The organism is Lacinutrix sp. MEBiC02595 (assembly GCF_053601555.1).
The window spans coordinates 1-57,671 of the sequence record NZ_JBSHNU010000158.1 but is presented as its reverse complement, the minus strand read 5'-3'; the positions used below and the strand labels follow the sequence as shown (position 1 = coordinate 57,671).

Below are 57,671 nucleotides of genomic sequence, written 5' to 3'. Positions count from 1 at the left end.
ATCCTTTATATTACTCTTTATATTTTTAATCAGAAGCGATCCTGCTTCCGTTTGAAGAACTCTTAATATCAACTCTCTTAATATTGCATTATTGACATGCGTGTCTAATCCTGAATTTCCAGCTTTTAAATATTTGTAAAAACGTTCAAAGCTTTCAATGGTATTTGTATCGTTAGAAATAAAATGAGAATGTTCTTCGCTTAATAAATATTCAAAATTAGCACTCCAATCTTTGTCTTCCATTAATTCTAAGACAAGCTTTTCAATAAATTCAGGAGAAATATCTAGTACTAAACATTTTGTTGGGTTTGTAAAACTCGCATTACTAATTTCTACTTTTTGAACTACATCTTTCTCTGGAATAAAAACCATTCCAGGAAAGAATTCCACTTTAGCATTTTTAGAAACCACCGTTTTATGGCCAGATAACATGATGGTAATCATGTGTTTGTCAAAAGTAAAAGAGATGTCTTTACAAGGAGAGTTTGTTTCATATATGGTTAAAAGACCATCATCAAACTTATATTCCGTGCTTTTTTCAATAAATGTCTTTCTTTCGGGTTTCATATTGTGAATTATAGTTAATAAAATCGGTTAATAATTCAAATATATTGAAAATAATTCACAAATTCTTAATAATCGTGTTATAGTTTATCTATTGTGTATGATAATTCAATTATTATAGGGCTAACCATAGTAATTTGGTTGATAATTCATAGGAACTCATTTAGCAATCATTAAAACGAATATTAATTTATAAACAAAAACAATGAAAACGTATCATACTATAATTGGAGGAAAACAAATTATTTCAGAAAACACATTCGAAGTTAAAAATCCAGCAACAGAGGAGCTTATAGGTTATGCTCCAATTTCTACAAAAGCGGAAGTTGCGGAAGCGGTAGCCGCTGCGAAAAAAGCACAACCAGCTTGGGCTGCTCTAGACGATGATAAAAGAAAAGAGTACATCATGAAAATTGCAGAAGTGCTTACGGATAATACCGAGGAATTGGCAACATGGATTACAAAAGAACAAGGAAAGCCTCTTGGTGGGCCGGGTTCTATGTTTGAGATGCAAGCTTGTGTAGGTTGGACTCAGGTTCCAGCGTCTTTAGATTTACCTGTAGAAGTTGTTTTTGAGGATGAAACGAGACGCGATGAATTACATAGAAAAGCTATCGGTGTTGTTGGAGCAATTGCGCCATGGAATTGGCCTTTAATGATTGCTATTTGGCAAATAATTCCTGCGCTTAGAGTTGGAAATACAGTGGTTCTAAAGCCATCGGAATACACAACAATAGGAACTTTAGAAATGGTAAGAATGATTAATGAAGTTTTGCCAGCTGGTGTTTTAAACACCATTAGTGGACCGGGAGAAATTGGAGCAGAATTGGTAGGTAATAAAGATATCAATAAAATAATGTTCACGGGTTCTAATAGTACAGGACAAAAAATTATTGAAGCTTCTGCTGGTAATATGACGCGTTTAACATTAGAGTTAGGTGGTAATGATGCGGCTATTGTTATGGAGGATGTAGACCCGAATGCGATTGCGGAAGGTTTGTTTTGGGGAGCATTTTTAAATATGGGACAAACCTGTGCTTGTGCAAAACGCTTATATGTACACGAAAGTAAATATGAAGGTGTAATAAGTGCGCTTAGTGATTTGGCAGAAAAAATGCCAATGGGAAATGGTTTAGAAGAAGGAATTGTTTTAGGGCCAATTCAAAATAAAATGCAATATGATAAAGTAGTAGACTTAATTGAAGATGCTAAGGCGAATAATGCAAGAATAGTTTGCGGGGGAGCTCCTAAAGAAGGAAAAGGTTTTTTCTACCCAATTACTATCGTTGCAGATGTAGAAGACGGATTAAGATTAGTAGATGAAGAGCAGTTTGGTCCAGTTTTGCCAATTATAAAATATTCTAATATCGAGGATGCTATAAAAAGCGCGAATAGATTAGAAGCGGGTTTAGGAGCTTCGGTTTGGTCTTCTAATTTGGAAGAAGCGAAGAAAGTAGCAGCAAGAGTAGAAGCTGGTACAGTTTGGATTAATCAGCATGGTGCAATCCATCCTATGGTGCCGTTTGGAGGTATTAAGGGTTCTGGTTATGGTGTGGAATTTGGTTTAGATGGTCTGAAATCAGTAACACAACCTCAGGTGATTAGTATTAATAAAGCTTAATTTTTTGATATGATTTATAATAAGGCTATAGAAACATTACCTATAAAGGAACTTCGAAAGTTACAAAATGAACGTTTAGAAACCATGCTAAACCGAATTTATACGAAGGTGCCTTTCTATAAAAATAAACTCGATGCGCTTGGTCTGAAACCCGGAGATATAAAAGGTGTTCAAGATTTGCATCGGTTACCATTTACAAAGAAAACGGATTTAAGGGATAATTACCCATTCGGACTTTTTACTTGCGATGTGAGCGAATTAAATCGAATTCACTGTTCTAGCGGTTCTACAGGAAAGCCAACAGTAGTTGGTTATACTAAAAATGATTTAGATGTTTTTGATGAAGTAGTAGCGAGATCACTTGCATGCGCAGGAGCAAAACCAGGAATGCGTTTACATAATGCATATGGTTATGGTCTGTTTACTGGAGGTTTAGGGATACACGGCGGAGCAACAAAATTAGGTATGGCTGTAATACCTATATCTGGAGGAATGACAGATAGACAACTGCAGCTTTTAGAAGATTTTCAATCGGAAGTACTTTGTTGTACACCTTCTTATGCGCAAACCCTCGCAAATGAATGTGAAAAAAGAGGTATTGATCCTTCTAGATTCAATTTAAAATATGCAATTCTAGGAGCAGAACCTTGGACAGACGGAATTCGAAATGAAATAGAACAAAAACTAAATCTTAAAGCTACAAATATTTATGGCTTAAGCGAGATTATTGGCCCTGGTGTTTCGCAAGAAGATTATGAAGAACAAGGCACGGGAAGTTATATCTGGGAAGATCATTTTTATCCAGAAATTGTAGATAAAGATACCGGTGAACCATTGCCATATGGAGAAGAAGGCGTTTTAGTAATAACCACATTGACTAAAGAGGCGTTTCCTGTTTTAAGATATTGGACAAATGATATTTGTAGTTTATCCTACGATCATAGTATAAAACGTACACATATAAAAATGAGTGCCATAAAAGGACGATCAGATGATATGCTAATTATAAGAGGTGTTAATCTTTTTCATACACAAGTGGAAGATGTTATCTCTAATATAGAAGAGCTCTCTGTAAATTATCAGCTTATTGTAACCAAACAAAATGCGATGGATACCGTAGAAGTGAAAGTAGAAGTGGTAAATAATGAACTGCTAGACAATGAGCAGCTGATTAAAAAATTCTCTAAAAAAATAAAAGATAATATTGGATTGTCTATGAAAATCACCCTTCACCCCGTTGGAGAAATACCTAGAAGTGAAGGTGGTAAATTAAGTAGAATTATGGATAAAAGATAAAACTAACTAACTAACTAACTAACTAACCGAATTAATCATGAAAAAAATTAAAATAATTTTAGTTCTATTGCTGCTAATTAATTTTGCGGGTTATGCGCAAAAACAAGTTGGTGGTAAGGTTACAGACCAAGAAACTAGCCAGCCTTTATTAGGTGTTAATGTTATAGTAAAAGGAACGTCAAAAGGAGTAGCCACCGATTTTGACGGGAATTATAGTCTAGAAGTAAATACTAATGATGTGTTAGAATTTATATACCTAGGTTATACAACAAGTACGCTTATTGTTTCAGATGCTGCAGACTATAATGTTAAAATGGAAGAATCTGCACAATCCTTAGGAGAAGTATTATTAACCTCTCGTAAAAAAGCAGAATATGCCAAAGATATTCCTATTAGTATTACCGCTATCGGAGCGAAAGAATTGAAAAAAAGTGGTTCTTTTGAGTTTAGTGATTATGCTTCAAAAGTGCCAAACTTATCTTTCGGTAAGCAAGGTGGTGGTGGTGATCTTGCAGATGGTAGAACTTCTAATTCTATATCGATTAGAGGTATTACAGGTAATGCAACTACCGCTTTTTATTTAGATGAAGTGCCGTTGCCAGAAACAGTAGATCCTAAATTGGTAGATGTAAAACAAATAGAGGTTTTAAGAGGTCCACAAGGAACTTTATACGGTTCTAGTGCTATGGGAGGTGCGTTAAAAGTAATTACAAATGAACCTACAACTTATGCCTTTTCTGGTAATGCTGGTATGGAAGTGAGTTCTGTAGATGAAGGTGGTGTTAATTACTCCGGAGATCTTACCCTTAATATTCCTGTTGTTAAAGATAAATTGGCAGTGCGTACGGTAGCGTTTTATAATTTTAAAAGCGGAATTTTTGATAAGGTGCCTTTAACTTCCCAAGATACTCCAATTACCTTACTTAACGATAATCATTCCTTATTAACCAAAACAAAGGAAGATGTGGATGATGAAACTACTTTCGGATTTCATCTAGGAGCAAAATGGACACCAACAGAAAGATTAACCATACTTCCTAAATTTATTTATCAAAGTACAGAAGCAGATGGTTATAATTTAGCCGATACAAAACCAGGTAACTTTGATCAGGTGCGATTTGCAGATATAGACGAAAATTTTGAGGATAGATTTAGTAACCTAAGTTTAACCACAAAATATAAATTAGATAAGGGAGAATTTGTGTTAGCAATGTCTTCATTTGATCGATATTATTATGAAAAAGAAGATTTTTCAGAATGGTTAACCTATACGGCTTTCGAGATTCCACAATCCGATGAGGTAGGTTATCCAGTAGAGATATGGAGAGAAGCAGATTTTGAAAAGTTTGTTACAGAGTTTCGTTATGTATCTGATTTAGATGGTAAATTTAATTTTTCATCTGGTATCTTTTATGCAAAAGAAAAGAGTAATGAAAGAGGGGAAAGCTATTCTTCAGGTTTAGGAGAGTTTATAGGAGAAACCAGTCCTGAATTTGACTACGTTTATGAATTTGTAAATGGTGTAGAAATAAAAGAAATTTCTTTATTTACAGAGATGTATTATGAAATATCCGATAAGTTAAAAGCAACATTCGGACTGCGTTGGTTTGATGCGGAAAGTTCAAGATCTAGAACGGTATTCTCTTCTCTTGTTTCGGGATATGAAGATATCACCGGTGATTTGCCAGCAAATAAAGCGAGTGGTTTTAATCCGAAATTTGGTTTAAAATATAAGTTCAACGATAATAATATGATGTATGTTAGTGCGTCAAAAGGATATCGTTTAGGTGGTGTTAACGGAGTTTTGCCAGCGTATAGCGAATCAGAAGCTGTAGACCTTTTAGGTACAATAAATGTTCCGGCAACGTATAAAGATGATTATTTATGGAGTTATGAGCTTGGAGCAAAAGCAGGGCTTACCAATAAAAAGTTGCTAGTAAATGCAGCTCTTTTTTATAACGATTGGCATAATATTCAACAAAGAACCAATTTGCCAGTATCTGGGTATAATTTTATCATGAATATTGATAAAGCATATAGTTATGGTTTAGAAATGGATGTGCATGCATACCCAACCAGTCAGTTAACGTTATCTGGAAGTATTGGTTTAATAAAATCTGAAATTACTGAGGTAGGTGAAGATGCGCATTTAACCGAAGCAGAAAAGGGAGATGAAATATTGCTTATTCCAGATATTACGGCTTCTGCAACTGCAGAATATAGGTTTAAAGCGTTTAACAAAAAAGATATGTTTGTAAGAGCAGATCTTCAGCATTCTGGAACGAGATATAGTAATTATGATAGATCTCCAGCGCGTACTTTAGATGCATATACCTTAGTTAATGCAAGAATAGGTATTAGCTTAAATAAGTTTGATGTTTCTTTATTTGCCAATAATTTAACCAATGAAAATGCAAATTTTGGGGATATTATCTCTCTTGCGGCAGAGTTAGAGGGTAGAACAAGATATGCAACAAGTAGACCTTTTACAGCCGGAGTTTCTTTAAGAGCAAAATTTTAAGTGTTGTTATAATTAAAGTTGCTAATTTGCTTGAAGTATAATTTGGCAACTTTAATTTTTTTTAAAAGATTTTAATATAGAGTAAAAGAATATGAAAAAAATAAGAATAGTAATGCGTGTCGAAAAAATGTCTTTTGTGCTTTTAGTTATTTTGTTAAGCTTTAGTTCTTGTAATAAAACGGAGCAAGAAACAAATACAGAAAAAGTGGAAGTGGTTGTTTCTAATGAAATTGTACATCCTATGGATGCTTTAAGTCAGTTAGAATTAACAGATGTGAAATCAATTCTTTTAGAGGCTAAAAAAGTTACAGAAGCCTCGCGTTTCCCGGAAATCACTTTAAAGGAACCGCAAAAAGAAGCGATGTATGCTTGGGAAGTAGGGAATGTTATCGAGAGACAAGCTAATATTGTAATTAGACAAAATAAAAAGACCTACGAAGCAGTTGTAGATATCACCAATAAAAAGCTGTTAGATTGGAAAGAAATAAATAATGTGCAACCTGCATTACTTATGGAAGAATGGATGCAAGCTGGTGCGTTATGGAAAAAAGATAAACGTGTTATTGAAGCGTTAAGAAAACGTGGCTATACTAATTTAGATGAAGTTGCAGGTGCGCCATTAACAACAGGTTATTTTGGAACAGAAAGTACAGATCAAAGACTTTTAAAAGTTTGGCTATTGGATATAAAAGGTGTGAAAACTAATCTTTTTGCAAAGCCAATTAATGGAATTACTCCAGTTGTAGACGTAAATAAAGGAGAAGTTGTAGATGTTTTAATTGAAGAAACCATCGCGAGAAATGATAAGGTTTATGATTATGATGAAGCGTCTGTTGGTGCATACAAATTAAAACCAGTAATAATAACGTCGCCAGAAGGAGATAATTTTTCATTTAAGGATGGGAAAATAGAATGGGATAGATGGAAGTTTCATTTTAGAATGGATAAGCGCTTCGGAGCAATCATTTCTTTAGCAGAATTTGACGGACAATCCGTAGCGTATCAATTATCTGCAAATGAAATGTTTGTGCCTTATATGGATTCTGCCGAAGATTGGAAATATCGTTCGTACATGGATATTGGAGAATATGGTTTTGGCTTATTATCCTCACCAATAGAATTAGGAACCGATGTTCCTGGAAATGCAACCTTATTAAATGCCGTGATTCCTATGGATGATGGTACGCCATTATTACAAGAAAATGTAATAGGTGTTTTTGAGCGTAATACAGGAAGACCACTTTGGAGGCATTCTGAGTTTTTAAACGGAACACATGAGAGTAGAGCCGAAGTGGAGTTGGTAGTGAGAACCATTCCGGTAGTAGGAAACTATGATTATGTAATTGATTATGTTTTTAGTACTAAAGGTTTATTGAAAATAGAAGTGGGAGCAACGGGAATGGACGCAGCAAAAGCTGTGGAGTCTAAAACAATGGACGATCCTAAAGCAATGCACGAAACTAAAGTTGGGAATTTAATAGCGCCAAATTTAATCGGTGTTTTTCATGATCATTTTTTATCGTTTAGATTAGATTTAGATGTGGATGGTATTAATAATTCATTTGCAACAGATGAGGTTGTACCTGTGAAATATCCAAATAATTCAAGAAAAAGTGGTTGGGAAGTTGTAGAACATCCAGAATTAAAAGAAGGACCAATTGTAGAAAGTAGCGAGGGGCATGACGGCTACTGGAAAGTGGTTAATAAAAATTCTAAAAATAGTTTAGGGCAGTACAAGAGCTACCAAATATTAGGGCATTCTTATCTATCTGTTTTAGATGATGAAGATTTTCCTCAAAAAAGAGCAGCTTGGTCTAAAGAACAACTTTGGGTAACTCCTTATGATAGATCCGAAATGTATCCTTCCGGGAAATACCCAAATCAAAGCCAAGGAAATGATGGTATCTTAAAATGGGTGGCGCAAGATAGAAATATCAATAATCAAGACATTGTATGTTGGTATACCATGGGTTTTCATCATATGACATTGCCAGAAGATTGGCCAGTTTTACCAACGGTTTGGCATGCTATGACCTTAAGACCTGCTAAGAGTTTTGATCGTAATCCAGCAATAGTTATCGGGAAATAAAATGAGTAATAAAACAATACTATTAGCAATTAGCTTTTTGTTGTGTTTGGTGAGTTGTAAGGATACAGCTCACCAAAAACAGCAAGATGTAAGCAATCCGGAACTACCAATTTTATCACCAAAAAAAGATGGTGAATATCAGGTAATAGCAGATTTTGAATTTAAAAATCAGTACAATCAGACCATTACTCAAAATGCAGTAAAAGGAAAAATCTATATAGCAGAATTCTTTTTTACTAGCTGTCCGTCTATTTGTCCTATCGTTTCAGTACAGTTAAAAGAAGTGTATCATACTTTTAAAGACGAAGAGAACTTTATGATTTTATCGCATTCTATTGATCCGGAAAACGATACGGTAAACGTTTTACAAGATTACTATACAAATACATTAGAAATAGATAAACCTTCCAATTGGCAACTGCTAACCGGAAAAAAAGAAAAGGTGCACGATTTAGCTAACTTTAGTTATGGAACGGTTGTATATGAAGATTTAGATCGATTAAAAGATAATATTATGCATAGTGGCGCATTATTGTTGGTAGATGAAAATGGATTAATTCGTGGGATGTATGACGGTAAAGATAGTACACATACCAAGCGGTTAATTAAAGATGTAAAACAGTTGTTATCGGATTTGAATTAAATTATTTAAAGTCCTAAATTGATCACATTGGTCTCTTTTCCTGTAGAAAGTGTAATTAAACTTTGCACATTTCCTAGGTACGGAAGCAATGTGAGTTTCGATATAATAAAGGTTTCATAAGCCTCAATATCTTCTACCACTAATTTTAGTAAATAATCAAAGTTTCCACTTATTCGATGGCACTCTACTACCTCGGGGAAATTATTTATTTCTTTTACAAATTTCTCTAGGTAACTTCTGGTGTGGCCTTGTAGGGTGATACCTATGAAAACGGTAAGCTTTAGTCCTATTTTCTTATTGTCTAAAACAGCAACGTATTTTTTAATATATCCTTCTTTTTCCAATTTTTTAATCCGCTCAAAAATAGGCGAAGTGGTCATGCCTAGTTCTTTAGCAATGCTTTTGGTGGTTCGGTTGCTATCTGTTTGAAGAATATTTAGGATTTGCGTGTCAATTTTATCTAGTGTTGGAGGCATAAGGAAATAGTGTTTTTAAGAGCTTCAAATGTAACTATAAAAGTAAAATAAACTTTATTTATATGTAATAAAAGAATTAAATTCTTTTCAGAATTAATTTTCAAGTTTTTAACAATCGAAAATCTTATTATAGCTTATCTTTAATTCTTGAAATAAAAATAAATTTAGCTTGAAGAATTACGAATTAAAAATGCCTAAAATGGGCGAGAGTATTAGCGAGGGAACCAACTTCCTGCGTATGCAGGAATCTCATAATAAAAAGTAATGAAATCTTGGTTTGTATACATCATGACTAATAAAGCGAATGGAACAATTTATATTGGCGTTACTGATGAAATACAAGAAAGAGTAAAGGAACATAAGTTAAAATATAGACCTAATTCATTTACTGCCAAGTATAATTGTGATAAACTAGTTTATTTTGAAGAGTATATTGCTGATGCTCCTGCATTAATTAGGGAACGGCAAATGAAGAAGTGGAAAAGAGAGTGGAAAGTAAAATTAATAGAAGAAATGAATCCAGGTTGGATGGATATTTCAATAAATTGGAACTTAAACTATAATAAGTTTAGAAATGAAAGATAAACAGATTCCTGCCTTCGCAGGAAGTTACGAATTAAAAATGCCTAAAATGGGCGAGAGTATTAGCGAGGGAACCATAATCAATTGGTTAATCGCAGAAGGAGACTCTTTTGAAGAAGGAGATATCATTCTAGAAGTTGCAACAGATAAAGTGGATAACGAAGTTCCGGCACCAGCTTCTGGGACATTAGTAAAAATACTGTTTCAAGCTAAAGATATTGTTCCTGTTGGAGAAATAATGGCTATTCTTGAAGTTTCAGAAGAAGTAAAGTCTTCAAAGAAAACTATTGTCACGTCGAGCACTTCGTCTAGGCTCAGCACAGGCTCCATCGAGACGTCTCAAAAGAAGGAAAAAACACCAAAAAAACTAAATCCAATTCAGCAAGATTTTACTTCAAATTCATTTTCAGTAAATAATACAAACACCTTCTTTTCGCCATTAGTAATCAAAATAGCGAAAGAACATCACATAAGTTTTGAAGAATTAGCGCGAATTCCTGCAACAGGACATGAAGGTCGTTTACGCAAAAGTGATGTGTTTCAATATATAGAAGAAGGGAGACCTTTTAAATTTGCACAAGCCGTAGCTGAAAAAGATCCAACCGCATATAGAATTCCGCAATTAAATTTCGATAAAGGCAAGGGGAAAGTCATTGAAATGGACAGAATGCGCCAAATGATTGCAGATCACATGGTGTATTCTAAACATACTTCGCCACACGTTACTGCTTATGTAGAAGCAGATATGACAAATATGGTCAATTGGAGAAATGCAAATAAAGTCGCTTTTCAAGAAAAACATGGAGAACGTTTAACCTTCACACCATTATTTGTGGAAGCTGTAGCAAAAGCTGTGAAAGACTTTCCGAATATTAATGCATCTGTCGATGGCAATAATATCATTGTAAAAGAAGATATAAATATTGGTATGGCAACGGCATTACCAAGTGGAAACTTAATCGTTCCTGTGGTGAAAAATGCGGATACTAAAGATTTAAAAACTATAGCAGCTAACGTAAATGAATTAGCCGGAAAAGCTAGAGAAAATAAACTTGGTGGTGATGATATTAAGGGAAGCACATTTACTATTTCAAATGTAGGAACCTTTGGAAGCGTGATGGGAACACCAATTATCAATCAGCCAGAAGTTGCTATTTTAGCTTTAGGGATTATTAAAAAAAGACCAGAAGTTATCACTACAGAAAAAGGAGATGAAATCGCTATTCGTAGTATGATGTACTTATCCCTTTCTTTTGATCATCGTGTTGTCGATGGCTTTTTAGGAGGAAGTTTTGTAAGACGAGTAGCCAATTATTTTGAACAATTTGATGTAGATAGAAAGATATAATTAATGATTTGTCATCCCAAACTTGATTTGGGGCCCACTTTTAAATAAAATTATAATAGATTCCGCATCGCAGTGCGGAATGACAAAAAAAGATACCTGCTTTCGCAGGCATTTGATATGAATAAAGACATACTAAAAAAAGGATTTTCAAAATTATGTACAGCCAAAGCAATGGCAGAATTGTACGAAGCTAATTTTAAGCAAGTATCCAAATATGTACATGCGACATCTAGAGGTCATGAAGCGATTCAGATTGCTTTAGGAATGCAGTTGTTACCGCAAGATTATGCATTTCCGTATTATAGAGATGATGCTATGTTATTATCGTTCGGCTTAGAGCCTTATGATTTAATGTTGCAATTATTAGCTAAAAAAGACGATCCGTTTTCTGGAGGGAGAACTTATTATTCCCATCCAAGTTTAAAGGATGATGATAAGCCTAAAATCCCACATCAATCCTCGGCAACAGGAATGCAAACTATTCCAGCCACAGGAGTTGCTATGGGAATGCAATACAAAGAATTACAAGGTTTAGATGATAAAACGCTTAAAGATTTACCGTTTGTGGTTTGTTCTTTAGGAGATGCTTCCGTAACCGAAGGAGAAATTGCAGAAGCTTTCCAGATGGCAGCTTTAAAACAAATGCCAATTTTATATTTAGTACAAGATAATGGTTGGGATATTTCTGCAAATGCAGCAGAAACAAGAGCGCAAAATGCTTTTGAATATGCTAAAGGATTCCATGGGCTAGAAGCTATTTCTATTGACGGCGCAAACTTTATAGAAAGTTATGAAGCCGTAGAAAAAGTGATAAAAACAATTCGTGAAGAACGAAGACCGTTTTTAATTCATGCAAAAGTACCGTTATTAAATCATCATACTTCTGGTGTTAGAATGGAATGGTATCGTGATGATTTAGAGGAAGCGCGTTCTCGTGATCCGTATCCAGTGATAAAACAACAATTAGTAGATAATGGGTTTACGGAGGCTGAATTGGAAGCGATAGAAAATTCCGCGAAAGCGAAAGTACAAGCAGACTTCGAAAAAGCATTATTAGCGGAAGATCCAAAACCGGAAGATTTATTTACAAACGATTTTGTGCCAACACCAATTACCGAAGAAAAAGGTATACGTGCACCAGAAGGAGCAGAAAAGGTAGTCATGGTAGATTGCGCATTATTTGCTGTGGAAGAACTGATGCGAAAGCATAAAGAATGTTTGCTTTACGGACAAGATGTTGGTGGGCGACTTGGTGGTGTTTTTAGAGAAGCAGCAACTTTAGCGCAGAAATTTGGTGACGATCGCGTTTTTAATACGCCAATTCAAGAAGCCTTTATTGTAGGTTCTACCGTTGGTATGAGTGCGGTTGGATTGAAGCCAATTGTGGAGGTGCAGTTTGCCGATTATATTTGGCCTGGATTAAATCAGTTATTTACAGAAGTAAGTAGAAGTTGCTATTTAAGTAATGGAAAATGGCCAGTAAGTATGATTCTTCGTGTGCCAATTGGTGCTTATGGAAGTGGAGGGCCTTATCATTCGTCTTCTGTAGAAAGTGTACTTACGAACATTCGTGGTGTAAAAATCGCATATCCTAGCAATGGAGCCGATTTAAAAGGTTTGATGAAAGCGGCGTATTACGATCCAAATCCTGTGGTGATTTTAGAACATAAAGGTTTGTATTGGTCTAAAGTAGCAGGAACCCAAGGAGCAACATCGGTAGAACCAAGTGAAGATTATGTATTGCCTTTTGGGAAAGCATGGGTTTTACAAGAAATTTGGAAACAAGAAAATGTAGAAACATTAACTATTGTTACTTATGGAATGGGAGTGCATTGGGCAATGAATGCATCCGAAGAATTAGGAATGCAAGACCAAATTGAAATTATCGATTTAAGAACGTTATTTCCTTTAGACGAAGAAACTATTATGAAATCGGTAAAGAAAACCGGAAAGTGTTTAGTGGTGACAGAAGAGCCTTCTAATAATAGTTTTGCTAGAGCATTGTCTGGAAAGATTCAAGAAGAGTGTTTCAAATTTTTAGATGCACCAGTAATGACTATTGGTAGTGAGAATATGCCAGCAATTCCATTGAATTCTATTTTAGAGGAAACCATGATTCCATCGACAGAAAAGGTGAAGGCTAAAATGAAGGAACTTTTAAGCTATTAGATAATTCTATTATAGGTTTCAATTTATTTTGTATATTGAACTCTTAAAATTATAACTATAATATTTGAAATAATTATGAAAAAGTATATTACACTTTTAAGCTTTATTGCTGTATTTTTTATTGGGATGCAAGGATCTCAAGCTCAGGAAACTTTAGTAGCGGAAACAGATAGACCTGAAGCTGTTGCCAAAGTACAAACATATAACTTACATCAATTAGTAGAGTTAGATGGAAATCAGCAAGCTGCAGTTTATAATGTATTTGTGGATTTAAACCAAAACTTAAAAGGTTTGGAAGGAAATAAAGACATCGCTAAAGTACAAGGAGCAAAAGCTTCTTTATTGGAAACTGTAAAAGCTAAATTAAAAAGCATTTTAACGAATGAGCAATATCAAGGGTATTTGAAAACATTAGAAACACCTAAGAAATAATTCGTTATTCATATAAAAATAAAAAACCACTCTAATTTAGAGTGGTTTTTTTATTCCTATTATTGTTGTTGTAAACCTGGAGGATATTTCTCCATGATCTTAGTAACAAAATCTTGTATTCGTTCTTCCTTTTTGTTTTGAGATAGATAGCCAGTACCTTGTCCTTGCCATACTAACTCTTTTTTGCTAGCATCAATTAAATCGATGTAAAGAATACCTTCCGTAGATTTAGATACTGTATTGTAGTTGTTCCAATAATAAGGACTCCATCCCCAACCATATCCATAAGGACTAAAGTTGTTGCTGTATACATTTATTTTTTCTCTAGATTTTGTAAAAATACTAACTAGTAAATCTGGGTTTTCAGATTTTGTAAAACCTTTTGCAAGTAATTCTGCTTCAATAGCACGAAGAATTCTACGTTTGTCTAGATCATTAATTTCTGCTTTGTCAATTCCTGTTTTGTAGAAAGCAAAGGTTTTAAAATCGTTAAAGTTTGCTTGCTTGTCATAATCTGACGCGACTCTTACCGAGCTACAAGACGTTGTTACTACTAATAAAAGAAGTAGCGATGTAATGGTGAATAGATTTTTCATAGTTGCAATTTTTTAAATTTTTTCTAATTCAATAAAGCATCATCTACGTGATTTGGAAGTGTTACTTTTAGATTTGGTTCTACTTCCATTGCTCGTTTAATAGCAAACTCAGCTCCTGAATTTCGTGCCCAACTTCGTCTTGAAATCCCGTTGTTTACGTCCCAGAATAGCATGGATTTTAAACGTTTAGATGCTTCTATACTACCATCAAGAACCATACCAAATCCGCCATTTATAACTTCTCCCCAACCTACACCACCACCATTGTGAATGCTTACCCAAGTTGCTCCTCTAAAGCTGTCTCCAATTACATTTTGTATTGCCATATCTGCTGTAAATCGAGAGCCATCGTATATGTTACTTGTCTCTCTATATGGGGAGTCTGTCCCGGAAACATCATGATGATCACGACCTAGAACTACATATCCTAATTCTTGTTTTGCAATGGCATCATTAAATGCTTGCGCAATTTTCATGCGCCCTTCTGCATCTGCATAAAGTATTCTGGCTTGTGAGCCTACCACTAATTTGTTTTCTTGTGCGCCTTTTATCCATTGGATATTATCCGCCATTTGTTGCTGAATCTCTTCTGGCGAATTCTTTTTTATTTCTTCTAAAACAGTACATGCAATAGCGTCTGTTTTTGCTAAATCTTCTGGTTTTCCAGAAGCACAAACCCAACGAAATGGTCCAAAACCATAATCGAAACACATAGGTCCCATAATGTCTTGTACGTAACTTGGGTATCTAAAGTCGATACCATTTTTTGCCATAATATCTGCTCCAGCACGGGATGCTTCTAAAAGGAAAGCATTACCATAATCGAAAAAATAAGTTCCTTTTGCGGTGTGTTTATTTATAGCTTCGGTATGACGACGAAGTGTTTTTTGGACTTCTATTTTAAACTGCTCCGGATTATTTGCCATCATTTCATTAGCGTCTTCAAAAGAAATACCTATAGGATAGTAACCTCCAGCCCAAGGATTATGCAATGAAGTTTGATCGCTTCCTAAGTCGATATGAATGTTTGCTTCATCGAATTTTTCCCAGACGTCCACGATGTTTCCTAAATATGCTATGGAAATGGTTTCTTTTTCGGCTTTCGCTTTGGTAACACGAGTTACTAAAGCATCTAGATTCGAAATTTTTTCATCTATCCAACCTTGATCTAATCGTACTTGTGTGATCTTCGGGTTTACTTCTGCACACACGGTAATACAACCCGCAATATTTCCGGCTTTTGGTTGTGCGCCAGACATACCTCCTAAACCTGAGGTTACAAAAAGATTTCCTTGTGGTTCTTTTTTTATTTTTCTGAAGGCATTTAATACGGTAATTGTTGTTCCATGCACAATTCCTTGTGGTCCAATGTACATGAAACTTCCAGCAGTCATTTGTCCGTATTGTGTAACACCAAGGGCATTGAATTTTTCCCAATCATCTGGTTTGGAGTAATTGGGAATCATCATTCCGTTGGTGACCACAACGCGAGGTGCATTTTTGTGACTAGGAAATAATCCCATAGGATGGCCAGAGTACATAGCGAGTGTTTGCTCGTCATTCATTTCTGCCAAATATTTCATGGTTAATCGGTATTGTGCCCAATTGGAAAACACAGCGCCATTACCTCCATAAGTTATTAATTCGTGAGGATGTTGGGCTACCGCATAATCTAAATTATTCTGAATCATTAACATAATAGCAGCAGCCTGTTTTGTCTTTGCAGGATATTCATCTATTGGTCTTGCATACATTTTGTAATCCGGACGTAGACGATACATATAAATTCTTCCGTAGGTTTCTAATTCGTTTTTAAATTCGGGAAGTAATTCTGCATGATGCTTTTTATTAAAATAACGTAGTGCATTGCGAAGTGCTAGTTTTTTTTCTTCCGCAGATAAAATCGTTTTACGCTTTGGTGCGTGATTTATTTCTGTTTCGTATGCTTTTGGCTGTGGTAATATTTCTGGAATGCCTTCTAATATTTGATTTTTGAATGTCATATTGGTAACCGACTTTACTTTTTATTTATTGTTTTACTGGAAGTGGACGTGTTAAAACCGTAAGGACAATGTCTGCAGCCACTTTCGCAACAGTATCCCCGTTTTAAATGGTATTGCGCTGTAAAACATTTGTAGCCTTCGGGTGTTAGGTAGTAATCGCCTTCTTCAAGAGGTATAAATTTCTTCATATCACAAATATAATGTAATTTGGATTGATTTTTGAACGGTATAAAATATGATTTTTATTTCAAAATATATGGTACCCAAAGGATATACGGGAATAGCTATTTTTCCTTTTATATTTTTAAAATATAGCAGTTTAAAGGAGGATGTTGTTTTATTAAATCACGAGAAAATTCATTTGAGACAACAGCTAGAATTGTTGATTATTCCTTTTTATATCTTGTATTTTTTGGAGTTTATTGTTCGGTTTATTCGATGGCGAAATTGGCAGCAGGCCTATAGAAATATTTCCTTTGAAAGAGAAGCGTATGTAAATGAAAAAGACCTCCATTATTTGAAATCAAGGTCTTTTTGGAATTTTATAAAATATTATTAATGTTTTAAAACTACTTTCTGAATTTTCTGTTTTCCGTTAGAAAGTACTGCTTTTACCATATAAGTTCCTTCCGAGTATGTAAAGTTATTAAAGCTAATTTCTGAAGCATTAATTTCTGTTTTGTTAATTAGAACTCTTCCTAAAAGATCATAAACAATTACAGTGCTTATAGAACTGTTTCCTGATTTTACTTTTATAAAGGAATTATTAGGGGCTAGTATTTCTAATCCAGATAATTCATAATCCTCGATACTTAAAGCGTAATCTGTATATCTTAATATGAATCTATCATTATAGATGCCTGCATCTATATTAAAACTGTATGGATTAACACGTAAATTATGTATGGTATTGGTATAGGTATCTTCTATGTAAATTGCCTGATTGTTATCTGTAAATAAACCATCTAAGGCATTTAATGCAATCGAATAGTTCCCGTTTTCATTTATTTCAACGCCTAAAGACACTCTATCTGTATGATCAAAAGGAAGCGCTTTTCCTTGAATAGCAAATGCCTCGTCATCCATTATAGAGTAAAAGCGAGTGCTGGTTTCACTTAATTCGTAGCCATCAAACAATCGATCCAGTGCATTGGTTGCTCCTTCCACGTAACCTACTAAAATTGAGTTAGCAGTATTGTCTGGAGAAATTAAATCTAACCAAATTCTATTTTTTTCAATATCTATAGTAAGTTCTGTGTCTGTTCTGTAAAACTGACTATTAATTAAAGTTTCACTGCGCATAGTATTGTTAAATACTACATTCGAACTTGCAGGCGCGGTATGCTCCATAAGTACAAAAAAGGCTTGTCCAGCAGCAATATCTCCTCCAAATCCTGCTGGGTTTGATCCAGTACTGTTATAAGCTACATAATCATTTGGGTTATAATTATAAACAAAGCCATCGTAAAAAGGGTCGTTTACGGCATTACTAGGAGTAACTAGGTGTCTCCATAAATATACGGTTCCAGAAATTGTAGGATCGACATCATCCGTAATTGCAGCTGCATTTACAGCGATAAAAGTGTCTGCAGAAATAGCGGAAGGATATGGGTTTCCAATTAAATTCCAGTTATCATCTAGGTTTGTAGCAATGGTATTCCCGCCACCAGTATAATCTGTTCCATTGTAATTTCCTCTTGTTATTGCTTTGGTAATTACACCATTGTTAGGTTTTCCAACAAATTCTGGGGTGGAAGGAGCAGGAGTTCCGGTTACATTTCTAATAATGTATCCCTTTCCATTTATCATGTTCTCGGTAGTAGCTTGCCAATTACCAAAGTTTCCTACGCCATTGCCTGCTATAGTTGGAATCCATTCATAAATTAAAGTAGATCCAGGGGAAACATTAGATACTCCAAACCCTTCTACAGGAGAGGACCAATAAATATAGTCGTAAGGGCTAGCAATGTTTGCAGTTCTTTGCATGTTGATGGTGCCTGTTCCAGTGTTATTATTAAAATTTGGAGCGCCATCTGTAATTTGAATTAAGCTACCAGTATTTCTTATGTTTATTACTCCATCTGTATGGACCCAATCTGTAACAACTAACTCAGTATCTGAAGCTATTTCAAGACTTGCGGTTGAAGCAACTGTTAAGTTTAAAGCATAAGCATTTTGAGGAGGTAGTGGTATTAAGTTTATAATATCAGCAATTGGTGCATCTACATTTGAAACAGCAACATCAGGAATTAAAACACAATCGCTGGGAGTTGGAACTCCATTTGGTTCCCAATTTCCATCTACATACCAGTTATTATCTATATAACCCATCCACGTTTTGCTAGATTGATTTACAATGATTTCGTCTGTTAAATTAGTGGTGCCTGAGCAGGTTGGGTAATTTGATACAGCAAAATATGTATCAGGTGTAGTCACAGTAATTGTAGATCCTGACCCTATAGACGTACCGCCAACTCCACCACTACTTGTTGAATACCAAGTAACATTATTTGGAATTAATGCAGCTCCATCTGGAGTAAAGCGCCATGCTTCTTTGGTTGTTTCCCAATTGGTGTCAAGACCATTTCTACATGGTGCAGCTAAATATTGGTTATTAGGAGCTAAAGGTGTAATATCTCCTTGAATACCAACGATGGCATTTCCTCCATTCCATGGGTTGATATTTCCATCGTCGATACGTTTCTCTTCTATGAATACTTCTATGATGTTTGTAGTTTCATGAAGTACAATCATACCTGTATAAAGAATTGAATTGTCACTAAACATAGGGACGTCATGCCAAGACACTTGAAATTGTCTGCAAGGAGTTGTACCAATCGTTCGACTTTTAATTGGTTCTCCTGCTCCTGAATAATGGAAGGGATTTATATCATGATAAACGCCATAGATGGTTTGCTCGAACAAATTATTTGCTATACTTGGAAGATTATTAGAAAAACTATATCCACTAGCACTTCCTGGCGCAATAGTATTATCGAAAGTTATCATGCTATTAGCTCCAATTAAAGTTTGAGTATATGAGTTGTTATAGAAACAAAAAGGGAATCCTAAATCAGTTCTAGTATTTGCCCAAATATCATCAGTTGGAATTTGTTGAGCCGTTCCATTTCCAAGAATTGGAAAATCGTAATTAGGAGCAGGATTTGGATATGTTATTTGTTCTACTATGTAACTAGTCGTTTCTTTTAAGTTAGAATTTACTTCTAAAGTAATTGTAGGAAGACTACAATCTAGATTTGCACTGGGGTTTAATGTTAATGGATTGAACGGATTATTGCCCTGTTCATCAATAATTGTAGTAGGACATAGTGTTGGATATGTACTTATTGGGTCTGAATTAGTACATGGCTCTGTAATACAAATTTCAAAAGATGTAGTTTCAGGGCCAGAAGAATATGTAAACACTTGAGCAAAGTAAGTTGCACCAACTGTTAAACCTATTAATTCAGTAGAATTTCCGTCATTACAGGAAATATTATCTGCAACAGCAACACTACAATCTGGCGGTGTAAAAGGTCCATATATAGCATGATACATATCCGTATCGCTTCCAGAAATATTAAATAGACTTACTGTTTGACTTGGGTCTGTAGCCACAAAGCTATACCAAATATCATTGTCTGGTGTGCCAAAACAAGAATCTATACCAGAATTGGTTGCGCTATTAACAGTTCCTGTTGTACCTATACAAGTGGGGTTTACTGATAAGCTATCTGCGGAACAAGGCTCATCATTATTTGCTGGAGGAGGAGGTGTGCCAATACATACATCAAAAGTTGCGGTTGAAGACCCACTATAATAAGAATAAACTTGTACAAAATAGGTGTTTCCAATAGTAAGGCTAGTAACCGTACTAGAGTTTGGGTCTGAACAACTAATATTATCTGCTGCTGCAACGGAGCAATCCGGAGCAATAAAGCCACCATAAACGGCATGATACATATCTGTGAAACCAGAAATATTTAATAAATCTACTGTATGACTAGTATTAGTAGCAACGAAACTGTACCAAACGTCATTATCAGCTGTTCCAAAGCAAGGGTTTAGTCCAGAGTTTGAAGCACTGGCAACAGTTCCAGAAGTTGTACTTGTACATGAGTAATCTGGATTGACTGTTAAGCTTACAGCTCCACATGGAACATCATTTACAGGTCCTGGAGGTGGTGTGCCAATACATATATCAAAAGTTGTAGTTGCAGATCCATTGGAATAGGTATACACTTGAACAAAATAAGTTTGACCAACTGTTAATCCACCAATAGTGTTATTATTAGAATCAGAGCAACTAATATTATCACCAACTGCTACACTGCAATCAGGAGCAATAAATCCTCCATAAACACCATGAACCATATCAGTAGTACTTCCTGTTATATTTAATAAATCTATAGAATGGCTTGTGTTAGTAGCTACAAAACTATACCAAACATCATTGTCTTCAGTACCTAAACAAGCATTGATGCCAGAGTTAGAAGCTCCTACAACTGTACCAAACGCTGTACTTGTACAAGAAAAATCTGGGTTAATGGTTAAAGCAATTGCTGAGCAAGGTTCATCATTTGTTGCAGGGGCAGGAGCATTTGAAATTAAAGTTACTACAATATCGCCATTTGAAGAATTTGGAGTGGCAGCGCAGTCATATTTGTTTACTTGAATTCTGTAATTACCTGTTGTAGGAGGTGTAAAATCAATAGATGCTGCAATCCCGAGACAAGCTGGGCCATTATCATCATTATATGCAACAGAAACTCCGCCCGCATTTCTAATGGTCATTTGGGTGTCTAGTCCAGAACCGCAATTAGAAACTCTATACGTCGCACCGGCTATCATATTTGTTATTTGAAAGTTTCTTCGACCACCATTGTTATTTGGTGTAGTACAGGTGATGCTATTACTGATGACAGTTGGGGCAGCTTGAGAACAAGCATTTTGTGCGATAGATGGGCACTGACTGTAGGTAATAGTACTTAAAGAAATAAAAGCTATTAAAAAGTGTAATTTTTTCATCATAAACTTTAAATTTGGAACATAAGTTTATGTCAAAAAGACATTATAAGAGAAAGAAAATTGTAGATTTTGGGAATCTGTGAAAGATGAAATATTTTAATCTATTTAACGTTTTTGTTGAATTAAATTCAATCTATTAACATCTTTAGCTAAAATAATATATTAATTGAGAATATTGGGTAATTTATTGATTAAATGAAGAGTTTAACGGTTAAAATTGATTCAGGTACTGATTATCAGGTTTTTATAAGAAAAACCTATTTAAATCATGCGTTTGTTTCTGGAAATAAATTAAGTAAGCTGAAGTATAATATCATAGAAGCTAAGCTCCAGAGCAAAACTACTTTAGTGACTTTTGGAGGCGCTTTTTCAAATCATATTGCTGCTGTTGCAGCCGTAGGAAAAGAATATGGTTTTAATACTGTTGGTGTTATTCGCGGCGAAGAGTTGGCGAATAAGGTGAACGATAATCCTACTTTGAGCTTTGCTAAACAGCAAGGTATGCAGTTTCAATTTGTGTCACGAGAAGCTTTTAGAAGTAAAACATCTGACTTGTTCTTAGATGAATTAAAAGATGCTTTTGGCGATTTTTATTTAATTCCTGAAGGGGGAACAAACGCACTAGCAGTAAAAGGTTGTGAAGAAATTTTAAAAGAGGGCGATGAAGTGTACGATTATATATGTTGTCCTGTAGGAACCGGAGGGACTATTTCTGGGATTATTAATGCTAGCTCTTCAAATCAAAAAATTCTGGGATTTCCAGCGTTAAAAGGAGACTTTTTACAAGAAGAAATTAGTAAATTTACCACCAGAACAAATTGGGAGTTGATAACGGATTATCATTTTGGAGGTTATGCTAAAATAAATCCAACCTTAATAGCGTTTATTAATTCCTTTAAAAAGGAAAGTAATATACCTTTAGATCCTGTTTATACAGGGAAAATGCTATTTGGTATTCAAGATTTAATAGCAAAAGGATTTTTTCCGAAGCATTCGAAAATATTAGTGATCCATACGGGAGGATTACAAGGTATTGAAGGAATGAATACCGTTTTAAAAAAGAAGAATTTACCATTGATTGAATAGAAAATGAAGAAATTAATTATTGTAAGCTGTATCGCTCTGTTTATGTTTAGTTGCGGGTCAAGTAAAAAAGTGACTCCTAAAAAACATAAGCGAGCTGTAGTGGTAAAAACTACGGAAAAAGAATCGGAACAAGAAGATGTAGCTACACCTGATGTAACGCCGGGTACTCCAGAAGTTTACGCGAATTCTACCGAGGAATATGTTGCTATTTATAGTGATATAGCACAAGATGAAATGCGTAAATACGGTATTCCTGCTAGTATTACTTTGGCGCAAGGGATTTTAGAATCTGCTTCTGGTAAAGGAAGACTTTCTGTAGAAGCTAATAATCACTTCGGGATTAAATGTCATGATTGGACTGGAGCAAAAATTTATCACGATGATGATGCGTCACAAGAATGTTTCCGTAAATATAATAACTCTAAATATTCGTTTAGAGATCATTCCCTTTTCTTAACAGGAAGAACAAGATATAGTGGCCTGTTTGATTTTGAGAAAGATGATTACCAATCTTGGGCAAAAGGATTACGCGCTGCGGGTTATGCTACAGATAGAAAATATCCAGCTAAATTAATTAGTTTAATTGAACGTTATCAATTGCATAAATTTGATGCAGAAGTATTAGGGAAAACTGCAGATAATAATGATAAACATACCGTAGCAAAAGGAGATACATTATATTCTATTTCCAAAAAACATAAAATTACAGTAAAAGAACTTCAAGAATTAAATGGTTTAGAAGGTACAGGCTTATTTGTAGGTCAGGTGCTTTTTGTAAAACCAATGCCAAAAGATTATTAAATTTCATGAACTATACACGTAGTAGCGCATTATTTGCGCAAGCAGAAAAAGTGATTCCTGGAGGAGTAAATTCTCCGGTAAGAGCATTCAATGCAGTAGGCGGAACGCCAATTTTTATTAAAGAAGCAAAAGGAGCTTACTTAATAGATGAAGACAATAACCAATATATAGACTATATAAATTCTTGGGGACCAATGATACTTGGTCACGCTTTTCAACCTGTTGTGGATGCAGTTGTAGAGAAAACCAAAAAAGGAACTTCTTTTGGAACACCAACAGAGATTGAAACGCAAATTGCAGAATTAGCGGTTTCTATGGTGCCAAATATAGAAATGATTCGTTTTGTGAATTCAGGAACAGAAGCTTGCATGAGTGCAGTGCGTCTTGCTCGTGGTTTTACAGGAAAAGATAAAATTATAAAATTTGCAGGTTGTTATCACGGACATAGTGATTCGTTTTTAATACAAGCAGGAAGTGGTGCCGTTACTTTTGGATCACCAAATAGTCCCGGAGTTACTGCAGGTACTGCCAAAGATACTTTGCTTGCGGTTTACAATGATATCGCCAATGTTGCCCAAATTGTAGAAGCAAATAAAGGAGAAATAGCTTGCGTTATTTTAGAGCCTGTTGCAGGAAATATGGGATGTATTCCTCCGAAGAATGATTTTTTACAGGAGTTAAGAAAGCTTTGTGATGCGAACCATATTCTTTTAGTTTTTGATGAGGTTATGACGGGTTTCCGACTAGCAAAAGGTGGAGCCCAAGAACTATATGATGTAAAAGCAGATATTGTTTGTTTTGGAAAAGTAATTGGTGGCGGATTACCAGTTGGTGCATTTGCTGCTAATAAAGAAATTATGAGTTATTTAGCGCCTCTTGGACCTGTGTATCAAGCAGGAACTTTAAGTGGGAATCCTTTAGCGATGGCCGCTGGTTTAGCAATGTTACAAGAATTAAATAGCGATGTAGTTATTTATAATCGTCTAGCTGAAAAAACGGAATACCTTCATAAAGGGATTGCACAGGTTTTAAAACAGAATAATATTATACACACTATAAATAGAGTAGGTTCTATGGTTTCTGTACATTTTGCGGAAGGTGAAGTATTGGATTTTGAAACTTCGGCAGCAGGAAATAACGAAACCTTCAAGAAATTCTTTCATGGTATGTTAGAGCAAGGAGTTTATATTGCGCCAAGTGCTTTTGAGACTTGGTTTATTACAGATGCGTTAACCTATGCCGATTTAGATAAAACGATTCTTGCCGTAGATGCAGTTTCTAAAACATTATAAAATATAAAAGCACCTTAAAGATTTCTCTTTTAAGGTGCTTTAAAAAAAAACTAAAAACTAACTATACTACTCTTTATTAGGTTTGCTGTCACGCTCTCCTTTTTTGCCTTTTCCTTTTTTATGATGCCTTTTGCCTTGCGTAGATTCCCATTTAGTATATTGATCTGCATTTAAAATGCTTTTCATTTTTTTCTTCGTTGCAATTTGAGCATCTAATCTGTCATTTTTCATTTTAAGCCTTTCTTCTTTACTCGGTTTTTCTTCCGAGTCTTTTTTGCTTTTTCTAGCTTGCATTTGTGCTTTTCTAGCTTTGGCATTTTCTAAATTAATGACACCTACTTCTTTTTGTTGTGCTTCGGTTAGATCTAAATCTAAAGTCATTTTCTTGGTTTGTAATTGTGCCATTTCTTCTGGAGCTAAATTTGCTTTTTTACCTTTTTCTCCTCTTTTTTCTTGCGCACTAACTTGTATAGTTATTAAGGCTAATGCTATTACTAATAATTTTTTCATCTGTTTAAATTTTATTGTTATTTGTATCTAAGACGTTGAAAAAATGAAATGGTTTAATAGCGAAAATGTTTTTAACAACTAATTAACTAATTGTGCTTGTTTAATTAGGCTTAGCGTAGTTTTCAATAAATCGCTTTTTTCCATCTTGCTTTTTAACCAGGCGTAAAAGCTAATTACAAAAATATCTTCTTGTTTTGCGGGAATCCATTCGAAAGAATCTTCCACCAAATTCCTAAATTTTTCTGTTGTAATAATCTCTGGTTGTTTGTAATATTTTTCAACAAGACTTAAATACGTAGTCACGCGTTCCTGATTTATTTCTTTTAAATAGATTGTGTATTGTCTTTTAAAGCTTAGCATTCTAGATTCTACGACGTCAATGTCGTTAAGCTCTATTTGTAGTAAGATGTCTGTAAGATTTTTTTTAATAGTCCATTCTATTCCTGCTTTTTCTATGTAATATTTGTCGGTATGGTAAAATTTAGAAAAAACTTGTTTTGCTTTGGTTAGGTCTTTGTTTTGAATGTAAAACATAATTAAGCTTAATCGAATATCTAATAACGTTTCTGTATCTGTATGTTTGGAGTTCAAGTAAGGTTCTAAATACGGTATTGCTTCTTCTTGTTTATTGGAGTAGTTTAAATTTAGAGCAAGAAGTAAGTCGTGTTTTAGTATAAAGGTGTTATAATGTTTTCTTTTATTGTTAAGCATCAGATTGTGCATGACTTCTAAATGTGCTTTCGATTCTTTGAATTTTTTATTTCGGAATAACGCATTTGCAATCATATACACCACTTGAATATGATAGCGTAATTCTTTTTCATTGGTTTTACGAAGCTGTATTATAGAGTAAGTTTTCATCAAGAAAGATTCAATTTTTAAATAGTCTTTAGTAACAAAAGCCGAAATACTAACAATATGCATTAATTGGTATAGGGATTTAAAAGAAATGGAATCATGTATATTAATATGATGCTCTTCTAAAGTGTTATTTAATAAGGTTTCAAAATCTACAATTTCTTTTTTATAGGAAATGTTATTCAATGCTTGTCGGATTTTTGCATACACAATATTGAGTTGATCTTCTAAATAGTGTTTTTTTTGATTGCTATTATATTTTGAAATCAGTTGCTCCATATCTAAGGATGGGTCTGTATACGCATATTGAATTTTTGTACTATAAATTTCATTTAGTATCGCGAATAAATGATGCTCTGTGGCAAGAGTTTCTGCTTTGTCTAAAATGTGATAGGCAACCTTGGCTTCTTTCATTAAAAAAAAGTTTCGCGAAGCAAGAATGAATTTTATGATTTGCATGTCTATGGAGTTTTCTTCTTCCAAATTAGTATTTGCAATAAAATCAATGATCGATAAGTATAATCTTTTCCGTAAGGCGTGATATGCGTTTTTGTTTGATGTGTTGTACAAGGTTGTGAAAATAGCATCAGACGAAAGCTGATTTTTCGCAATTAACTGAAATAAAGCCACGTTTTTGATATCGTTTCTTTTGTTCTTTTTCTTTAGATAGATAAGGAACCGTTGCTGTTCTTCGGAAGAAAAAGTAGAAATAATCGTGTTTAAATTAGTCATTTAATCGTCAGTATTATTTTAGTTTATATACTAAATATAATGAATAGGTTTATTTTTTATATGAAAATATCGTCAGTATTATTAAAATTTTGTGTTTGAAGCTTTTCGGAAGTATCACATATTTGTCCCAATAATCATTTAAAACAAAAAATTATGGATTATCAAACAACCGTTTCAGGAAATGAAACAAAAAACAAGAAGAAGATTAAAAAAGAAGTAAAGGCATTCGATCAAAAACCAACCAATGCATTTATAGGTGCTTCCTGGTCTGTTTTATTAGTCGGCGTAGTTTCCTATTGCATAGGTTTATGGAATGCAGGTATGGAATTAAACGAAAAAGGCTATTACTTTACCGTTTTACTATTTGGTTTGTTCTCTGTTATTTCTGTTCAAAAAGCAGTTAGAGACAAAATGGAAAATATTCAGGTCACCGAAATGTATTACAGTATTAGTTGGTTTACAACTATTGTATCTATTACATTATTAGTGGTAGGTTTGTGGAATGCCGATTTAGAACTTAGTGAAAAAGGCTTTTATGCTATGTCCTTTGTATTGAGTTTGTTTGCCGCAATTGCAGTACAAAAAAACACAAGAGATGTTGCATTTATAGATAATAATAGCGAAACAGAAGAGATTTAAAACTTTGTTTTGATGATTGGTTTTTATAAACCCAAAGCCTCGCAATTCGTTTTGTGAGGTTTTAAACCAAAGAACTATCACTATCTTTAAACTTTAAATTCTAAAGTCATGCAATCAAAATTTATAAAAGAATTACCAGATTTGATTAAAAATGAAGTGATTTCTAAAGAAGTTGCTTCTAAGATCGAATCGTATTATAGATCAAAGCAAGAAGATGTGCCAAATAAACTGTTTGTTGTTTTTGGCGTACTCGGATCTTTATTAATAGGGTTAGGTATTATTTTAATACTAGCCCACAATTGGGACCAGTTTTCAAGAGCTATTAAAACGGTATTTGCTTTTCTGCCTTTAGTTATTGGACAACTTTTTGTTGGCTATTCCATTTTTAAAAATAAAAGTAGCACCTGGAAAGAAGCCTCTGGAACTTTTCTCTTTTTTGCCGTTGGCGCTAGTATCGCTTTGGTAAGCCAGATTTATAATCTGCCAGGAGATTTAGGTAGCTTTCTGTTAACTTGGATCGTACTTTGTTTACCAATCATTTATCTGCTTAAGTCCCATACTTTAGCAATCTTACATATTATTTTTGCAACCTATTATGCCTGTGAAAGTGGTTATGGCTATCCATCAGGATATTCGCCTTGGTTATATATTATTTTGTTAGTTTTGGTATTGCCACATTATTGGAAACTTTTAAAACAAAACCCAAAAGCAAATATTACCTCTATTTTTAATTGGTTCATCCCATTAAGTGCAACGATTGTTCTTGGCGCATTTGTAGAAACAAATTATAGTATTGGTTTCTTATTGTATATCCTACTTTTCGGATTGTTCTATAATATTGGTAAAATTCCTTTTTTCTACAACCAGCAATTAAGACGTAATGGATATATCATTATTGGTTCTATAGGAACAATTATCATTCTGTTATGGACGAGTTTTTCATGGATTTGGGAAGATTTAATACGAGAAGTGGTTTTCTTTTCACAAGAGTTTTACATTGCAGTCGCTTTATTTTTAGCAGCTCTTGTTGTTATCGGATATTCGTATTATAAGAAATGGATTAAAGAGTTTCATTTATTTCAATATGTGTTTGTCTTTTTTAGCATGCTCTTTTTCTTCGGATTTTCTTCGGAAACCATACCAACCATTTTGGTGAATGCTTTATTATTTGTCTTAGGATTAATAACCATAAAAATAGGCGCAGACCAATTTCATTTTGGTGTTTTAAATTATGGGTTATTCATCATAACAAGCTTAGTCGTTTGTCGATTTTTTGATACAAACATGTCTTTTGTAGTAAGAGGTTTATTGTTTGTAGCCGTTGGTTTCGGATTTTTTATAACCAATTATTGGATGCTTAAAAAGCAAAAACAAATACTTAAAAAATAAGGGACACATGAAAACAATACACCTATTTATATTATTCGTCTTAGTAGCACTTATACAATTATTTGTGCCTGCTCAAATGATTTTTAATCAAGAAAATACGCTGGAAGATGGTACCGCTTATAAATTTAAAACACAGCCTATCGATCCCACAGATCCTTTCCGAGGAAAATATATAACGCTTCGTTATGAGATAGATTCGTATCCAACAAAAGATTCTATTTGGGAGCGTCAACAAGATGTTTTTGTGTATCTAAAAACGGATAGTTTAGGATTTGCAAAAATTGATCAAGTAAGTAAAACGATGCTAGATACAAATTCAGATTATATAACAGCTAAGGTTCGTTCTTATAGTACGTACCAAGATGTGCTGCGTATTCATTTGCCTTTTGATCGTTTTTATATGAAAGAAACAAAGGCGAAAGATGCAGAAATTGCACATAGAAATGCACAGCGCGATAGCTTGCCTAATAATACCTATGCTTTAGTTTTTGTTAAGGATGGCGCTTCTGTATTAGATAATGTTTTTATAAATGACATTCCAATTTCAGATTATGTGGTAAAGTAAATTATTATTGGCTAACTTTGAATATAAACTAATCTAGATATAAAAATGAAACGACTCGGAATTCTATTATTAATACCTGTTTTTGTGATTTCTTGTAAAAAGGATGCTAAGAACGATACCGCGAATACAGAAGAAATTGTAGCAGCAAAACCATCAGAAATGGAACAGAATTTAAGTAAATATGTATCTGTAAAACTTACTGCAGATGTAAGTGTGCTTACCGAAAACGAACAAAAAATGCTTCCTATTTTAATAGATGCAGCCAATAAAATGAATGATTTGTTTTGGTATGAAGCATATGGAGATTGTGATGCTTTGTTAAATACTATTTCCGATGAAGACACCAAACGTTATGTAAAAATAAATTATGGTCCTTGGGATAGATTAAATGGAAATGCATCCTTTGTAAAAGGAATAGACGCGAAACCTTTAGGAGCAAATTTTTATCCGAAAGACATGACTAAAGAAGAGTTTGAAGCTGCAGACATGAAAGATAAATCTAGTATTTATAATTTTGTGCGTCGGGATGAAAACGGAAAATTATTTACCATTCCATATCACGAAAAATTTAAACATGAAGTAGAAGAGGTTTCCGAATTATTATTAGAAGCTTCCAAACTAGCAGATGATGCAGGATTAAAAAACTATTTAGAATTACGTGCAGCAGCAATGTTGAATGACGACTACCAAAAAAGCGATTTAGCTTGGATGGATATGAAAACAAATACGCTAGATATTGTTATCGGTCCAATTGAAACCTACGAAGATCAACTATTTGGAAACAAAGCATCGCATGAAGGTTATGTACTTATTAAGGATCAAGCTTGGAGTAAACGTTTAGAAAAATTCTCAGCGTATTTACCAGAACTTCAAAAAGGATTGCCTGTAGATGCCGCTTATAAAAAAGAAACTCCAGGAACAGATAGTGATTTAAATGCGTATGATGTTGTTTTTTATGCAGGGGATTGTAATTCAGGAAGTAAAACGATTGCAATAAATTTACCAAACGACGAAGAAGTACAATTAGCAAAAGGAACAAGAAGATTGCAACTTAAAAATGCAATGCAAGCAAAGTTTGATAAAATATTATTACCAATATCGGAAGTGTTAATTGATGAAAGCCAACGCAAGCATATTACATTTGATGCCTTTTTTGCAAATACCATGTTTCATGAAGTTGCGCATGGTTTAGGAATTAAGAATACAATTAATGGTAAAGGAACAGTTCGAGAATCTTTAAAAGAACATTCTAGTGCATTAGAAGAAGGCAAAGCGGATATTCTTGGATTATATATGATTCAGCAATTACATGCGAAAGGTGAATTAAAGGAAGATTTAAAAGATAATATGGTAACCTTTATGGCAGGAATTTTTAGATCTGTACGTTTTGGAGCTTCTTCTGCACATGGAAAAGCAAATATGATTCGTTTTAATTTCTTTAAAGAAAAAGGCGCTTTTACAAGAAATGAAGATGGTACTTTTATGGTGAATTTTGATAAAATGGAAGAAGCTATGAAAGATTTATCGAATCTTATTTTAACGCTTCAAGGAAATGGAGATTATGAAGGTGTAGCTAAATTGGTTGCAGATAAAGGCGTTATTTCTTCCGATTTACAAGCAGATTTAGATCGATTAAGTGCTGCTAATATTCCTGTAGATGTTGTTTTTGAACAAGGGAAAGAAGTATTGGGTTTATAAACAGTAAACAGTAAACAGTAAATAGAAAAAAAAAAGGCTTTCGTGAAAACGAAAGCCTTTTTTTGTCATTTTTTTAAATTGTAATTATAAAGAATCTACAAACGCTTCAATTAAATCATAGCCTTCGTCATGTATGATTGTTGTACCAATTAAAGGCATAGAATAATCTATAATATAATTTTGGGTTCTAGCTAAAATGGTATATCTAAAAGTATAAATATCGGTATCCCCAAAAGGAGTCTCATATCTAAAATCTAGAGAAGAATCTGGGAAACAACTTCCTTCTGGTTGATGGCAATGTGCGCAGTTTACATCAAAGTATGCTCTAGTTCTTTCCATTAAACTATAATCATCTCTATTCGCCCAATCTGGTAAAACAGATACACTTGACGGATCTGCAAGATTAGAAAGATAATTGTTATCTATAAAATCCTGTAGTTGGTTGTTAAAATTCATTGTGCGTAATTTTGGACCAATCGGTACGATGTTGTCATTATTACTATGGCAGGTAGAACAGTCTGTGCTAGACGGTATTTGGTAATTCAAATTCTTTGTGTCTCCACTATTATTTACATAACTGTAAGCAACAACACCTCCATCTACATCTAAAGTAGCTTCGGTTTGTGCGTCATTCCATTTATAATTTCCGGTTATCCAAGAACCGTTTTGTTTAATTAAAATTCTAGTTTCCATAATTCGTTTTCCTAATGTTTCATCCCGTTCATCATTAAAATAGTAGAATGTTTTTGCAATAACAGTATTGTCTGGAAATGTTGGTAGGCCATCATCTACATACTGCATAGTTCCGCCGGAAGGCAAAGCAATTATGCGTTGTTTATGCGAATAATCTGTAAATAAAGGTGTTGTTAGATCATATTCAAAAGCATAAACACTTGGTGTTAAATCTTCAAGAGTACCAGAAAATATATGAAGTTCGGAAAGATTGTTTAGCAGTTGCGGAATAACAACAGGAGCTGTCGTTGTAAAGGTTGCAACTTCTGTTTGCATACTCGCATTATCGCTACAAATAGATTGTATATATACATGGTATGTTGTGTTCGCTTCTAAGTTTTCTAAAGTTGCGGTTGTTTCTGTAGCTTGTAGGGTTTCGCCTAAGCCTAGTATAAAACCAGAAACGCCGTATTCTAAAGTATAGGTGGCAGAAGTATTACTGTCTTCCCAAGTAATAGTCGCACTTTCATGCGTTGTATTACTAACTTGAATGTTTGTTGGTGCGGTGCATTGCGCAATAAAGTCGTCGTCAAGATCATTAAAACAAGAGACTAATGTAAATGCGAATAATAAGGTGAAAATTACTTTCTTCATGATTGGTAAATTAAATAGCAGTTGTGAAAGTAATGAAATGGATATTAAAATGTATGAAAAACGCCTATAAATTCAATTTATAGGCGTTTTTAAAAGTGAATAAGTTGTAATTATGTTAATTAAGTATGATTTTTTTTGTCGTTGTTTTCTCGTTCGTTTTAACAACTACTATATACACTCCTTTTTGTATTTTCTTTAAATTTATTGTTTCGGTTGCTTGTAAATTTGTTTTTATGTACACCTGTTTTCCTAGAATATCATAAATAGTTATGGAATTGTTCATGCTGCTTTCATCTAAAAAATTAAGATGGACCAGACCATTTGTACTCGGATTTGGATATATCTTAAATGTATCCTGTTCATTTTCGTTAATACTTAAAGGGTTGGAACTAGCAAATTCTAATAAAGCACCTAATGAACCTTTGGTGACTTCGGTTAAGAATGCAGGATCCATATTCGCTAAAGTATCTGTAGGAGAGTGTGGATGTGTTGATTCATTTGTTTCATATAAACCGGTTATAATTTCGCCATTATTTTCAAAAGGAATATAATCGGATGCATAGGCATAAGATATTTGTGTATCTAGGCTAGAATAAAATTCTATGCAATTCGCTAAAATTGTTGTCACTGCAGAAGAAGCACTGTTATTAGCAGGAGGATTACTTCTATCTTCTTCGCAAGTAATGGTATTATTTGTTGCTCCGCTAACGCCTCCAACTTGATCAATATTGAAAACTAAATGAATATCTAAGTTATCTATATTTACGGTATTGTCTACATAGTAATTACTACCAACTAAACCATCTTCTTCTCCGCTAAAATGTATAAATTTTATAGAGTACTCTGTGTTTATATCTTTTAATAATCGAGCTATTTCTAATAGTAAAACGGTACCACTTCCATTGTCATTAGTTCCTGGGCCATTAATCGTGTCATAGTGCGCATCAATAATGATAAAGGTGTTTGGATGGACCGTTCCTGTTTTAGTAATAATGATATTATTACTTGTTCCAGAAGAATAGGTAAAAGGTTGTAAAACGATATCTGTATATCCTAAAGAAGTGTATCGCGAAGAAATCCAGTTTTCTGCATCTGTTAAATTGGTAGAACCAACATCTTTTACTCCAAAACTTTCAAAACTAGTGAGGTCTGTAAGTATGTTGGATGCCGAAACATTATCTACAACACTTTGGTAATAGCTGTTGTAGGTCTGTGCATAGGTTGTAAGGCTTAAAAAAAATAAGAATATCGTTTTTGTAATGGTAGGTTTCATCAAAATTAATTTTAAGCTAAAGTATAATAATTTATTAAGATTAGTTTCCGTTTTTAATTAAGTACGCAAGTTATGATCTCTGTTGCATCTGCTCCAACTTGTAAACTTCCAAAATCTGTACCTATATTCTACGTCAATCTATTTATTACTAAATCGCCGACAAAGGTGTTTTTTGAAAATGCAAACGGAATTTCAACTTCTTTGGTAACTCCATGAATCGTAAGATTCCCTGTGGTGACATAATCGCTTGTCGTTTTTGTGATGGAGGAAGATTCAAAACAAATCTGAGGATATTTCTCTACTTCAAAAAAAAAACAGGACTACTTAAATGGGTATCTCTTTTATTATTTTCTGTATTTACTGTAGCTGCATCGATACAAATATTAAAGTTTGGATTTTTAAAGCAGTAGTGTCTAAATCAAAATCGCCTTGCATGCCTGTAAAAGTTTCTTTTATTCTAAAATTCCTCTTCCAGTAATATGAAAGTTGATTTTAGATTTTTCTTGGTTTATAGTTTGCTGGGCTTGTGTAGTAGAATAATTGGTTAAGAAAAATAAGGCGAATAAAAAGGGCGTTTTTTTTTATGTTTTCTATGTGTTTCCTAATAACAATCGAATTAAAATCACCATAATTTCAATGTCTTATATAGATGGTAACTTTAATTAACAACACAAGTAATTTTAAGTTTTACCATGGTGCCAATAACGAAAGGGTTTTGATTTTCAGCAAGATGATAGTCGGTTCTATTTATTTTAAATTCGCCAACAAACGTCTTGTTTTTATACGTAAACGGAATACTAACCTCTCGCGTAACACCTAACATGGTGAGTTTTCCTGTGGTTGTATAACCAGCTTCTGCTCTTTTAATGTTAGAAGATGTAAAACAGATGGTTGGATTATTAGCTACATAAAAGAAATCTTCCGAACGTAAATGTGTATCTCTTTCTTCGTTTTCTGTGTCTACCGTTTTTGCAGCAATACAAACATTAATGGTGGAAGCGCTTAAGTCTTCGGTATCTATATCTAAGGTTCCAGACATTTCTTTAAAAGTACCTTTAACATTATTAAAGACTAAATTGTTGATTTTAAAATCAACTACAGATTTTTCTGAGTTTACGTTTTGTGCTATACCAACAATAGGATATATAAATATAAGCACTAGTAAAAGGGATAACTTTTTCATTTTTAAAAGTTTTAATTCTAGTTGTTGCTTAGGGAGAAATTATAATTAAATATAACAAAAAAAAAGGAACTACATTTCTGTAACTCCTTTTGTATTTATATTTTACTGTTTGTTTTTTGAATGTGTTTTACCTTTAAAAATAGATTGTATTGTGATTAGCAACCCATTAATCCAAAAGAGACTACCAGTTCTTGTTCCATTTTTTCTCCTTTTTCGTTTTCAGCAGGTTTCCATGTTCCTGGTAAATTATTAATTAATTGTAGCATTGTTTCATCTATTAACGGATAATTTGATGACCTGTCCAACTTCACATCTTTAATCATTCCTTCTTTTGTGACTATAAAATATAGCATAGCTGGTTGTAATTTCTTTTGATCCACATCGGCTTTCGTTCTAGCTTCTTTACTGTTTTCAACAAAAAATTTCATAAAAGCTTTCCTGCCTTCACTGTATGTAGCTTGTTTTTCTGGAACAATTGTTAAGTGTGGAGCGCTATTGGTATCTTCTAATACTCCAGTCGTTTTATTCTTTTTGAGATATTCTAGTTTTATAATAAAATGTGACGCGTAATCCAACGATTTCAAAAGTTGTAATTGTGCTTCTGTTAACATATTACTATAACCAATGATACGTTTTTCTGTTTGAATATCGTTTTCAACGATAACAATTTCAATAGATTTAATAGTGTTTACGGATTGTAATTCTTCCCATTTAAAAAAATCTTCAATAGATTTTGCTCCTACTAATTTGCTTTTTTTAAAAGCTCCAAATCTTGGTCCGAAATTGTAATTGTAACCTTCATATAGATTCTCTTCTTCTGTATAACTGGTTAATATAGGACCAAACATTGGTGCATAATTAGCATCGGGATTTGCCTTTTCTACCGTTGTTGTATGAATAGCAACTTTCTTGCTTTCTAAAATTTTTGATTTTTCTGTTTTAACCTCTTGCCAGTTTATTACTCCAAAAGCGGTGAGGCTAAAAGTAATTAATACGGCACATAAAATAAGGATGCTCTTTTTCATAGTATATAGATTTAATAATTAAGTGATGCTTTTAAACTATTGTAAAACTAGAAGATTGATATATGGAAAATGTCAAAAGAATGTAAAAGAAGTGTCAACTATTGTAAAAAGTCATCAAATTGTATGTTATTTACCAATGATTATGAATAATACGATTACACTTTTATGGAGGCGTTTTTCTTTATGCGCACTTTTTATATGCATTTTATCTTGTAATAAAGATACTAATGAGCACTTTCCGGAACTCGTAAAAGTGTCTTTGCGTGAAGTCGGACATCAATTATTACTGACTAATGGAGATACTACTTCTGTGGTTAGTCCTGTAATTGCTTTAGAGGTAAATAAATTTCAAGTAACTTTTGAAAATACCTTAAGCATTCAACCAGATAGTTTGGTGTCTATTATTAAACGTAGTTTTGAAAAAGCAGATTTACCACAACATTATATTACCGAAGTCACACAATGCGAAGATTTTGAAGTTGCCTATAGTTATGTCATGCAGAAAAACACCGAGAAAGGGATTATACCTTGTCGCGGAAGAGAATTAAAAAAAGGATGCTATCAAGTTACGGTAAAGTTTATAGAAATCACCGAGCGAAATAAAACCCAAACCAAAATTCTATATATTCTTTTTTTAGTGTTTCTAGTACTGCTTGTGCTGTTTTCGTACAAGAGAAGATCGAAACAAACCATCGAAACAGAAGCTGTCGAGTTTACCGCTTTAGGAAGGTTTCAGTTTTATCCAGAACAAAACAAATTAATAAAAGAAGCTACCGAAATTAGCCTATCTAAAAAAGAATGTGAATTACTAGCGCTTTTTGTAGCACAACCCAATCAAGTTATTAAACGAGAAGAGCTAACTAAAAAAGTTTGGGAAGACAAAGGGGTTATCGTTGGTAGAAGTTTAGATACCTATATTTCTAAACTTAGAAATAAGTTAAAAGACGATGCTTCTATTAAAATAATTAATGTGCATGGCGTTGGTTATAAGTTGGAGGTGAATTAGAAATATAAACTACTAGGCTATTTTAACGCTTTAATGTGAAATGTCCATTAAATATTCTTTCTTCGTTTTCATCATCCAAATAATGAAGTGTAAACCAATAGTCGTCGGTTGGAACCAAATCACCATTAAAAGTGCCATCCCATCCATGGCTATTAGTACCAATTTGTTTTAATAATTTGCCGTATCTATCATATATAGAAACTTTTAAAACTTGAAGGGAATCGGCACTTTCAATGTGCCAATAATCGTGTATAGTATCTCCATTTGGTGTGAAGAAACTCGGGTAATTAAAAAAGAGTTTCTCCAGAATAATTTCATGGCAGTCCAAATTATTACGGATATAAAAATGGTGCAGACCTTGACCAATATTACTGAAACTATTAGAGGTTTGATATTCGCCTTCATCCAAACGGAATTCAAATTCGCCATCTCCAACAACAATAATTTCTACAGCATTGCTTACAGCAAATAATGGAGAAGTCACTTTTAAAGTAGCATCAAAAGGAGTGAAGCTACTTAAAATCTCTATTTGGGTCTCAATTTCGTTTGCGCAAATAGCATCTGTGAAAGTGAAATTAGAATACAAACCAGAAGCTAAGCTGCTAAGGGTAATACTTCCATTAGTGTCTGTAGTATAAATTTCGGGAGTGCTTGGCGATCCATTAAAGGTATATTCAATTGTATAGTTTTGATTGGGGTCTAAACCAACCGCTATAATTTGACCAGTATCCGGTTCGCATGGAAGTGGGTTTATATGCGAAATATTTATAACTGGTGGCGGATCAAAACTTACATCCAGTTCTTCTAGAATGTAATAATACGTAAATACGGCAGTTTCGTCTGGCGCAATATTTCCGAGATTGAAAGCGATAGAAATAGCTTCGTCTACTTGTGTCGAAGTACTACCTTCTGCGGTAGTAAATGCATAGCCATTCCAAACTTCGGAAGCCATGCGATTAAAAAAACCACCATAACTAACTCTCGATCTACTATCTAAAGCATAAAAACTAACCACAGATCCATCAGAATCGTCCATGATTCCTAAGTCGTTTACATGGAAACTTGCTGGTTGCGAAGCACTAACTAAGCTAATGTTACTCGTAGAATATCCTTGGGATATTATTTCTAAATCGGTATCATATTCATACGGGTTTAAGATAACCTGATTGTTGTCAGGATCTACACTATGCATAAAAAAAAGGTTTCGTTTTGTTTCCGAAGATGCATTATAAATAATGGTGGACATTTTAATAAAGAGTCCGTCCGATGTAATATTATAAAACCTTCTAACCTGCAGATTTTCTATTTCTCCTTCCCAAAGGAGTTGTGAATAATCGGAGTAGCAGCTGGAAAGTATCGTAGTAGCACTACTTACTTTTCCTTGAATATCAAAAGAAATATTTCTAGGATTCGAGTTGTTGCTGTAATTTACACCATTTATTTCTAGTGTAAATCCTTCTTCCGCTATTCCAGGTGTAAAAAAATCACCATCATAATCTATCCAATTATCTTTTTGCGGATTCGCGATAAACCCAAACTTCTTGGTTAGGTATTCTCTGTTTTCGTGAAAACTGGAAGGTTTATTTGCTGTTCTCGCACCAAAACTTCCAGGTCTTCCAATTCCAATTTCTATGTAATTACCTTTTGCCCAGCCTTCATTATCTATAATTACAGCTTCTACTTGGCAAAAACTAAACTCGAAAAAGAAAAATAGAAAAACAAATAAATAGGAGTATCGCTTATTTCTCAATAGTATCTTTTTGCTATAAATATAAAGAATTAAATATAAAAAAAAGGCTACAAAAAAAAAAGGAACCACATTTCTGTAATTCCTTTTTTTAATAGTACTGTCATTGCGAGTGTAACACAGCAATCTCATTATTTAGAAACAGATTACTTCCGTCATTACTCTCCTTCGTAATGACATAATTATACGATTTCCACAAACAAACCTTCCTCTGTCTTCTCCACTTTGGCAAGATTGTTTTTAGTAAGTTCTTTTATCGTTTTATCCCATTTTTTATTTGATAAACCAGATTTCCCTTTTAAATCGTTAAGTGCTAGTTTTTCTTCCCCTTTTAATATTTTTAAAACATCTTTTGCTTCCTCGCTAATTGCTAATGCTTTTTTCTCTGGTCGCATTTGCGGAAAGAATAAAACTTCCTGAATACTTTGGTTATTGGTTAAAAACATGATTAATCGATCCATACCAATTCCCATTCCAGAAGTTGGAGGCATACCATATTCTAAAGCACGTAAAAAGTCATGATCAATAAATTCGGTAGCTTCATCATCTCCTTTTGCAGCTAATTTTAATTGGTGTTCAAAACGTTCGCGTTGGTCTATTGGATCATTTAATTCGGAATACGCATTTGCAATTTCTTTACCACAAACCATTAATTCAAAACGTTCCGTTAATTCCGGATTATCTCTATGTTCTTTACATAACGGACTCATCTCTTTTGGGTAGTCTGTAATATAGGTTGGCTGTATATAGTTACCTTCACACTTTTCACCAAAAATTTCATCAATAAGCTTTCCTTTTCCCATGGTTGCATCTACAGCAATTCCCATTCCTTTTGCAGCTTCTCTAATTGCATCTTCACTTTTATCTGAAATATCAAAACCAGTAAAATGTTTTATAGAATCGGCCATCGTTACTCTAGCATAAGGCGCTTTAAAGTCTATTTCATGTTCTCCAAAAGTAGCTTTTGAAGTTCCGTTTACTGCTATTGCGCAATATTCTAATAACTGCTCACAGAAATCCATCATCCAGTTGTAATCTTTATAAGACACATAAATTTCCATTGCGGTAAATTCCGGATTGTGCGTTCGGTCCATTCCTTCGTTTCTAAAGTTTTTAGAAAACTCATACACACCATCAAAACCACCAACAATTAAACGTTTTAGGTATAACTCATTAGCAATTCGCATGTATAACGGAATGTCTAAAGAGTTGTGATGCGTAGTAAAAGGACGTGCAGCTGCTCCACCAGGAATTGGTTGTAAGATTGGCGTTTCTACTTCAAAATATCCAGCGTCATTAAAGAAAGAACGCATCGCATTAAAAAGTTTGGTTCTTTTTACAAAAACCTCTTTTACTTTCGGGTTTACCACTAAATCGGCATAACGTTGTCTGTAACGTAATTCCGGATCGTTAAATGCATCGTGTAAATTTCCTTCTGCATCTTCCTTTGGTAATGGTAACGGCTTTAACGCTTTACTTAAAAGTGTAAAGTTGGTAACTCGAACACTTTTTTGTCCCACTTTAGTAGTGAATAATTCACCTTCAATACCAATAAAATCACCAATATCTAGTAATTTTTTATATACATCATTGTACTTGGTTTTGTCTTCACCAGCACAAATTTCATCTCTATTAAAATATACTTGTATTCTGCCTTCACTATCTTGAAGCTCTGCAAAACTCGCATTACCTTGAATACGTCTGGACATTAATCGTCCGGCAATATTTACTTTTTCTCCTTCTTTAAAATCCTTCTTTATCTTACTAGAAAGATGGGTTAAAGGGTATAAATCTGCAGGATATGGGTTAATGCCTAATTCGCGTAATTTGGCTAACTTATCTCTTCGTACTAATTCTTGTTCCGATAATTGCGACATGTTAATTTTATGTTTTTTAAGAAGCCACAAAGATACATTAAAGCTAGTAATTAGAAAATGGTTTTTTGGGCAATCCCTCTTTCGCTTAAAAAAAAAGCTTCAGAGGGCTGCGCTATTCGTTATATCTTTTGCGAAAAGCAAAAGGATGCCACTACTATCGCTATTGCAAAGTGTAACAAAACAGAAACACTTGCGTCCAATATGTACATCAATCAATTAAATCAAATCACATGAGTTTTTGGAGAGTCTTACTTGCCATTTTATGTCCACCATTATCTGTAATAGGTAAAGGCTGTGGATCTATATTAATTGTTTTTCTATTGTGGCTTTGCGGCTGGGTGCCAGGCGTTATAGCAGCACTCGTTATTTTAAACAATCCAGAAAGATAAAATACGTACCTTTGTTTTATTAATTAATGAACTTTATAAACCTTAAGAATGAAACAATTTTTACTAGCAATTGCAAGCGTTTTTTTATTAACCAGTTGTAATTTTACCGAAGAAATAAGCTTTAATCCAGATGGTTCTGGAGAATTTGTCATGCGTTATGATATGAGTGAAGTGATGAAAACCATGGAAGAAATGGGTGGCGGTAAAAATGACGATGGTAAAGAGAAAATCAAGCTAGATAGCGTCATGTACTTTAAAGATATGTTGGTAGAAAAAGCCGATAGTATCGCTACTTTATCTGCAGAAGAACAAGCGAAATTAAAAAACTTGGAAAACATTGTCATAAAAATGAAAATGGATGAAGAAGCAGGTGTTTTCGATATGGGATTTGGTTCTACATTTACGAATCTGAAAAATTTACCAGAAGCTTTAGAAAAAATTGAAGAAGCTAAAAAAATGAATTCGGAAAATAATTCGCAATTTGGTAAAATGGGAGAGAGCGCAATTACTAAAGCTTCAGAAAGTATTTTTGAATATGTAGACTTTAGCTATGATGGGAAAACATTTTCTCGATTTATAAAAGAAGATTATGAAATTGCGCCCGAAGATCTGGAAGCTTTGGATGCTGAAATAAGCGAAATGGGAGATTCTAAAGAGGTCTTTGATGCAATGAGTTATACCTTAGTGTATACCTTTCCAAAAGAAATAAAGTCGGTAACTAATAAAAACGCCGTGATTAGCGACGATAAAAAATCGGTTACTTTAAAAATGAATTTTATCGATATGATAAAGGCACCAGAAAAGATGGCTTTAGACGTAAAATTAGTAGATTAATTAGAAGCGTATTACTTTGAATAAAACCGTAGAATTACAAGATTTAGGATTAAAAGATTATAAGGATACTTGGGATTATCAAGAGACTTTATTTAAATCGGTGGTAGATGCTAAAATAAAAAATAGAAGGCAAGAACTTAATTTGCCAACGACTAACTATTTCTTATTAGTAGAACATCCACATGTGTATACTTTAGGTAAAAGTGGCGATATGTCTAACCTTTTAGTAAATGAAGAACAGCTTGCCGAAAAAGGCGCACGTTTTTACAAAGTAAATAGAGGTGGAGATATTACCTATCATGGTCCTGGACAAATTGTTGGCTATCCTATTTTAGATTTAGATAATTTTTTTACCGACATCCATAAATACCTTCGTTTTTTAGAAGAAATGATTATTCTTACTTTAGAAGAATATGGTTTAAAGGCAGAACGTAGTCCTGGAGAAACCGGAGTTTGGTTAGATGTAGGAACGCCATTTGCTAGAAAAATTTGTGCCATGGGCGTTCGCGCTTCCCGTTGGGTAACCATGCACGGTTTTGCATTAAATGTAAATGCGGATCTTGGCTATTTTGATAATATGATTCCTTGCGGTATTCGGGGTAAAGCGGTTACTTCGCTACATGTAGAGCTTGGTAAAAAAGAAGTGAATATAGAAGAAGTAAAAGAAAAACTATTAAAACATTTTACAACGCTTTTTGAAGCGGAGATAAAATCTTCAGTAAGTAGTATGTAATTCGTTTTTTATAAAACACAGTGCTATTATAAAACCAAAGCCGAAGTGTATACTTCGGCTTTTTTGTGTTTTGGCGTTTCGTTATAGAATAAAGGAAAGCTACTTTTATATAATTTGTCATTATTTTTTGTGTTAACTGACATATTTGCAGATAGCATTATTTTGCCACAGATTAATTTTGAAGACTTTTATAAAGTACTCATGTGCTTTTATTAAAGGGATACGATCTGTTTTTTAAGGACGACTGTTTGTTGCTGTGAAATTTTCATTTCGGGTTTTTAGGTTCTTGGCGTGGTTTTGGCAGCTAAGGCTAAAGTAAGTTTAAAATAAAATGGTTGCTGCGTAAGAATTATGCAAAACCCATTTATTAAAATGAAATAATATGAGTCAAGTAAAAGAAAACAATACAGTAAAAGTAAACTATACAGGTAAATTATCTGATGGGCAAGTTTTTGATAGTTCTGAAGGAAGAGAGCCATTAGAATTTACTTTAGGACAAGGACAATTAATTCCTGGTTTTGAGAAAGGAGTATTGGACATGAAGTTAAATGAAAAGAAAACCATTTCAATTCCTAAAGAGGAAGCGTATGGAGACATTCATGAAGAGTTAAAACAAGAAGTGAATAAAGCAGATCTTCCTCAAGATATGAAGCCAGAAGTTGGTATGGGACTAGTTTCTAAGTCTCCAGAAGGACATGAAAGAAATTTACGTGTGATTGAGGTTAAAGAAGAAAGTATTGTTGTTGATGGGAATCATCCTTTAGCTGGTAAAGATCTTATTTTTGATCTGGAAGTAGTTGAAATTAAAGATGCAGCAGTTACAGAATAAGTTACTTTTTTAGTACGAATAAAAAAAGCCGAAGTTTATACTTCGGCTTTTTTGTTTCTTTTAAAGAGCAATTAAAAATTATTCTTTATCCTTCGGCATTAAAAAACACCTTATAATAATACATTTTCTTTTCTTCGTCATAACCGCGTTCTAGATATTCTTGAGCGGCATCTGGCGCATCAATATCTAGTTTGATCTGAATATTTGTGTCTAGTTTAATATCTGTTTTAATTTTCTTTTTGTCCTTTTTAACTACAGCTTCCGCTAAATCAAATTGATTACGTAGTACTAAATTTTGTTCGCCTTCGTATTCCTTTTTAAAATCTTCAAATAACTGAATGTGATTTTCTTCCGTAAAGACTTCCTCCTTAAAACGTTCCACATTTATAATTTCATTTTCCTTGAAATAGTCAATGGTTTTTGCTAAAAAGATATTTCGTTCTTGTTCACCAAAACTTGTTTTTAAAATTTCGGTAGAAAACTCACTACACATATCTAAATAGTTATGTGTATGGTTATTCATATCATCTGCATATTTAATATTCAGGAATTTATCTAACCAATATTGTGCATCATAACTATTGTTGTCTACACTTAAAATGATATTTCCTTCCATATCGGTCTGATTTAAAATCAAACAACCTTTATCTACTTTTTTACTAGAAATACCTTGTTGTACTAAAACGTCATAACTATTGTTTTCTAAAAAAGTTTGAAAGAAACTAGTCTTGTTTTCTATTTTAAAAATACCAATAGCATTAGTAACCATATCTTTGTATTCTATCCCTTCAAAAACGGCAATTAAAACATCACCCGTTTTTATTTGTGCAGAATCACTTTGCTCAAACAAATGTTTTACGATGTTTTTTGAGGTTTCTACAAAAGCATCATCGTCGGTGAAAATACTTTTTGCATAACTATTAATTTCATTAAGTTCTACATTTGCATGATGGTTAAAACGGTAGCTTTGTACTACAGAACCAAAAGGTCTTAATAGAAATGGAAGCATAAGTTCATAACTTTCTTCATCAAAATGAACTTCTTTATCGGAGAAAGCATTTTTGGTGTCGTTATGTTTATTACCAACTTTATGAATAATAAATTTTGAAATCGTTGCGAGTTTGCGTGTAATCATGATTGAGATATTAAGATTGCAATACTAATCATTTCGTAATAAAAAGACCTAAAAAAAACCGAAGCTTTTTAGCTTCGGTTTTAAGTTTTAAATAAAATGAATTATTAGTAATCCATTCCATAGTAATCACAAACAGCATAGTAATCTGTTATGTCTACTCCAGCTTGTTTTAATTCGTTGTATGCTTGTTGTTTTGTGCTAGTTTCTCCAGTGACACTTGTTTTGCCAGCCGTTGTACTATTCGATTCTATAATAACCATTTTAAGCAAAGTATAACGATTTGCAGGAATAGAAACGGAAGCACCAGTCATTCTATCGTAAAAAGTTAGTTCTACAGCGGAATCTATTAAAATAGTTTTAATCTCGTCGCTAAAACTAGTACCAGGTATTGGGTAATAATTACTGCTACGTTGTATGTAAACCAAAATACCATCGTTATCTAACACATCTTGGGTAAGCTGAGGTGTGTTGATGTTTATAGTCGCTCCAGTTAATGCAGAAATGTCAAAGGTGTATGTTTCTACATTGGCATTACCGTCTTCTCCATTTGTACCATTTGTACCGTTTGTTCCAGCAGGACCTATCGCACCAATAGCTCCGTCTTCCCCATCTTCTGGGTCACAAGAAAAACTAAAAGCGACTAATAGCGCTAAAAGAAAATACTTCGATTTTGAAATTGTTGTTTTTAAAGTTTTCATAATTTTTAAATTTTATTGATTAATAGTTGTTTACAGTTTAATGTCAAGTCTTATAAAAGGTTAACATAATTCTAAAAAAAAGTCGAAGAAATTTTCTCCGACTTTTAATCCAGCAGTTTCCTACTTGGCTATAGTAACCCAAAAAAACACTATAGATTAATTTGTTTTCCTTTTTAGCGCGTACAAGTCTTTATGTTTTTTATTTGAAAAGGTTAACCTGCAAATAAAAAAAAAGCTTCAGAAGGTTTTTCTGAAGCTTTTACATTGGTAGACGAATTCCAATAAAATAAATAGATATTAGCAGGTATCGTTATATGTAGATTAATTTCTTATTTATAACTAGCAAAATGCGGACTAAAGGTTTAGTAAAACTCCAGCGTTTATAACTACTTGACTGTAATCACTAACCACAAATTTTGGTTCTAAATACACTTTTAGTTTTTCCGTAAATTGGTACGTGGCTCCTGCTCCAATATTACCACCAAATGCATTATCTTTTACTTGATAAGTATTATCTGTAAAGAAAGCATTGTTGTATCCTCCAGTTTTGTAACTAGAAAAATTTACACCAGCAATTGGATATACTTTTAGTTTGCTTTCAATGATATCAAAATAATAATGTGCATTTACATCTACAGCAAGTATGCTTCGTTTATAACCATATAATTGATTACCAAAAAAATAAGATGCACTTGGTGAGATAGCAATATTGTCTGTAATAGTAAAAACACCTTTTAGTGTAATTCCTGGGGCCGAAATTTTTTCGTTATAAGCTAAACCTCCTCCTATAGAAATTTGCGCTTGCATTTGTGTAGCAAATAGAAAGGTTATTGTAGCAAATAGAAAGAGTTTTTTAATGTTAAAAGTAGGGGGATTAACAACTTTTAAGGTTGTACAATGTTTCGTTTGGTTTTTGCGGATTGTAATAGCGTTGTTCATTTTTAATATGTTTTTTTAGATTATATTAATTAGTGTTTATTTATTTAAAAGGTTAACAGGTTTAAAATATTTTTTTATAATCGCTTCCGTTTATGGTTAGATTACTTTTTTCTAGAGCAATACATTGCATTACCATATGCTGTTCTTTTCGTTTAGAAGTATCGGTTATATTCATTTTCATGGTTAGTCCATCAACGCTAGACATCCAAGGTTGGTTCAGTCCTTTTTTATCTTTAGTTTTGTAAAACACTTTTGAAAAAGAAACTCCTGCATCATTGGTTACCCAAATGGTTCCGAAGTAATCTTTACCTTCTACCTTATATTCATGACAAGTATAATTTAAGATGGTTTTTGTTTTTCCGGTTGCTGTAATTTTTACTTGTTGCTCTTCCATACCATCTTTTGTAATGCTTTCTAAATCTATCGGGATAGACATTTGTGTTTTCTGCTCATTTATTGTCATAAACATCGTTGCTGTTTTATTAGAAACATCAAGTACAGAAATCATGCTTGTAATATTGTTTTCTAATTCTATACTGCTACCAATATAATTAGCAGTATCATTTAAAAAATAGTGGATGGTAGTATTGTGTTTTCCGCTTTCAATTTGCATGACATACTTGTGCGTAAATGTGTATGTTTTCTGAATTGTGCCAGAAACACCCATATTAGCTTCACGTTGTTCTATTCTGCTTCGTTTTTCTTTTTTTCTAATAGAATCGATCCTTTTTTGATTCACTTCGGAAGTTTTTTTATTTCTATTGTTATCTAAAGAAAGATCTATAGTGTGTGCTAGTGCTTTGTCTGCTCTTTTTAAAAGTTAGGCTTGTGTATTTATTGAAACACTAAGGCTTAAGGTTATTATTACTAATTTTAAAAATTTCATGATTACGCGTTTTTATATTATTCCCTTTTAATAGTGGCGTTTGTTAGAGGTTAACATTTAGTGCAAAAAAAAAGACTAGAAGATATATCTGTAAGAAAATTAAAGAGTTATGCATAAAAAAAGTTAAATTAGCACTAGCGTGTTAACCTTTTATACTTAGTTACATTAAATGCATAGAGTTGAAAATAATATTACTATTGAGGATTTAAAACAAGGCTCAGATTCGTTGTTTAAAGAGATATATGAAGACAACAGAGACAAGTTTTTAAATTTTGCTAAAAAGTATAACTTATCTCAAGATGATAATATAGATGTCTATCAAGATGCATACATTATTTTTTACAATAATGTGATGCAGGGTAAAGTGCAAGAATTCACAAGTAGTATTTCTACCTATTTATTTAGCATTGGTAAGTATTTGATTTTTGATAAAATGAAGAAAAACAATAAGACTATAAATCCAGATTTTGATTTGTCTATTGTTAGAGAAAAGGAAGAACTTGTAGATCCAGAATTAGAAATGGAACAACAAGAACTAACTACAGAACAAGTTTTATTAAAAAAGTATTTTGTTACTCTTGGAAAGAAATGTCAAGAATTATTAACCTTATTTTATTACCGAGGTTTTACCATTAAGGACATTATTGAAGCTGGAGATTACACTAGTGAAAACGTAGTGAAAAGTGCAAAGTCCAGATGTATGAAAACCCTGAAAGAAAGAATTAACACAAAAGATTAATAGCAATGAATAATCAAGACCTACTATATCATTATTTTTCTAACAGCTTAACTGCAGCGCAGGAAAAGGTGTTTGAAAATTTATTAGAAAAGGATACCGAATTTAAAGCACAGTTTTTATTTGAACAAAACTTAAAAGAAGTAATTAAAAGTAATGAAATAGATACTTTAAAAGCAAAACTTCAAGGGTTTGAAAAGGAGCTGTCTACTAAGGATACGACAAGAATAGAATTTTTTGATAGTGAAACCACGAATACTAGAAAACCTCTTTTTAATTCTAAAACCTTTGCCATAGCAGCATCTATTGCCTTGTTGATGGGTTGGTTTGGTTATAATTCGTTTTTTGGAACCAATTATTCTAGTTTGTATAAGGATAATTTTAGTAGCTATCCAAATACGGTGTACACTATTACTAGGGGTGATACCGAAAATACAATAGAGCGTGAAGCTTTTGTAGCTTATGAAAGTAAAGATTATAAAACCACTATTGAAAAACTAGACGCCATTCCAACAGAAGCAACAAAAAACTACTATAACTTTTATAAAGCACAAGCATATTTAAATTTAGAAGATACTGAAAATGCTAAAACATTTTTCACACTTGTGCTACAAGATAATAATAGTTTTGTTGCCGAATCTACTTGGTATTTAGCGTTGCTTTCTTTAAAAGAAGAAAATAGTAAGGAAGCAAAAAGGCATCTGGAAAACCTAATTGCTAATTATGATTATAATAAAGAAAAAGCACAGGCACTTTTAAAAGCACTTCATTAGTTCTGTCACTTCGAGGGCTTCCAATTTTTATTGGAATCGTATCGAAAAGTTGTAAGGCGATACATTTTTCGATTTAGTTCGAATACGCTTTGTCATGCTGCACTAGATGCAGAATACACAACTTTATATTTTTGATCTTCTACGTTTTATAAGTATTCCTCCAAGTATAATGAAAATAACTGTCCCCAATACATACCATAACAAATTACTGCTAGAATCTAAAGCAGCAGTATTTCCAGAAATTACAAAACCAGACCAATAATAGGGATGTACTAAAGCGTTTTGTTTATTCGTATTTAAAAAGGTTAATTGTGCATTTTGCAAGGCAATGTCTTTTGTTTCCTGTTTGGATAAGTTTTTGTAAAAAGCATCCATAATGTTTAAAGCGGAGGCATCGTTAATTTTCCACAAAGTACTGGAGATACTCGATGCACCACTAAAGTAAAAGCCGCGAGCAAGACTCATAAAACCTTCACCTCGTTTTAGATTTCCTATACCGCTTTCACAAGCGCTTAAGGTTACTAGATTAGTATTTAGGTTTAAATTATACAAATCACTTACATATAATAAGTTGGTGTTTGTAGCATTTGGTTGAAATGCTAAATAGGAGTATTCCGGACTTTCATCATTTAAAATAGCGTGTGTTGCAAAATGTAAGATTCCGTATTTGCTGCTTTCTGTATTAAAATTTTCAAGTGTCGCTTGGTTGCTTGTTAATGTTTTTCCTTTAAAATAATTTAAAACAGCTGTTGCTTCTGCTTCATTATTTGGTAAAGGCAATAAGGTGGAAGATGCGTTACTAAAGTGAGGAGCAAAGGCAAGGACTTCATTATGGACTCCTTTTTTTGTTATTAGTTGTTTTAATAAGGTTGCGGAATTAGCATAACTGATAGCATAATCTTCTACTAAATACCTAGAAGTATCTGGATTGGTATTTAAACTAGAAAACGGAATGTAATTCAATAAACCGTCGGCAATAATAATAAGATTTTCTGCGTTTCGGTTTGCTAAACTTGGCGCCACTAATTCTTTATATAACCTATATGTTTTGTTATTTAAGGTTTCTAAATCTGATTTCGGATTGTTAAGCATTTCATAGATTGCAATAATTTCTTCCTCTAAATTTGTATCTATTTTATAGTACTGAATAGATTTGGAGTCTTTTGTAATGGCAATAGTATAAATACCGTTGTTGCCATAAAAATACGAAAGCAAAATGTCTTCTGGTTGTAAATGGTTTTGTACTTGGCTAACAGAAACTACTTGTGAGTTATACTTTAAATCGTAATAACTTTTATAATTGGTTTCAATGGTAGTTATCAATTCTCTGTATTCCTTTTTTAGGGGAAATAATTGGTCTTGTAAAATAGCACTTGAAGATCGATTAATCTGCTTTTCAATATGATTGATTTTGGACTTTAATACTTGTTCTTGCTCAATAATTTCTTTTGGTATGTTAGCAAATATGGTTGCTTTTGTACTTAAAAGCGCTTCTAGTAATAATGCAGACTTGCTTTTTTCGGAATAAAAGAAAGCTTTGTCAATTAGCGAATCTTGTTTCGTTTTTTGATATAAGGTATAAGTTGCTTCTAAACCAGTTTCAAAAACAGGAAAAGCTTCCTCCATTAAAAAGAGTTTGTCTTCATTATTTTTAAAACTTGGTTTAAGTGCGTCTAAAGTTAGAATCGCTTGATTTACGGTTTCTATACTTTCTATAGAATTAGCTAATGTATTTAAGTCTTCAGCTTTATTCTTTAAAATCTTTAAAACAGCAGTTTGGTTAATAGCGGAAGGATTTTCGTTTTCAGAGAATTGGAGCAATGCTAAATTGTAATTTTCTAATGCTTTTTCTGGTTGGTTAAACCTTGCATGTAATAAGCCAATTTTATTATATGCTTCTGCAATATCATTGTGGGCTTGGTTTTTCCATTTCGTCTTTATAAGTTCTAATGCGGTTTGTAGTTCTTTTTCGGCTTCTATATAGTTGTTTTCTGCTTGTAGAATTTTTGCGTTAGCTTCATGAAAAACATTCCATCTAGGGTGATTTTCAGAGAGATTCTCTTTCATTATTTTTAGATAGTATTTGGAGCTATCTATTTGCACTGTACTTAAATAATTTTCTAATAAATGATTTGCTTCTGTTACAATACTGCTCGAGTTTCCGTTATTAAGTAAATTGTATTCTAGCGACTTTTTAAAATATTGATTAGATAACGCGTATTGTTGTTGGTTTTTTAATACTTCGGCAAGAAGGCTGTAGTTTCTATTTCTTTTATAGAGATCTTCTGCTTTTTTAGTTTCCAAAATATGAATATTCTTCGTGTAGTATTCTTTTGCTAAATCATACTTACCATCATTAAAATACATTTTAGCTATAAAGCTATATGCACTGGTTAATAGGTCTAGATGATATATATTTAATTCCTTTTCTTTTAATGCTTCCGTTGTGTTAATAATAGTAAGAAAGGCGTTCCGAGATTTTTCATTATCATTTAATAAATAATAATAGATGCCTTTATCTTGGTTTATTGAATTGGTGTAAAACAGCGTGTTTTCCATTTCTTCCAGTTTGGTTTCGTTTTTTAAAACAATAGAATCTAGTTGTTTGAAATTAGCTTTCATTTTCTCTAAATCGTAAAAATGCGCAGCGCTTTTATTAGATGCATTAATACTATGAATTAAAGTTTCAAAGTCGTTTTTATTCTTAGCCAGTTTATTTATTTTATGATAATAGTGATAGGCAGAATCTTGTTGCGAGTATATAAATTGATTCGCTTTAATAAATAAAGAGTAAATATTACTAGAATAAATAGAGTCGTTTGTGCTTTGTCCAAAGAAATTAGTTGTAGAAAGAAAAAGGAGGAATAGAAACAGTTTGTTTTTCATAAAAAAAGTCTTCAAATTTAATTGAAGACTAATTTACAAATATTTAAAGTATTAATATGCTGTTATTTATTACTGAGGAGGATAAAAATCAGCCAGAAAGGAATAGCTACCGTTTTCTGTTTGAACGTTTATCGTTGCTTCTCCAGTAAAACCCTCTTGTCCAAATTGAAAAGATTGATACATTCCTGTATTGTTTGTATTTGGTATGGTGCTTATTAACGTATTTGGGCTGGTACTTACCAAAGTCTCTTCATCTTCTGTAGAAGTTATAGTTAAACTCATTTGATTGTTTCCTGGCTGTAACGCAATCGCGCCAATGGTATTATTTACAATTAAACATAAACAAGGTGAAGGAGCAGGAGGAATTGGAGGAATTGGGTTAATAATTATAAAAGCCTCTGCAGGACTTACAATGGTATCCGACTCTATTTCATTCGCTTCAATGGTAGCATTTGCTTCCGCGATATAGTTTTGGGTAATATCATAATCGGGATCCGAATCTGGTACTTGTTGCCAGACGGCAATACTTTCGCCTAGTCTTGTGTTTTCTGTTGCCAAATAGTATTTACGTAAGTCCCCTTCGTAAATATAATTAGTAGAAGTGAAATTTACTTGTTCTGGATCATTGTTATTGTTATCCTCATCTTCGTCACAACTAACATTTGCGAATAGGATAAAGGATAAAAATACTAGTACTACATAACGTGTTTTCATAATTTTTTAATGTTTTTTGGGTTACACTGTAGCTAGTTAATAGTAAGGAGATGCTAAAGTTAACATTTTTTCAAAAAAAACATAAAAAAAGAGGAGTTATTTTGATTAACTATTTGGCTGTTAGTTTATTTGGTAAATAATAACAGTATTGTTTTCACCTTTAGTTACAAATTCTAGGTTGCGATCTTTATCTAAATTATCTAAAGCAATTGCCGAGTTTCCATATACCGGGAAATTGTTTTGTAGCTTCCCATTGCTATCATATAAATATACTTTTTGTGTTTGTAGGTCTGTTACAGAAACGTATATCTTATCGTTGATATAAAAGAGTTTTGGTGTATCATAATTACCAAAATCTAAATCTAAAGTTTTACTTTTTATGGTTAACTTGTTTTCAGATTGTGCGACTAGTGTTTTTGTGGTAGTTGCTAAATGATGTTTGCTACCAAGATTTAAGTTTTGTGTACTGCTAGTTCCGTGGGTGCTAAAACTAACCAGTTTACCATCTTTTGTTGTGGTTGTAAATTTGTTATAATATAGGTATAACGCTTGATTAGAAAAACTGAAATTACCTTTTGGTGTTATTCTTGTTTTTCCAACTCTATCTACAATATATAATTTATTGTCTGTTTTAAAGGTCAAGTAATCTTTTCTCCCAATTCTAAAATGTTGTGGTTGGTGGTTAATCGTGCTTTCTGCAGATTTGAATTTGAAACCGTTTACCGTTTTTCCTTTAGCATCATACATTAAAACATTTTTGTCTTGTGTTACTAATAGTCTGTATTTTCTATTGTTGTCATAATCAAAAACAGAAAGTGGTTGGGTAATGGCATCTTTAAATTTAATAGGAAAAGGAGCAACGTCCTTTCCTGTTCTATCTAAAACATAAACCCTACTTGGCGTTGCAAATGCTAATTGCAATCTTCCGTTTTTGTACATATCGATTTGCTGTACTTCCCCAAGAATAGCACCTGGAAGTTGTTTTTTCCAAAGCACTTTTCCTCTATTAGAAATAAGATATAAATTATTTTTTATGTCTTGAACTACAATTTCCTTTTGCTTGGTAATGTGATTATCTACTAATTGCGGATGGTTTAATAAGTCGGCATCTAACTTAATGTTGTATAATTCGGTTACCGAATTTTCTCTAGCTTTCGTCTTGTTCTTTTTTATAACCGCATTGACATGTGCAAAATTGGTATCGTACACAAATTGTAAAGCCGAAGTTTTATAATCTTCCAATTTAAGATTTAGGTCTTCATTAAAGTTGTTCTTTATAATGTCTTTTAAAGCTGATGGATTTGCAACCATTAATAAAGACGAAGCATTTGTAAGATGCTCTTTGGTGCTTTTATAATATGCTTTTTCACTGTACGTAGTTTTGTTTTGATAATTAGCAATTATATTTTCTAAAGCTTCTTTGGTGTTTGTAAAAACAAAGAAATCATTTATGTTCGCGTAGTAATTTGCCTTTTCAAAAGTAACTAAAGGTAAAAATGTATTACGAAATAACGTAGCTTCACTAAAACCGTATATGTTGGTTTGTCTATATTCTTCCACTAAATTTTGGTCATTTAGCAATGCATCTTTTGTCGCAATAACATCTAAAGAGTTTAAAAGAATAGCTTGGTTTTTGCCTTCGTAAATAATTCCGACTTCCACAATATTATCAAATAGGGTTGTGGTAGTGGTTAAAGAATCGGTACTTCGGAATTGTTTTAGGTTTTCATTTAAAACAGAAAAATCATGAAATGTAAAACTCATAAAACCATCGGCATTACTAGGAGCAAGGCTTGCTGTTCTATTCTCTTGCGAAATCGTATTTTTAAAAATGTTAATCAGACTCTTTGTAGAATCTGTGGCTTTGGTGATTCCATTTAAAATAATGGCATCTTGATTAATATCCGCATCAACAAGTGTGTAGTTGGTAAAGCTGTTAAAAGGAATAAAATCAGTAATAAAAATAGATTGTATTGGTTGTTTGTTATTATTGTTAATTAGTATAGAGAATGGTTTTTTAGTATCACTCGTTTTTAAAATAGTTTTTAAATCTTCATCTTTATTGGTGGTAATTAGCGAATTCTCTAAAATCTCTTTGCTAGAGGAAGCAATAAAAACACTGTCCTTATACGTATTATAGGTAATGTTCTTTTCTATTTGGGTTTTGTTAATAGACAAACTTTGAAATAAATAGGCCTCCACAGTAATGTTTTGCAAAGAATCTATAGCAAATAAATCTGGTGTTTGTTTGGTAATAACGGTGTATTGTAAGCTGTCTTTTTCGTCATAACTAAAACAAACGAAAAGCGGATTTGTAGTATTTAAGTGCTTTAAGTTTTCTAGTTTGTTGGTTATATTGGTATAAGATTTACTCTTCTGAAGGCCTTCTAAAAAATCACTATTGTTTAGATTACTTTTTAAGCTTTCTAAATTATTCACTTGAATAATTACCGAAGCATTTTCTGGAATATAATCGGCAGTATTTATATGAGTATTCGTTGTATTGCAACTAATAAGTAAAAGGCTAATAAGAAAAAGGTTCCAGATTTTTTTCATGTAAAAAGGGATTTGTACAAATATAGGAATGCGTTTATAAAAAGCACTTAAAGTGTTTAAAGTATTTGAAGTTATAGGGAGCTAAAGTTTTTCCGTTCATAGGATAATCTTAAAGGTGCTTTTTTTAGTTTCAACTTCAACTTCAACTTCAACTTCAACTTCAACTTCAACTTCAACTTCAACTTCAACTTCAACTTCAACTTCAACTTCAACTTCAACTTCGCTAGCAATACTTATACTTCTAAACGTAATTGTTCCGGTAATAGTCTAAAAGATTTTCGGTGGTACTTCGTGATTCCGTATTTTCTAATCGCCGCTCTGTGCTCTTTTGTCGGATATCCTTTATTTTGTTTCCAATTATACATCGGGAATTCTTCATGAATTGTATTCATATACGCATCGCGATAGGTTTTTGCTAAAACCGAAGCAGCAGCAATACTTAAAAATTTCCCGTCTCCTTTTATAATGGTTTCATGCGGAATATTCTTATAAGGTTTAAACCTATTCCCGTCTACAATAATAAAATTAGGGACTTGTTTTAAGTCTGCAATAGATTTGTGCATAGCCAAAATGGAAGCATTTAAAATGTTTATTTCGTCTATTTCCTCCTGAAAAACATGCGCAAAAGCAAAACAGATAGCTTCCATTTCAATAATCGGTTGTAATAAATCACGTTTTTTTTCGCTTAATTGTTTAGAATCATTAAGTATTTTGTTCTTGAAATTATCAGGCAAAATCACAGCAGCAGCAGTAACTGGACCAGCTAAACAGCCTCTTCCAGCTTCGTCTGTTCCACATTCCATTTTTAGATTCGAGTAATTTAATTTCAGCATTTAAGTAATTGTTAAGAATAACAAGTTGTTATAAATTGTAATATTGTATTTAATACCGATTAGATATTTTCTATTTTTGGCAAAAAAAAGACAAGTCGGCTTTAGTTTGTTGCAAGGTCTAAAAAATAATTATGAAGCAAAAAATTCTGATATTCTTTTTATTAAGTGTTTTTCATTTTGGGTATGCGCAAATTACGTCTAAACCAAGAATAGAAAAAGATACGAATCAAGTTTATAATGTAAATGATACATTATCTTCAGGAAGAAGTACAAGAACCAGTACTTCAAATGTTAAAGATCCAATAGCAAAAGTAGAAGACTACTTGATAATCTCACATAAAAGAGATACCGTTCATGTAGATACCACGCTAACTATTAAAAAAGAATATAAATTTAATTACTTACGTAGAGATAATTTTGAATTGTTGCCATTCTCTAATGTCGGACAAACCTATAATAGATTAGCGTATGATTTTCATAGTGATAAGCTAATGCCTTCCTTTGGAGCACGTGGACGACACTTTAATTATATGGAAATTGAAGACATTAATTATTATCGAGTGCCAACACCATTTACCGAACTGTATTATAAGACTGCCTTTTCTCAAGGACAACAAGTAGACGCGTTTTTTACCGTAAATACGTCACCACAATTAAATATTTCTTTAGCATATAAAGGTTTGCGCTCTTTAGGGAAGTACCAACACATACTAACAAGTACAGGGAATTTTAGATTTACTACAAGCTATAACACCAAAAACAAACGCTATACAGCGAATGCGCATTTTGTAGCCCAAGATTTAATGAATGAAGAAAATGGCGGGTTGAAAGACGATAATGTCGCCTATTTTGAAGCTGGTGATCCAGAATTTACAGATAGAGGCGTTTTAGAAGTTAATTTTGAAGATGCCGAAAGTATCTTAAAAGGAAAACGTTTTCATTTAGACCATCAATATAGTATAACAAAACCTAATGACTCTCTAGCGTCAAATACTTTAAGCGTTGGCCATATAATATCCTTTGAAGATAAATTCTTTCAGTTCGACCAAGATAGTGAAACCGATTATTTCGGAGAATCCTTTAGAGCATCTAATTTGAAAAAACGAGTTACACTAGAAAACTTCTATAACCAAGTGCATGTAGACTATGCCAATAAAACCTTGGGAGCTTTACAATTTAATGTAAGTCATAACGGTTATAATTATGGATATGATAATGTGGTCATTTTAGACGAAAACAGAATAACCAACAGAATAAAAGGACAAGTCCTAGCTTTAGGTGGTGCGTATAGCAAGACTTTTAAAAAATTCCATATAGAAGGAGAGATAGGAGCAAACATATCTGGAGATTTTAATGGTAACTTTTTAACCGCAAAAGCAACCTATCCAATTAATGAAGACGCCGTGGTAAGTGCGACTATTAATACCAATTCCAAAGCGCCTAATTATAACTTCCAATTATATCAAAACGATTATATAAACTATAACTGGGAAAACAATTTCAATAATACAAAAACGCAAGAAATAGAATTTCAGTTGCAGTCTAACAAGATCGCAGATGTTTCTTTGAGTTTTTCTTCCATAGATGATTATACATACTTTAAAAGTAATCCAACAGATAGCCTAATTAAACCGTACCAAAATAACGCAACCATAAACTATCTCAAACTAAAAATAGAGAAAGATATTAAGTATAAAAAAATAGGTTTATACAATACCATATTATATCAAAACGTAAAAGACGACAACAATACCTTAAACGTTCCAGAGATAGTAATACGTAATACACTATACTATGCAAATACTTTCTTTAATAACGAACTGTTCTTACAAACCGGAATCACCTTTAGCTATTTCTCCAAATACTATATGAATGGGTATGATCCCGTTTTAGCAGAGCTATATGTGCAAGACCAAAAAGAATACGGCGCATTCCCAAGATTAGACTTCTTTATAAATGCTAAAATTCGTCAGGCAAGAATCTATTTAAAAGCAGAACACTTTAATTCAGCCTGGACAGGTTACGATTATTACTCCGCACCAAATTATCCATATAGAGACTTCACCGTGCGTTTCGGTGTGGTGTGGAATTTCTTTTTATAATTTTCAGGGCGTTCCGTTAGTTACCCAAAGGGGTAACTAACGTCAGGCTATCCGCTATATCTTTTTGTTACCTTATATATAGAGTAGAGAAGTAGTCTATATATAAGGAGTATTATTTTATAAAGTATACGTTTCATTACTGCCAAAAAGGATATCGCTACTATCCTTAACGCAAAAACCAAACTACAGGCATTGAATTTGGAAAAAACTTCAGGCTATAAAAGGTTGAAACTAAAGCCTTAGAACGCTTCAA

46 protein-coding genes and 1 pseudogene (1 of these 47 running past the window's edge) are annotated in these 57,671 nt (G+C 33.1%); 24 read left to right on the top strand and 23 right to left on the bottom strand.

Features of this window, described 5'->3' with window-relative positions; all coding sequences use genetic code 11:
- Positions 1-567, bottom strand: the 5' portion of a protein-coding gene (locus ACVCZW_RS03115; protein ID WP_452228024.1) for an AraC family transcriptional regulator. Its footprint begins 333 nt before the window's first position; the window shows 567 of its 900 coding nt (coding positions 1-567); the start codon lies at positions 565-567; its stop codon lies off the left edge, out of view.
- Positions 568-769: 202 nt separating this feature from the next.
- Between ACVCZW_RS03115 and ACVCZW_RS03110 the strand changes: the two genes are divergently transcribed.
- The 5 genes from ACVCZW_RS03110 (at position 770) to ACVCZW_RS03090 (ending at position 8,734) form a co-directional block, all read left to right on the top strand.
- Positions 770-2,185, top strand: coding sequence for an aldehyde dehydrogenase family protein (locus tag ACVCZW_RS03110; RefSeq protein ID WP_452228023.1), 1,416 nt, complete (start codon positions 770-772; stop codon positions 2,183-2,185).
- Positions 2,186-2,194: 9 nt separating this feature from the next.
- A complete protein-coding gene (locus ACVCZW_RS03105; protein ID WP_452228022.1) occupies positions 2,195-3,481 on the top strand; it encodes a phenylacetate--CoA ligase family protein in 1,287 nt (428 codons plus the stop codon).
- Between the two features lie 37 nt (positions 3,482-3,518).
- Positions 3,519-6,002, top strand: coding sequence for a TonB-dependent receptor (locus ACVCZW_RS03100; protein WP_452231627.1), 2,484 nt, complete (start codon positions 3,519-3,521; stop codon positions 6,000-6,002).
- Positions 6,003-6,093: 91 nt separating this feature from the next.
- Positions 6,094-8,091: a copper amine oxidase gene (locus ACVCZW_RS03095; protein ID WP_452231626.1), complete on the top strand. Its 1,998-nt coding sequence runs from the start codon at positions 6,094-6,096 to the stop codon at positions 8,089-8,091.
- Position 8,092: 1 nt separating this feature from the next.
- On the top strand, positions 8,093-8,734 hold the full coding sequence (locus tag ACVCZW_RS03090) for an SCO family protein (RefSeq protein ID WP_452228019.1): 642 nt from the start codon (positions 8,093-8,095) through the stop codon (positions 8,732-8,734).
- A gap of 5 nt (positions 8,735-8,739) precedes the next feature.
- On the opposite strand, the gene ACVCZW_RS03085 is transcribed toward ACVCZW_RS03090, so the two are convergent.
- A complete protein-coding gene (locus ACVCZW_RS03085) occupies positions 8,740-9,210 on the bottom strand; it encodes an Lrp/AsnC family transcriptional regulator (RefSeq protein ID WP_452228018.1) in 471 nt (156 codons plus the stop codon).
- Between the two features lie 264 nt (positions 9,211-9,474).
- Between ACVCZW_RS03085 and ACVCZW_RS03080 the strand changes: the two genes are divergently transcribed.
- The 4 genes from ACVCZW_RS03080 to ACVCZW_RS03065 all read left to right on the top strand — a co-directional run bounded on the left by ACVCZW_RS03080 (position 9,475) and on the right by ACVCZW_RS03065 (position 13,741).
- On the top strand, positions 9,475-9,795 hold the full coding sequence (locus tag ACVCZW_RS03080; protein WP_452228017.1) for a GIY-YIG nuclease family protein: 321 nt from the start codon (positions 9,475-9,477) through the stop codon (positions 9,793-9,795).
- Positions 9,785-11,140, top strand: a complete 1,356-nt coding sequence (locus ACVCZW_RS03075; RefSeq protein WP_452231625.1) for a dihydrolipoamide acetyltransferase family protein — start codon at positions 9,785-9,787, stop codon at positions 11,138-11,140. Before ACVCZW_RS03080 ends, ACVCZW_RS03075 begins: the two co-directional genes overlap by 11 nt.
- A gap of 117 nt (positions 11,141-11,257) precedes the next feature.
- Positions 11,258-13,309: an alpha-ketoacid dehydrogenase subunit alpha/beta gene (locus ACVCZW_RS03070; RefSeq protein ID WP_452231624.1), complete on the top strand. Its 2,052-nt coding sequence runs from the start codon at positions 11,258-11,260 to the stop codon at positions 13,307-13,309.
- 75 nt (positions 13,310-13,384) lie between these two features.
- Positions 13,385-13,741 (top strand): hypothetical protein, encoded by a 357-nt coding sequence (locus ACVCZW_RS03065; RefSeq protein WP_452228014.1) that lies wholly within the window; start codon positions 13,385-13,387, stop codon positions 13,739-13,741.
- Between the two features lie 59 nt (positions 13,742-13,800).
- On the opposite strand, the gene ACVCZW_RS03060 is transcribed toward ACVCZW_RS03065, so the two are convergent.
- The 4 genes from ACVCZW_RS03060 to ACVCZW_RS03045 all read right to left on the bottom strand — a co-directional run bounded on the left by ACVCZW_RS03060 (position 13,801) and on the right by ACVCZW_RS03045 (position 21,371).
- Positions 13,801-14,337 carry a DUF4136 domain-containing protein gene (locus ACVCZW_RS03060; RefSeq protein ID WP_452228013.1) on the bottom strand — a complete coding sequence of 179 codons (537 nt, stop codon included), beginning with the start codon at positions 14,335-14,337 and terminating at the stop codon, positions 13,801-13,803.
- A gap of 23 nt (positions 14,338-14,360) precedes the next feature.
- The gene (locus tag ACVCZW_RS03055; RefSeq protein WP_452231623.1) at positions 14,361-16,340 is read right to left on the bottom strand and encodes a urocanate hydratase; all 1,980 of its coding nucleotides are present in this window, start codon (positions 16,338-16,340) and stop codon (positions 14,361-14,363) included.
- Between the two features lie 14 nt (positions 16,341-16,354).
- Positions 16,355-16,528, bottom strand: coding sequence for a DUF5522 domain-containing protein (locus tag ACVCZW_RS03050; RefSeq protein WP_452228011.1), 174 nt, complete (start codon positions 16,526-16,528; stop codon positions 16,355-16,357).
- A 367-nt stretch (positions 16,529-16,895) separates the two neighbouring features.
- Complete coding sequence (locus ACVCZW_RS03045) at positions 16,896-21,371, bottom strand: T9SS type A sorting domain-containing protein (protein WP_452231622.1); 4,476 nt, start codon at positions 21,369-21,371, stop codon at positions 16,896-16,898.
- A 192-nt stretch (positions 21,372-21,563) separates the two neighbouring features.
- Between ACVCZW_RS03045 and ACVCZW_RS03040 the strand changes: the two genes are divergently transcribed.
- From ACVCZW_RS03040 to hemL, 3 genes are read left to right on the top strand one after another with little or no spacing between them, the layout of a single operon-like run.
- Complete coding sequence (locus ACVCZW_RS03040) at positions 21,564-22,454, top strand: 1-aminocyclopropane-1-carboxylate deaminase/D-cysteine desulfhydrase (protein WP_452231621.1); 891 nt, start codon at positions 21,564-21,566, stop codon at positions 22,452-22,454.
- 3 nt (positions 22,455-22,457) lie between these two features.
- A complete protein-coding gene (locus tag ACVCZW_RS03035) occupies positions 22,458-23,255 on the top strand; it encodes a glucosaminidase domain-containing protein (protein ID WP_452228008.1) in 798 nt (265 codons plus the stop codon).
- A gap of 5 nt (positions 23,256-23,260) precedes the next feature.
- Complete coding sequence (hemL, locus tag ACVCZW_RS03030) at positions 23,261-24,547, top strand: glutamate-1-semialdehyde 2,1-aminomutase (RefSeq protein WP_452228007.1); 1,287 nt, start codon at positions 23,261-23,263, stop codon at positions 24,545-24,547.
- A 66-nt stretch (positions 24,548-24,613) separates the two neighbouring features.
- Here hemL and ACVCZW_RS03025 read toward each other — a convergent pair whose 3' ends face one another.
- Positions 24,614-25,057 carry a hypothetical protein gene (locus tag ACVCZW_RS03025; protein ID WP_452228006.1) on the bottom strand — a complete coding sequence of 148 codons (444 nt, stop codon included), beginning with the start codon at positions 25,055-25,057 and terminating at the stop codon, positions 24,614-24,616.
- 78 nt (positions 25,058-25,135) lie between these two features.
- Complete coding sequence (locus tag ACVCZW_RS03020) at positions 25,136-26,647, bottom strand: hypothetical protein (RefSeq protein ID WP_452231620.1); 1,512 nt, start codon at positions 26,645-26,647, stop codon at positions 25,136-25,138.
- A 153-nt stretch (positions 26,648-26,800) separates the two neighbouring features.
- Between ACVCZW_RS03020 and yiaA the strand changes: the two genes are divergently transcribed.
- From yiaA to ACVCZW_RS03000, 4 genes are all read left to right on the top strand, one after another.
- Positions 26,801-27,286: an inner membrane protein YiaA gene (gene yiaA, locus ACVCZW_RS03015; protein ID WP_452231619.1), complete on the top strand. Its 486-nt coding sequence runs from the start codon at positions 26,801-26,803 to the stop codon at positions 27,284-27,286.
- 108 nt (positions 27,287-27,394) lie between these two features.
- Complete coding sequence (locus ACVCZW_RS03010; protein WP_452231618.1) at positions 27,395-28,675, top strand: DUF2157 domain-containing protein; 1,281 nt, start codon at positions 27,395-27,397, stop codon at positions 28,673-28,675.
- Between the two features lie 7 nt (positions 28,676-28,682).
- Positions 28,683-29,240 carry a GDYXXLXY domain-containing protein gene (locus tag ACVCZW_RS03005; protein WP_452231617.1) on the top strand — a complete coding sequence of 186 codons (558 nt, stop codon included), beginning with the start codon at positions 28,683-28,685 and terminating at the stop codon, positions 29,238-29,240.
- A gap of 45 nt (positions 29,241-29,285) precedes the next feature.
- On the top strand, positions 29,286-30,938 hold the full coding sequence (locus ACVCZW_RS03000; protein WP_452231616.1) for a dipeptidyl-peptidase 3 family protein: 1,653 nt from the start codon (positions 29,286-29,288) through the stop codon (positions 30,936-30,938).
- An 84-nt stretch (positions 30,939-31,022) separates the two neighbouring features.
- Here ACVCZW_RS03000 and ACVCZW_RS02995 read toward each other — a convergent pair whose 3' ends face one another.
- The 5 genes and pseudogenes from ACVCZW_RS02995 to ACVCZW_RS02975 all read right to left on the bottom strand — a co-directional run bounded on the left by ACVCZW_RS02995 (position 31,023) and on the right by ACVCZW_RS02975 (position 35,745).
- Entirely contained in the window at positions 31,023-32,264 is a 1,242-nt protein-coding gene (locus tag ACVCZW_RS02995) for a fibronectin type III domain-containing protein (RefSeq protein WP_452228000.1), read from the bottom strand.
- A gap of 115 nt (positions 32,265-32,379) precedes the next feature.
- A complete protein-coding gene (locus ACVCZW_RS02990) occupies positions 32,380-33,537 on the bottom strand; it encodes a M20/M25/M40 family metallo-hydrolase (RefSeq protein ID WP_452231615.1) in 1,158 nt (385 codons plus the stop codon).
- 128 nt (positions 33,538-33,665) lie between these two features.
- Positions 33,666-33,836, bottom strand: a pseudogene (locus tag ACVCZW_RS02985) (YceI family protein); the annotation flags it as partial.
- 359 nt (positions 33,837-34,195) lie between these two features.
- A complete protein-coding gene (locus tag ACVCZW_RS02980; RefSeq protein ID WP_452227998.1) occupies positions 34,196-34,720 on the bottom strand; it encodes a YceI family protein in 525 nt (174 codons plus the stop codon).
- A 155-nt stretch (positions 34,721-34,875) separates the two neighbouring features.
- The gene (locus ACVCZW_RS02975; protein ID WP_452231614.1) at positions 34,876-35,745 is read right to left on the bottom strand and encodes an energy transducer TonB; all 870 of its coding nucleotides are present in this window, start codon (positions 35,743-35,745) and stop codon (positions 34,876-34,878) included.
- 55 nt (positions 35,746-35,800) lie between these two features.
- On the opposite strand from ACVCZW_RS02975, the gene ACVCZW_RS02970 reads away from it, so the two are divergent.
- On the top strand, positions 35,801-36,751 hold the full coding sequence (locus ACVCZW_RS02970) for a winged helix-turn-helix domain-containing protein (protein ID WP_452231613.1): 951 nt from the start codon (positions 35,801-35,803) through the stop codon (positions 36,749-36,751).
- A 22-nt stretch (positions 36,752-36,773) separates the two neighbouring features.
- Here the strand turns inward: ACVCZW_RS02970 and ACVCZW_RS02965 are convergent, their stop codons facing one another.
- Positions 36,774-38,501 carry a T9SS type B sorting domain-containing protein gene (locus ACVCZW_RS02965; RefSeq protein WP_452231612.1) on the bottom strand — a complete coding sequence of 576 codons (1,728 nt, stop codon included), beginning with the start codon at positions 38,499-38,501 and terminating at the stop codon, positions 36,774-36,776.
- A 179-nt stretch (positions 38,502-38,680) separates the two neighbouring features.
- Positions 38,681-40,375 (bottom strand): lysine--tRNA ligase, encoded by a 1,695-nt coding sequence (gene lysS / locus ACVCZW_RS02960; RefSeq protein WP_452227994.1) that lies wholly within the window; start codon positions 40,373-40,375, stop codon positions 38,681-38,683.
- 230 nt (positions 40,376-40,605) lie between these two features.
- On the opposite strand from lysS, the gene ACVCZW_RS02955 reads away from it, so the two are divergent.
- From ACVCZW_RS02955 to ACVCZW_RS02940, 4 genes are all read left to right on the top strand, one after another.
- Complete coding sequence (locus tag ACVCZW_RS02955; RefSeq protein WP_303421848.1) at positions 40,606-40,764, top strand: YqaE/Pmp3 family membrane protein; 159 nt, start codon at positions 40,606-40,608, stop codon at positions 40,762-40,764.
- 48 nt (positions 40,765-40,812) lie between these two features.
- Positions 40,813-41,598, top strand: coding sequence for a hypothetical protein (locus ACVCZW_RS02950; protein ID WP_452227993.1), 786 nt, complete (start codon positions 40,813-40,815; stop codon positions 41,596-41,598).
- A gap of 16 nt (positions 41,599-41,614) precedes the next feature.
- Entirely contained in the window at positions 41,615-42,331 is a 717-nt protein-coding gene (gene lipB, locus ACVCZW_RS02945) for a lipoyl(octanoyl) transferase LipB (RefSeq protein WP_452227992.1), read from the top strand.
- Positions 42,332-42,713: 382 nt separating this feature from the next.
- Positions 42,714-43,160 (top strand): FKBP-type peptidyl-prolyl cis-trans isomerase, encoded by a 447-nt coding sequence (locus tag ACVCZW_RS02940; protein WP_452227991.1) that lies wholly within the window; start codon positions 42,714-42,716, stop codon positions 43,158-43,160.
- Positions 43,161-43,245: 85 nt separating this feature from the next.
- On the opposite strand, the gene ACVCZW_RS02935 is transcribed toward ACVCZW_RS02940, so the two are convergent.
- The 4 genes from ACVCZW_RS02935 to ACVCZW_RS02920 all read right to left on the bottom strand — a co-directional run bounded on the left by ACVCZW_RS02935 (position 43,246) and on the right by ACVCZW_RS02920 (position 46,671).
- Positions 43,246-44,295 (bottom strand): nucleoid-associated protein, encoded by a 1,050-nt coding sequence (locus tag ACVCZW_RS02935; protein WP_452227990.1) that lies wholly within the window; start codon positions 44,293-44,295, stop codon positions 43,246-43,248.
- A 104-nt stretch (positions 44,296-44,399) separates the two neighbouring features.
- A complete protein-coding gene (locus ACVCZW_RS02930; RefSeq protein WP_452227989.1) occupies positions 44,400-44,993 on the bottom strand; it encodes a hypothetical protein in 594 nt (197 codons plus the stop codon).
- Positions 44,994-45,347: 354 nt separating this feature from the next.
- A complete protein-coding gene (locus ACVCZW_RS02925; RefSeq protein WP_452231611.1) occupies positions 45,348-45,932 on the bottom strand; it encodes an outer membrane beta-barrel protein in 585 nt (194 codons plus the stop codon).
- Between the two features lie 61 nt (positions 45,933-45,993).
- The gene (locus ACVCZW_RS02920; RefSeq protein WP_452227987.1) at positions 45,994-46,671 is read right to left on the bottom strand and encodes a DUF4412 domain-containing protein; all 678 of its coding nucleotides are present in this window, start codon (positions 46,669-46,671) and stop codon (positions 45,994-45,996) included.
- A 316-nt stretch (positions 46,672-46,987) separates the two neighbouring features.
- Here ACVCZW_RS02920 and ACVCZW_RS02915 point away from each other — a divergent pair, with 316 nt between their 5' ends.
- Together ACVCZW_RS02915 and ACVCZW_RS02910 are read left to right on the top strand one after the other, a co-directional pair.
- Complete coding sequence (locus ACVCZW_RS02915; RefSeq protein ID WP_452227986.1) at positions 46,988-47,557, top strand: RNA polymerase sigma factor; 570 nt, start codon at positions 46,988-46,990, stop codon at positions 47,555-47,557.
- Between the two features lie 5 nt (positions 47,558-47,562).
- Positions 47,563-48,327 (top strand): tetratricopeptide repeat protein, encoded by a 765-nt coding sequence (locus ACVCZW_RS02910; RefSeq protein ID WP_452227985.1) that lies wholly within the window; start codon positions 47,563-47,565, stop codon positions 48,325-48,327.
- A 123-nt stretch (positions 48,328-48,450) separates the two neighbouring features.
- Here the strand turns inward: ACVCZW_RS02910 and ACVCZW_RS02905 are convergent, their stop codons facing one another.
- The 4 genes from ACVCZW_RS02905 to ACVCZW_RS02890 form a co-directional block, all read right to left on the bottom strand.
- Complete coding sequence (locus ACVCZW_RS02905) at positions 48,451-51,213, bottom strand: CHAT domain-containing protein (protein WP_452231610.1); 2,763 nt, start codon at positions 51,211-51,213, stop codon at positions 48,451-48,453.
- A 69-nt stretch (positions 51,214-51,282) separates the two neighbouring features.
- A complete protein-coding gene (locus tag ACVCZW_RS02900) occupies positions 51,283-51,927 on the bottom strand; it encodes a hypothetical protein (RefSeq protein ID WP_452227983.1) in 645 nt (214 codons plus the stop codon).
- A gap of 120 nt (positions 51,928-52,047) precedes the next feature.
- Positions 52,048-54,483: a ribonuclease HII gene (locus ACVCZW_RS02895; RefSeq protein WP_452231609.1), complete on the bottom strand. Its 2,436-nt coding sequence runs from the start codon at positions 54,481-54,483 to the stop codon at positions 52,048-52,050.
- A gap of 233 nt (positions 54,484-54,716) precedes the next feature.
- Complete coding sequence (locus ACVCZW_RS02890; RefSeq protein WP_452231608.1) at positions 54,717-55,316, bottom strand: ribonuclease HII; 600 nt, start codon at positions 55,314-55,316, stop codon at positions 54,717-54,719.
- A 131-nt stretch (positions 55,317-55,447) separates the two neighbouring features.
- Between ACVCZW_RS02890 and ACVCZW_RS02885 the strand changes: the two genes are divergently transcribed.
- Complete coding sequence (locus tag ACVCZW_RS02885; RefSeq protein WP_452231607.1) at positions 55,448-57,418, top strand: putative porin; 1,971 nt, start codon at positions 55,448-55,450, stop codon at positions 57,416-57,418.
- The last annotated feature ends 253 nt before the right edge of the window (positions 57,419-57,671 follow it).

Excerpts from the sequence above, each read along its gene's own strand:
- ACVCZW_RS02930 (WP_452227989.1), bottom strand. The coding sequence starts at position 44,993 with ATGAAAACTTTAAAAACAACAATTTCAAAATCGAAGTATTTTCTTTTA.
- hemL (WP_452228007.1), top strand. The coding sequence starts at position 23,261 with ATGAACTATACACGTAGTAGCGCATTATTTGCGCAAGCAGAAAAAGTG.
- ACVCZW_RS02925 (WP_452231611.1), bottom strand. The coding sequence starts at position 45,932 with ATGAACAACGCTATTACAATCCGCAAAAACCAAACGAAACATTGTACA.
- ACVCZW_RS02975 (WP_452231614.1), bottom strand. The coding sequence starts at position 35,745 with ATGAAAAAGAGCATCCTTATTTTATGTGCCGTATTAATTACTTTTAGC.
- ACVCZW_RS03060 (WP_452228013.1), bottom strand. The coding sequence starts at position 14,337 with ATGAAAAATCTATTCACCATTACATCGCTACTTCTTTTATTAGTAGTA.
- ACVCZW_RS03065 (WP_452228014.1), top strand. The coding sequence starts at position 13,385 with ATGAAAAAGTATATTACACTTTTAAGCTTTATTGCTGTATTTTTTATT.
- ACVCZW_RS02915 (WP_452227986.1), top strand. The coding sequence starts at position 46,988 with ATGCATAGAGTTGAAAATAATATTACTATTGAGGATTTAAAACAAGGC.
- ACVCZW_RS03070 (WP_452231624.1), top strand. The coding sequence starts at position 11,258 with ATGAATAAAGACATACTAAAAAAAGGATTTTCAAAATTATGTACAGCC.
- ACVCZW_RS02990 (WP_452231615.1), bottom strand. The coding sequence starts at position 33,537 with ATGAAACCTACCATTACAAAAACGATATTCTTATTTTTTTTAAGCCTT.
- ACVCZW_RS02950 (WP_452227993.1), top strand. The coding sequence starts at position 40,813 with ATGAAACAATTTTTACTAGCAATTGCAAGCGTTTTTTTATTAACCAGT.
- ACVCZW_RS02895 (WP_452231609.1), bottom strand. The coding sequence starts at position 54,483 with ATGAAAAAAATCTGGAACCTTTTTCTTATTAGCCTTTTACTTATTAGT.
- ACVCZW_RS02955 (WP_303421848.1), top strand. The coding sequence starts at position 40,606 with ATGAGTTTTTGGAGAGTCTTACTTGCCATTTTATGTCCACCATTATCT.
- ACVCZW_RS03075 (WP_452231625.1), top strand. The coding sequence starts at position 9,785 with ATGAAAGATAAACAGATTCCTGCCTTCGCAGGAAGTTACGAATTAAAA.
- ACVCZW_RS02995 (WP_452228000.1), bottom strand. The coding sequence starts at position 32,264 with ATGAAGAAAGTAATTTTCACCTTATTATTCGCATTTACATTAGTCTCT.
- ACVCZW_RS03095 (WP_452231626.1), top strand. The coding sequence starts at position 6,094 with ATGAAAAAAATAAGAATAGTAATGCGTGTCGAAAAAATGTCTTTTGTG.
- ACVCZW_RS03035 (WP_452228008.1), top strand. The coding sequence starts at position 22,458 with ATGAAGAAATTAATTATTGTAAGCTGTATCGCTCTGTTTATGTTTAGT.
- ACVCZW_RS03045 (WP_452231622.1), bottom strand. The coding sequence starts at position 21,371 with ATGATGAAAAAATTACACTTTTTAATAGCTTTTATTTCTTTAAGTACT.
- ACVCZW_RS03110 (WP_452228023.1), top strand. The coding sequence starts at position 770 with ATGAAAACGTATCATACTATAATTGGAGGAAAACAAATTATTTCAGAA.
- ACVCZW_RS03105 (WP_452228022.1), top strand. The coding sequence starts at position 2,195 with ATGATTTATAATAAGGCTATAGAAACATTACCTATAAAGGAACTTCGA.
- ACVCZW_RS02900 (WP_452227983.1), bottom strand. The coding sequence starts at position 51,927 with ATGAAAACACGTTATGTAGTACTAGTATTTTTATCCTTTATCCTATTC.
- ACVCZW_RS03040 (WP_452231621.1), top strand. The coding sequence starts at position 21,564 with ATGAAGAGTTTAACGGTTAAAATTGATTCAGGTACTGATTATCAGGTT.
- ACVCZW_RS02885 (WP_452231607.1), top strand. The coding sequence starts at position 55,448 with ATGAAGCAAAAAATTCTGATATTCTTTTTATTAAGTGTTTTTCATTTT.
- ACVCZW_RS02910 (WP_452227985.1), top strand. The coding sequence starts at position 47,563 with ATGAATAATCAAGACCTACTATATCATTATTTTTCTAACAGCTTAACT.
- ACVCZW_RS02935 (WP_452227990.1), bottom strand. The coding sequence starts at position 44,295 with ATGATTACACGCAAACTCGCAACGATTTCAAAATTTATTATTCATAAA.
- ACVCZW_RS03005 (WP_452231617.1), top strand. The coding sequence starts at position 28,683 with ATGAAAACAATACACCTATTTATATTATTCGTCTTAGTAGCACTTATA.
- ACVCZW_RS02905 (WP_452231610.1), bottom strand. The coding sequence starts at position 51,213 with ATGAAAAACAAACTGTTTCTATTCCTCCTTTTTCTTTCTACAACTAAT.
- ACVCZW_RS03090 (WP_452228019.1), top strand. The coding sequence starts at position 8,093 with ATGAGTAATAAAACAATACTATTAGCAATTAGCTTTTTGTTGTGTTTG.
- lysS (WP_452227994.1), bottom strand. The coding sequence starts at position 40,375 with ATGTCGCAATTATCGGAACAAGAATTAGTACGAAGAGATAAGTTAGCC.
- ACVCZW_RS02980 (WP_452227998.1), bottom strand. The coding sequence starts at position 34,720 with ATGAAAAAGTTATCCCTTTTACTAGTGCTTATATTTATATATCCTATT.
- ACVCZW_RS02940 (WP_452227991.1), top strand. The coding sequence starts at position 42,714 with ATGAGTCAAGTAAAAGAAAACAATACAGTAAAAGTAAACTATACAGGT.
- ACVCZW_RS03000 (WP_452231616.1), top strand. The coding sequence starts at position 29,286 with ATGAAACGACTCGGAATTCTATTATTAATACCTGTTTTTGTGATTTCT.
- ACVCZW_RS03100 (WP_452231627.1), top strand. The coding sequence starts at position 3,519 with ATGAAAAAAATTAAAATAATTTTAGTTCTATTGCTGCTAATTAATTTT.
- ACVCZW_RS03085 (WP_452228018.1), bottom strand. The coding sequence starts at position 9,210 with ATGCCTCCAACACTAGATAAAATTGACACGCAAATCCTAAATATTCTT.
- ACVCZW_RS03080 (WP_452228017.1), top strand. The coding sequence starts at position 9,475 with ATGAAATCTTGGTTTGTATACATCATGACTAATAAAGCGAATGGAACA.
- ACVCZW_RS03055 (WP_452231623.1), bottom strand. The coding sequence starts at position 16,340 with ATGACATTCAAAAATCAAATATTAGAAGGCATTCCAGAAATATTACCA.
- ACVCZW_RS03025 (WP_452228006.1), bottom strand. The coding sequence starts at position 25,057 with ATGAAAAAATTATTAGTAATAGCATTAGCCTTAATAACTATACAAGTT.
- ACVCZW_RS03050 (WP_452228011.1), bottom strand. The coding sequence starts at position 16,528 with ATGAAGAAATTTATACCTCTTGAAGAAGGCGATTACTACCTAACACCC.
- ACVCZW_RS02890 (WP_452231608.1), bottom strand. The coding sequence starts at position 55,316 with ATGCTGAAATTAAATTACTCGAATCTAAAAATGGAATGTGGAACAGAC.
- ACVCZW_RS03010 (WP_452231618.1), top strand. The coding sequence starts at position 27,395 with ATGCAATCAAAATTTATAAAAGAATTACCAGATTTGATTAAAAATGAA.
- yiaA (WP_452231619.1), top strand. The coding sequence starts at position 26,801 with ATGGATTATCAAACAACCGTTTCAGGAAATGAAACAAAAAACAAGAAG.
- ACVCZW_RS03020 (WP_452231620.1), bottom strand. The coding sequence starts at position 26,647 with ATGACTAATTTAAACACGATTATTTCTACTTTTTCTTCCGAAGAACAG.